This window comes from Vibrio sp. PID23_8 (genome assembly GCF_003584965.1).
Lineage (GTDB): Bacteria > Pseudomonadota > Gammaproteobacteria > Enterobacterales > Vibrionaceae > Vibrio.
Genome location: NZ_LIXE01000004.1, coordinates 228,236 through 285,906 on the forward strand (window position 1 = coordinate 228,236; position 57,671 = coordinate 285,906).

The 57,671-nt window shown below is 45.3% G+C and carries 47 protein-coding genes and 1 other annotated feature (1 of these 48 cut by a window edge); of the genes, 33 read left to right on the forward strand and 14 right to left on the reverse strand.

From position 1 onward, the window contains the following. The 3 genes from gltB (AK966_RS10005) to gltB (AK966_RS10015) all read right to left on the reverse strand — a co-directional run. A protein-coding gene (gltB, locus tag AK966_RS10005) for a glutamate synthase large subunit (protein ID WP_119464068.1) crosses the window boundary here: on the reverse strand, positions 1-261 show its beginning. It extends 4,203 nt beyond the left edge of the window; 261 of the gene's 4,464 nt are visible here — the first part of the coding sequence; the start codon lies at positions 259-261; the stop codon falls past the left edge of the window. Between the two features lie 452 nt (positions 262-713). Further along, on the reverse strand, positions 714-2,183 hold the full coding sequence (locus AK966_RS10010; RefSeq protein WP_099078887.1) for a glutamate synthase subunit beta: 1,470 nt from the start codon (positions 2,181-2,183) through the stop codon (positions 714-716). Further along, positions 2,183-6,733 (reverse strand): glutamate synthase large subunit, encoded by a 4,551-nt coding sequence (gene gltB, locus AK966_RS10015; RefSeq protein ID WP_119464069.1) that lies wholly within the window; start codon positions 6,731-6,733, stop codon positions 2,183-2,185. The genes AK966_RS10010 and gltB (AK966_RS10015) overlap by 1 nt, the downstream gene beginning before the upstream one ends. Before the next feature lie 554 nt (positions 6,734-7,287). Here gltB (AK966_RS10015) and AK966_RS10020 point away from each other — a divergent pair. The 3 genes from AK966_RS10020 to AK966_RS10030 all read left to right on the forward strand — a co-directional run bounded on the left by AK966_RS10020 (position 7,288) and on the right by AK966_RS10030 (position 11,463). Next, a complete protein-coding gene (locus AK966_RS10020; RefSeq protein WP_099078889.1) occupies positions 7,288-8,232 on the forward strand; it encodes a TIGR01212 family radical SAM protein in 945 nt (314 codons plus the stop codon). 419 nt (positions 8,233-8,651) lie between these two features. Beyond that, positions 8,652-11,012 carry an aerobic respiration two-component sensor histidine kinase ArcB gene (arcB, locus tag AK966_RS10025; RefSeq protein ID WP_099078890.1) on the forward strand — a complete coding sequence of 787 codons (2,361 nt, stop codon included), beginning with the start codon at positions 8,652-8,654 and terminating at the stop codon, positions 11,010-11,012. Between the two features lies 1 nt (position 11,013). After that, the gene (locus AK966_RS10030) at positions 11,014-11,463 is read left to right on the forward strand and encodes a lipoprotein (protein WP_099078891.1); all 450 of its coding nucleotides are present in this window, start codon (positions 11,014-11,016) and stop codon (positions 11,461-11,463) included. A gap of 70 nt (positions 11,464-11,533) precedes the next feature. On the opposite strand, the gene arcA is transcribed toward AK966_RS10030, so the two are convergent. Beyond that, positions 11,534-12,250 (reverse strand): two-component system response regulator ArcA, encoded by a 717-nt coding sequence (arcA, locus tag AK966_RS10035; RefSeq protein ID WP_099078892.1) that lies wholly within the window; start codon positions 12,248-12,250, stop codon positions 11,534-11,536. 361 nt (positions 12,251-12,611) lie between these two features. Here arcA and AK966_RS10045 point away from each other — a divergent pair, with 361 nt between their 5' ends. Beyond that, positions 12,612-13,019 (forward strand): DUF3293 domain-containing protein, encoded by a 408-nt coding sequence (locus tag AK966_RS10045; RefSeq protein WP_119464070.1) that lies wholly within the window; start codon positions 12,612-12,614, stop codon positions 13,017-13,019. Between the two features lie 54 nt (positions 13,020-13,073). Then, entirely contained in the window at positions 13,074-13,556 is a 483-nt protein-coding gene (locus AK966_RS10050; RefSeq protein WP_099078895.1) for a putative 4-hydroxy-4-methyl-2-oxoglutarate aldolase, read from the forward strand. Here AK966_RS10050 and AK966_RS10055 read toward each other — a convergent pair. Then, the gene (locus AK966_RS10055) at positions 13,553-14,023 is read right to left on the reverse strand and encodes a ribonuclease regulator (protein ID WP_172438093.1); all 471 of its coding nucleotides are present in this window, start codon (positions 14,021-14,023) and stop codon (positions 13,553-13,555) included. The genes AK966_RS10050 and AK966_RS10055 overlap by 4 nt on opposite strands. A 431-nt stretch (positions 14,024-14,454) precedes the next feature. After that, positions 14,455-14,575, forward strand: a sequence feature (Thr leader region). A gap of 53 nt (positions 14,576-14,628) precedes the next feature. On the opposite strand from AK966_RS10055, the gene thrA reads away from it, so the two are divergent. The 3 genes from thrA to thrC are packed head-to-tail and all read left to right on the forward strand — an operon-like array spanning position 14,629 to position 19,342. Beyond that, complete coding sequence (gene thrA / locus AK966_RS10060) at positions 14,629-17,088, forward strand: bifunctional aspartate kinase/homoserine dehydrogenase I (protein ID WP_099078897.1); 2,460 nt, start codon at positions 14,629-14,631, stop codon at positions 17,086-17,088. 20 nt (positions 17,089-17,108) lie between these two features. Beyond that, on the forward strand, positions 17,109-18,065 hold the full coding sequence (gene thrB / locus AK966_RS10065; RefSeq protein WP_099078898.1) for a homoserine kinase: 957 nt from the start codon (positions 17,109-17,111) through the stop codon (positions 18,063-18,065). After that, positions 18,062-19,342, forward strand: a complete 1,281-nt coding sequence (gene thrC, locus AK966_RS10070; RefSeq protein WP_099078899.1) for a threonine synthase — start codon at positions 18,062-18,064, stop codon at positions 19,340-19,342. The genes thrB and thrC overlap by 4 nt, the downstream gene beginning before the upstream one ends. A gap of 113 nt (positions 19,343-19,455) precedes the next feature. On the opposite strand, the gene grcA is transcribed toward thrC, so the two are convergent. Then, positions 19,456-19,833, reverse strand: a complete 378-nt coding sequence (grcA, locus tag AK966_RS10075) for an autonomous glycyl radical cofactor GrcA (protein WP_099078900.1) — start codon at positions 19,831-19,833, stop codon at positions 19,456-19,458. 326 nt (positions 19,834-20,159) lie between these two features. Here grcA and nfo point away from each other — a divergent pair, with 326 nt between their 5' ends. The 3 genes from nfo to AK966_RS10090 all read left to right on the forward strand — a co-directional run bounded on the left by nfo (position 20,160) and on the right by AK966_RS10090 (position 22,727). Next, the gene (nfo, locus tag AK966_RS10080; RefSeq protein WP_119464072.1) at positions 20,160-21,047 is read left to right on the forward strand and encodes a deoxyribonuclease IV; all 888 of its coding nucleotides are present in this window, start codon (positions 20,160-20,162) and stop codon (positions 21,045-21,047) included. A 307-nt stretch (positions 21,048-21,354) separates the two neighbouring features. After that, positions 21,355-22,035: a uracil-DNA glycosylase gene (ung, locus tag AK966_RS10085; RefSeq protein WP_099078903.1), complete on the forward strand. Its 681-nt coding sequence runs from the start codon at positions 21,355-21,357 to the stop codon at positions 22,033-22,035. A 140-nt stretch (positions 22,036-22,175) separates the two neighbouring features. Further along, a complete protein-coding gene (locus AK966_RS10090) occupies positions 22,176-22,727 on the forward strand; it encodes a hemerythrin domain-containing protein (protein WP_172438094.1) in 552 nt (183 codons plus the stop codon). Positions 22,728-22,957: 230 nt separating this feature from the next. Here the strand turns inward: AK966_RS10090 and AK966_RS10095 are convergent, their stop codons facing one another. Continuing rightward, the gene (locus AK966_RS10095; protein ID WP_119464073.1) at positions 22,958-23,143 is read right to left on the reverse strand and encodes a DUF3545 family protein; all 186 of its coding nucleotides are present in this window, start codon (positions 23,141-23,143) and stop codon (positions 22,958-22,960) included. A 709-nt stretch (positions 23,144-23,852) separates the two neighbouring features. Between AK966_RS10095 and AK966_RS10100 the strand changes: the two genes are divergently transcribed. Continuing rightward, positions 23,853-25,289 carry a sodium:alanine symporter family protein gene (locus AK966_RS10100; RefSeq protein WP_099078955.1) on the forward strand — a complete coding sequence of 479 codons (1,437 nt, stop codon included), beginning with the start codon at positions 23,853-23,855 and terminating at the stop codon, positions 25,287-25,289. A gap of 110 nt (positions 25,290-25,399) precedes the next feature. Then, a complete protein-coding gene (yaaA, locus tag AK966_RS10105; RefSeq protein ID WP_099078956.1) occupies positions 25,400-26,176 on the forward strand; it encodes a peroxide stress protein YaaA in 777 nt (258 codons plus the stop codon). Between the two features lie 91 nt (positions 26,177-26,267). Here yaaA and srmB read toward each other — a convergent pair whose 3' ends face one another. Then, positions 26,268-27,491: an ATP-dependent RNA helicase SrmB gene (gene srmB / locus AK966_RS10110; RefSeq protein ID WP_099078906.1), complete on the reverse strand. Its 1,224-nt coding sequence runs from the start codon at positions 27,489-27,491 to the stop codon at positions 26,268-26,270. A 106-nt stretch (positions 27,492-27,597) separates the two neighbouring features. Then, positions 27,598-28,317, reverse strand: a complete 720-nt coding sequence (locus AK966_RS10115) for a tRNA1(Val) (adenine(37)-N6)-methyltransferase (protein ID WP_119464074.1) — start codon at positions 28,315-28,317, stop codon at positions 27,598-27,600. Between the two features lie 326 nt (positions 28,318-28,643). On the opposite strand from AK966_RS10115, the gene brnQ reads away from it, so the two are divergent. Continuing rightward, complete coding sequence (brnQ, locus tag AK966_RS10120) at positions 28,644-29,957, forward strand: branched-chain amino acid transport system II carrier protein (RefSeq protein ID WP_099078908.1); 1,314 nt, start codon at positions 28,644-28,646, stop codon at positions 29,955-29,957. A gap of 91 nt (positions 29,958-30,048) precedes the next feature. Here the strand turns inward: brnQ and fldB are convergent, their stop codons facing one another. Next, entirely contained in the window at positions 30,049-30,567 is a 519-nt protein-coding gene (gene fldB / locus AK966_RS10125; RefSeq protein ID WP_099078909.1) for a flavodoxin FldB, read from the reverse strand. A gap of 157 nt (positions 30,568-30,724) precedes the next feature. Between fldB and xerD the strand changes: the two genes are divergently transcribed. From xerD to AK966_RS10160, 7 genes are all read left to right on the forward strand, one after another. Continuing rightward, positions 30,725-31,642, forward strand: a complete 918-nt coding sequence (xerD, locus tag AK966_RS10130) for a site-specific tyrosine recombinase XerD (protein WP_099078910.1) — start codon at positions 30,725-30,727, stop codon at positions 31,640-31,642. A gap of 61 nt (positions 31,643-31,703) precedes the next feature. Beyond that, positions 31,704-32,492: a bifunctional protein-disulfide isomerase/oxidoreductase DsbC gene (gene dsbC / locus AK966_RS10135; RefSeq protein ID WP_099078911.1), complete on the forward strand. Its 789-nt coding sequence runs from the start codon at positions 31,704-31,706 to the stop codon at positions 32,490-32,492. A gap of 46 nt (positions 32,493-32,538) precedes the next feature. Beyond that, positions 32,539-34,278 (forward strand): single-stranded-DNA-specific exonuclease RecJ, encoded by a 1,740-nt coding sequence (gene recJ, locus AK966_RS10140; RefSeq protein WP_099078912.1) that lies wholly within the window; start codon positions 32,539-32,541, stop codon positions 34,276-34,278. 173 nt (positions 34,279-34,451) lie between these two features. Further along, positions 34,452-35,550, forward strand: a protein-coding gene (gene prfB, locus AK966_RS10145) for a peptide chain release factor 2 (RefSeq protein WP_099078913.1) whose coding sequence is annotated in 2 segments (ribosomal slippage) — positions 34,452-34,526 and positions 34,528-35,550 — 1,098 coding nt in all. Because the reading frame shifts where the segments join, the coding sequence is not laid out codon by codon here. A 34-nt stretch (positions 35,551-35,584) separates the two neighbouring features. Beyond that, positions 35,585-37,117, forward strand: coding sequence for a lysine--tRNA ligase (lysS, locus tag AK966_RS10150; RefSeq protein ID WP_119464075.1), 1,533 nt, complete (start codon positions 35,585-35,587; stop codon positions 37,115-37,117). Positions 37,118-37,363: 246 nt separating this feature from the next. After that, positions 37,364-38,698 carry a cyclic-di-GMP-binding transcriptional regulator VpsR gene (gene vpsR / locus AK966_RS10155; protein ID WP_099078915.1) on the forward strand — a complete coding sequence of 445 codons (1,335 nt, stop codon included), beginning with the start codon at positions 37,364-37,366 and terminating at the stop codon, positions 38,696-38,698. A 498-nt stretch (positions 38,699-39,196) separates the two neighbouring features. Continuing rightward, positions 39,197-39,448, forward strand: coding sequence for a DUF1127 domain-containing protein (locus AK966_RS10160; protein ID WP_099078916.1), 252 nt, complete (start codon positions 39,197-39,199; stop codon positions 39,446-39,448). 129 nt (positions 39,449-39,577) lie between these two features. Here AK966_RS10160 and AK966_RS10165 read toward each other — a convergent pair whose 3' ends face one another. Next, positions 39,578-40,612 carry an NADP(H)-dependent aldo-keto reductase gene (locus AK966_RS10165; protein ID WP_099078917.1) on the reverse strand — a complete coding sequence of 345 codons (1,035 nt, stop codon included), beginning with the start codon at positions 40,610-40,612 and terminating at the stop codon, positions 39,578-39,580. A gap of 148 nt (positions 40,613-40,760) precedes the next feature. Here AK966_RS10165 and AK966_RS10170 point away from each other — a divergent pair, with 148 nt between their 5' ends. Next, complete coding sequence (locus AK966_RS10170) at positions 40,761-41,072, forward strand: DUF6482 family protein (RefSeq protein WP_099078918.1); 312 nt, start codon at positions 40,761-40,763, stop codon at positions 41,070-41,072. Between the two features lie 15 nt (positions 41,073-41,087). Here AK966_RS10170 and mutH read toward each other — a convergent pair whose 3' ends face one another. After that, complete coding sequence (mutH, locus tag AK966_RS10175; protein WP_099078919.1) at positions 41,088-41,768, reverse strand: DNA mismatch repair endonuclease MutH; 681 nt, start codon at positions 41,766-41,768, stop codon at positions 41,088-41,090. A 617-nt stretch (positions 41,769-42,385) separates the two neighbouring features. On the opposite strand from mutH, the gene rppH reads away from it, so the two are divergent. The 5 genes from rppH to AK966_RS10205 all read left to right on the forward strand — a co-directional run bounded on the left by rppH (position 42,386) and on the right by AK966_RS10205 (position 47,710). Beyond that, a complete protein-coding gene (gene rppH, locus AK966_RS10185) occupies positions 42,386-42,904 on the forward strand; it encodes an RNA pyrophosphohydrolase (RefSeq protein WP_099078920.1) in 519 nt (172 codons plus the stop codon). 9 nt (positions 42,905-42,913) lie between these two features. Further along, positions 42,914-45,160 (forward strand): phosphoenolpyruvate--protein phosphotransferase, encoded by a 2,247-nt coding sequence (gene ptsP / locus AK966_RS10190; protein WP_099078921.1) that lies wholly within the window; start codon positions 42,914-42,916, stop codon positions 45,158-45,160. 6 nt (positions 45,161-45,166) lie between these two features. Then, positions 45,167-45,958, forward strand: a complete 792-nt coding sequence (locus AK966_RS10195) for a sulfite exporter TauE/SafE family protein (protein WP_099078922.1) — start codon at positions 45,167-45,169, stop codon at positions 45,956-45,958. 69 nt (positions 45,959-46,027) lie between these two features. Further along, positions 46,028-46,849, forward strand: coding sequence for a prolipoprotein diacylglyceryl transferase (lgt, locus tag AK966_RS10200; protein WP_099078923.1), 822 nt, complete (start codon positions 46,028-46,030; stop codon positions 46,847-46,849). Between the two features lie 9 nt (positions 46,850-46,858). Further along, complete coding sequence (locus tag AK966_RS10205) at positions 46,859-47,710, forward strand: thymidylate synthase (RefSeq protein ID WP_099078924.1); 852 nt, start codon at positions 46,859-46,861, stop codon at positions 47,708-47,710. A 303-nt stretch (positions 47,711-48,013) separates the two neighbouring features. On the opposite strand, the gene AK966_RS10210 is transcribed toward AK966_RS10205, so the two are convergent. Next, positions 48,014-49,159, reverse strand: coding sequence for a Na/Pi symporter (locus AK966_RS10210; protein WP_182852648.1), 1,146 nt, complete (start codon positions 49,157-49,159; stop codon positions 48,014-48,016). A gap of 387 nt (positions 49,160-49,546) precedes the next feature. Here AK966_RS10210 and nhaR point away from each other — a divergent pair, with 387 nt between their 5' ends. After that, positions 49,547-50,437, forward strand: a complete 891-nt coding sequence (gene nhaR / locus AK966_RS10215; protein WP_099078926.1) for a transcriptional activator NhaR — start codon at positions 49,547-49,549, stop codon at positions 50,435-50,437. A gap of 126 nt (positions 50,438-50,563) precedes the next feature. Next, complete coding sequence (locus tag AK966_RS10220; protein ID WP_119464078.1) at positions 50,564-50,866, forward strand: metalloregulator ArsR/SmtB family transcription factor; 303 nt, start codon at positions 50,564-50,566, stop codon at positions 50,864-50,866. 132 nt (positions 50,867-50,998) lie between these two features. Here AK966_RS10220 and rpsT read toward each other — a convergent pair whose 3' ends face one another. Then, positions 50,999-51,259 carry a 30S ribosomal protein S20 gene (rpsT, locus tag AK966_RS10225; RefSeq protein ID WP_005440571.1) on the reverse strand — a complete coding sequence of 87 codons (261 nt, stop codon included), beginning with the start codon at positions 51,257-51,259 and terminating at the stop codon, positions 50,999-51,001. Positions 51,260-51,553: 294 nt separating this feature from the next. On the opposite strand from rpsT, the gene murJ reads away from it, so the two are divergent. The 4 genes from murJ (at position 51,554) to lspA (ending at position 57,626) form a co-directional block, all read left to right on the forward strand. Next, positions 51,554-53,116, forward strand: a complete 1,563-nt coding sequence (gene murJ / locus AK966_RS10230; RefSeq protein WP_119464079.1) for a murein biosynthesis integral membrane protein MurJ — start codon at positions 51,554-51,556, stop codon at positions 53,114-53,116. 69 nt (positions 53,117-53,185) lie between these two features. Beyond that, the gene (gene ribF, locus AK966_RS10235; RefSeq protein WP_099078929.1) at positions 53,186-54,121 is read left to right on the forward strand and encodes a bifunctional riboflavin kinase/FAD synthetase; all 936 of its coding nucleotides are present in this window, start codon (positions 53,186-53,188) and stop codon (positions 54,119-54,121) included. Between the two features lie 64 nt (positions 54,122-54,185). Continuing rightward, positions 54,186-57,047 (forward strand): isoleucine--tRNA ligase, encoded by a 2,862-nt coding sequence (gene ileS, locus AK966_RS10240; RefSeq protein ID WP_119464080.1) that lies wholly within the window; start codon positions 54,186-54,188, stop codon positions 57,045-57,047. A 72-nt stretch (positions 57,048-57,119) separates the two neighbouring features. Beyond that, complete coding sequence (gene lspA, locus AK966_RS10245) at positions 57,120-57,626, forward strand: signal peptidase II (protein WP_099078931.1); 507 nt, start codon at positions 57,120-57,122, stop codon at positions 57,624-57,626. The last annotated feature ends 45 nt before the right edge of the window (positions 57,627-57,671 follow it).

Below are 57,671 nucleotides of genomic sequence, written 5' to 3' on the forward strand. Positions count from 1 at the left end.
AATCATCCCTACGGCGTATTGCTTACCAAGATTGAAACCACTTTCTTCGGCGATAAGGCGTAAATAGGAGTCGGGCTTTTGAAACAAAAGACCACAACCATCACCGGTTTTGCCATCGGCGGCGATACCACCACGGTGAGTCATGCGATCAAGTGCAGAAATTGCTGTACGTACCAACTTGTGACTTTGTTCGCCTTCCATGTGCGCGATTAAGCCAAATCCACAGTTGTCTTTCTCAAGACTTGGATCATAAAGAGCCATTGCAATTCTCCCTTTGCTTATCTGTCATCCCTACAGATATATCAACACTGCTCAAGTTGATAACGATGACTAACTACGCGTCACTTTCTAAGTTTTATGTATTTCTATTCAATAAAATTCGTTAAATATATTAACAAAAGTTGTGTGTTTTATTTGCACCAAATTCACAACCTATAGCTTATTGTAAAAAAGGTCAAGTTATTAGTGAATCATCGCGCGAATATGCGATTTACCATTTAATTGGCTAAAATAATTCAAGTAATTCAGCGGTATAGGCTATTTAATGTTACGGAGTCTTAACATTTGGTCTTGAGGGAAATAAAAAAGACCAGCACAAAATGCTGGTCAAAATATAAAGATTGGAAGGAACGGTCTTCTTTCCTGATAATCAGCCATCTATAGTGCTGATGGCTGGATTTACGGCTCGAAAAGAAGAAGTGAGCGAACTCTGTTTACGTAGAAAGCATCAATGAATCTGCTTTTGCTTCTAGGTTTGTGCCACCCATTAGGTAACCATCGATAGCACGGGCACATTCACGACCTTCGTTGATGCAACGCACAACCAGAGATTGGCCTGTTCGCATATCACCTGCAGCAAATATACCTTCTTGGTTAGTGGCAAAACCTTGTGTTGCTACGTTACCGCGATCATCTAGCGCGATATCCAGTTGAGCAATCACCCCGGTTGGCTCTGGGTGTAGGAAACCCATCGCAAGGAATGCCATATCACATGGGATCACACGTTCACTGCCTTCTACTTCTTTGAAGCTTGGGCGCTCGCTTGGCTTAGCATCTTGCCAAACAATATCGGCCAGACGAAGGCCAGTGACTTCGCCTTTGTCATTACCAATGAATTCTTTGGTCAGGATGTTCCAGTGACGATCAACGCCTTCTTCGTGAGACGTCGACGTACGTAGGATCATCGGGTACTGTGGCCATGGCATATTGGCAGGGCGCTTCTCTGGTGGAATCGGCATGATTTCAACCTGAGTGATGCTTGCTGCGCCATGACGGTTGGAGGTACCTACACAATCAGAGCCAGTATCGCCACCACCGATGACGACCACATGCTTACCTTTTGCATGGATCTCTTCTGTTTTGAGATCCATGTTGTTAGCACGACGGTTGTTCTGTCCTAGGAATTCCATCGCAAAATGAACGCCTTTTAGCTCGCGGCCTGGAACTGGTAAGTTACGAGGAACGGTTGAGCCACCAGTCAGTAGAACCACATCGAATTCTTGACGCAGTTGCTGGGCATTCACATCAACACCAACGTGTTGGTTAACTTTGAATTTGATGCCAGCCTCTGCCATCAGATTGATCTTACGATCAATCACATCCATTCCCAGTTTGAAGTCTGGGATCCCAAAACGCAGCAGACCACCTACTTTCTCGTCTCGCTCGAATACCGTGACGGTATGACCTGCGCTGTTTAGCTGCTCAGCAGCCGCAAGACCCGCAGGGCCCGAACCAATGATCGCGACGGTTTTACCAGTGCGAGAACGCGGTGTTTTTGGTTTGGCATACCCTTCACGATACGCCGTTTCTACGATGGTTTTCTCGATATTACAGATGGTGATTGGGTCTTGGTTGATGCCAAGTACACAAGCACTTTCACATGGAGCAGGGCAAACACGACCAGTAAACTCTGGGAAGTTATTGGTCGAGCTTAGAATGTTCCATGCTTCTTCCCAGCTATCACGATAAACTGCGTCGTTAAACTCTGGGATGATGTTACCGATAGGGCAGCCGCTATGACAAAACGGCACGCCACAATCCATACAACGAGAAGCTTGAGTATTGATCTTGTCACCAAACTCCTCGTTCAGAACGAACTCTTTGTTGTTCTTGATGCGTTGAGCTGGGTCGACCTTCTGTGGAAGTTCACGACCATGCTCTAAAAATCCAGTAGGCTTACCCATTATACTGCCTCCGCTTGAGTTTCGTTTCCTTGAGACTGTGCTTCAGCTTTACGTTTTTGAAGAACCGCTTTGTAGTCACGCGGCATCACCTTAACCATAGAGGCTAGGCTAGCTTCAAAATTGTCTAGGAAAGACTGAGCGACTTCACTTCCTGTGAATTGAACATGCTTAGTTAGCATGTCGAGCAATAGATCTCTGTCTTCTTGCTCGATTGGATCTAGGTCTACTAGCTCTGGGTTCAGTTTTGACTCAAAGTCGCCTGATTTATCCCATACGTAAGCCACACCGCCACTCATGCCTGCGGCAAAGTTACGACCTGTTGAGCCAAGGATAATTGCTGCACCACCAGTCATGTATTCACAACCGTGGTCACCAACGCCTTCTACAACCACTTTCGCGCCTGAGTTACGAACACAGAAACGTTCACCAGCCATACCGCGAATGAAAGACTCACCTGAAGTTGCCCCGTAGAAACAGACGTTACCAACCACGATGTTGTCTTCCGCGACAATGCTCGACTTCGCATCTGGGTATAGCACTAGCGTGCCGCCAGACAAGCCTTTACCCCAGTAGTCGTTGGCATCACCTTCAACTTCGAATGTCACGCCCTTAGCTAGGAATGCACCGAATGACTGACCAGCAGAGCCTTTGAACTTAACGTTCATTGGTTGAGGCAGGCCTGCGTCTTTGTACACTTTCGAGATTTCGTTCGACAGCATGGTACCCGCAGAGCGGTCTGTGTTGACGATAGGGAACTCGGCATTTACCGCTTCACCTTTCTCTAGAGCAGGAATGGCGGCTTGAATCAGTTTGCGATCCAAGACATCTTCTAAGTTGTGGTTTTGCTGTGTTTGATTGAACACGCCATCCGCTTCGCGCGCTTGTTCAACGTGAAGAACTGGTGATAGGTCAAGATTCTTGTATTTCCAATGAGATACATCTTGGCGAACTTTTAGTTTTTGTCCTTGACCAACCATTTCGTCGATCGTACGGAAACCAAGTTCAGCCATGATTTCACGTAGACCTTGTGCCATGTACTGGAAGAAGGTTACGACGTCTTCTACGCGACCATCAAAGCGTTCGCGAAGTGTTTTGTTCTGAGTTGCGATACCAACAGGACAGGTGTTCTTATGACACTTGCGCATCATGATACAGCCTTCAACCACCAACGCTGCGGTTGCTACGCCCCATTCTTCTGCACCTAGTAGTGTTGCGACTGCAAGGTCACGAGGTGTCTTCATCTGACCATCTGCTTGAACCACGATACGATTACGTAGACCATTCTTCAGTAGCGTTTGGTGAGTTTCTGCCAAGCCAAGCTCCCAAGGAAGACCGGTATGACGGATTGAAGACATTGGTGATGCACCCGTACCTCCGTCGAAACCTGCGATAAGCACAACGTCAGCTTTCGCTTTCGCTACACCAGAAGCTATCGTACCTACGCCAGCTTCCGATACCAGCTTCACGTTCACACGGCCTGCGCGGTTCGCGTTCTTCAAGTCGTAGATCAGCTGAGCCAAATCTTCGATTGAGTAAATATCGTGGTGTGGCGGTGGCGAGATCAGACCGACGCCAGGCGTCGAGTGACGTGTTGCACCGATCCAATCATCAACTTTATCACCCGGTAGCTGACCACCTTCACCTGGTTTCGCACCTTGAGCCATCTTGATTTGCAGCTCTTCAGCGTTAGTTAGGTAGTAAGAGGTTACGCCGAAACGACCTGAAGCCACTTGCTTGATTGCAGATCGTTCCCAATCGCCGTTCTCTTTGCGCTCAAAACGCATTGGGTCTTCACCACCTTCACCAGAGTTCGACTTCGCGCCAAGGCGGTTCATCGCAACAGCCAGTGTGGAGTGTGCCTCGTAAGAAATAGAACCGAATGACATAGCACCTGTCGCGAAGCGTTTCACGATGCTTTCAATTGGCTCGACTTCGTCGATAGAGATAGAACCTGCTGGGTTCTTAATGAACTCAAGTTGGCTACGCAGGGTTACCGCGTTGTCGCCTTGCTTATCTACTGCTGTCGCGTACTGCTTGAACTGCTCGTAGTTCTTGTTGCGCGTAGACTCTTGCAGTAGAGAGATAGTTTCTGGGTTGAAGAGGTGCTTCTCACCACGTTGTTTCCATTGGTAAACACCGCCAACATCCAACATTTGAATTGGGATTTCGCGTTGTGGGTAACCGATGCGGTGACGGATCAGCACTTCTTTGGCGATATCATCAAGGGTTAGACCCTGGATACGAGAAACCGTACCTGTGAAGTATTTGTCTACCACTGATTTGTGGATACCCAAAGCTTCAAAGATTTGCGCACCATGGTACGACTGTAGCGTAGAGATACCCATCTTCGAGAAGATCTTCAGAAGACCGCCATTGATCGCTTTACGGTAGTTGTTGAATAGGTCGCGAGGGTTCGCTTCTGGATCCAACTTCTTGGTGCGTTGTAACTCAACGATGGTTTCAATAACCAAGTATGGGTTAACCGCATTCGCACCGTAACCAAGTAGCGTTGCAAAGTGGTGCGTTTCACGCGCATCACCGGTTTCAACCACGATGTCACACTTCGCACGTAGACCTTTACGGATTAGGTGGTGGTGTACTGCGCCAACCGCCAGCATTGCAGGGATCGCCGCATGGTTTGAGTTCACTGCACGGTCTGTTAACAGGATGATTGAGTAACCATCGATAACTGCGTCTTCTGCGTATTGGCAGATACGTTTTAGTGCACGCTCAAGTTTGCCTTGATCTTCACTAGCTTGGAATACAATATCCAGTGTCTTCGCTTGTAGGTGCTCGTTATCGATCGCACGCAGTTTTTCAAGCTCAGAGTTCGCCAGAACAGGCGATTCCAATTCGACTTTCTGACAGTGAAGTGGGGTTTCAGTCAGAAGGTTTTGGTCTTTACCTAAGTAAGTATTCAGCGACATGACCATACGCTCACGGATCGGATCGATCGGTGGGTTGGTTACCTGTGCAAACAGCTGCTTGAAGTAGTTTGAAAGATGCTGAGATTGGTGAGATAGAACCGCAAGCGGCCAGTCGGCACCCATTGCTGATAATGGCTCTTTCGCGTCATTCGCCATTGGGACGATGATTTCGTTTACTTCTTCACTGCTCACACCGAAAGCTTGTTGACGGTGTAGCAAACGCTCAGGAGAAGGTTGGCTGAATTGGTTGCTTGCGTCTGGCAGCTTCTTCAAGCTCAGTAGGTTGTCTTCTACCCATTTCTCGTAAGGCTGGGCCGTTGCGATGGTGTCTTTGACTTCTTCATCAGAGATGATGCGACCTTGCTCTAGGTCTGCAACGAAGATACGACCTGGTTGTAGACGACCGCGGAATTCAACGTTCTCTGGCTTAATATCCACCACACCAGATTCAGAAGCCATTACTAGGAAGTTGTCTTTGGTCACTGTGTAGCGAGAAGGGCGCAGACCGTTACGGTCCAGTGTCGCACCAACTTGAACACCGTCAGTAAAACATACTGAAGCTGGGCCATCCCATGGTTCCATGATGTTCGCGTGGTACTGATAGAACGCGCGACGTTTAGGATCCATGGTTTTGTTTTCTTGCCATGCTTCCGGGATCATCATCATCAATGCATGTGGCAGGCTGCGGCCAGAAAGCACTAGGAGCTCAAGTGCCATATCAAAGTTAGATGAATCTGAACTGCCTTCCTGACAGATAGGAAGCAGCATGTCGATTTCAGCCTGAGTGAACAGATCTGATTCTAGGATTGCTTCACGGGCTTTCATCCAGTTCAAGTTACCGCGAACTGTGTTGATTTCACCGTTGTGTGCAATGTAACGGAAAGGCTGTGCAAGACGCCATTTCGGGAAGGTATTGGTAGAGAAACGAGAGTGTACCAGTGCCAGTGCGGTCACCATGGTCGGGTTTTGCAGATCAAGGAAGTACTGAGGTACTTGCTCTGTCGTCAACTGACCTTTGTATACCAATGTCTTGTAAGACATTGAGTTAATGTAGAAGTCGTCACCAATATTTGAAACGCTTTCTAGGCAAACACGTACCGTGTAGTTACGAAGTACGTACAGTTTGCGCTCTAGCTCTTCAGGTGTGATGCCAGGACCACCAGAGATAAACACATGCTCAAACTGAGGCTCTGTGCTTAGCGGATCTGCACCGATCATTGAGTTATCGGTTGGCAGTACACGGTAGCCGATAACTTCAAGGTCTAGACGCTGTGCGTTGCGTTCTAGAATGTCACGGCATTGTTCGCGTTTGTATTCGTCTTTCGGGAAAAGAACGACACCAACCCCATACTTTTCAAACGAAGGCAGTTTAATGCCTAGCTTAACAGCTTCTTCTAATAGGAATTCATGAGGTTTTTGTAGCAAGATACCCGCACCGTCACCGCTGCATGGGTCACAACCTTGACCACCTCGGTGTTCCATGCGAGCCAGCATATCCAATGCTTGAGTCACGACTTCATGAGATTTACGGTTTTTAAGGTGAGCAACAAAACCGATACCACAAGCGTCATGCTCCAGCTCCGGAGTGTACAGCCCCTGTGAATTTTGCTCTCTATCTACCATAGATACATCCTTCCAGTTCAATGTCGACGCAAGAATCCCGGACAGATCTCGACTGCCTTAGGTGCGCTCTGTGCGTCTTGTCCTTTATATTTATGATTCGCCACTGGCCGAGGTTGACCAGTCTTGATTCCTTTCCGTATCTCGCAGGAAAAGTATTGCGAGAAAAACAATCCTTGGTGATATCCCTTTATTTATTGCCACAATTTAGTGACTTATATAGGTGGGAACGAGATAACACCGACAATTCCCGTAATTGATGTCGTCTTTTTAATCACAAAAATTACGAGATTGTGTAAGTATCCTACAATTTAGTGACTTCGTAATGCAACGAAAAGTCGCTTTTGTGAGCTAAAAAAATTGTTTAAATATGCACTTTTTGTTTAACATTTGCGCAACAATGCATGCTTTGAATTGTATTTATGCAGGTTTATTGATTTCACACCACTCATGCATCGTTTGAATTGACTAAAATTGTTTGTTTTTTCTTGCAGGGATGTAATTTACTTACATTAATCGTAGTGAGATGCATTACGGTTTACAATTGGTGAGAATCTATGCAGTTACATGAATTGGTCAATACGTTAGGCCAAGACCTTCAGCGTCGTTATGGCGAAAAAGTCCATAAATTGACTTTGCACGGCGGCTTTAGTTGCCCAAACCGCGATGGTACCATTGGTCGTGGTGGTTGTACGTTTTGCAATGTGGCGTCTTTTGTTGATGAAGATGTGCAAATCAAAGGTATCCATGAGCAATTGAAAGATCGCGCCGGTGAGATCCACCGCGCTAAAAAGTACCTGGCATATTTTCAGGCATACACCAGTACCTATGCTGAAGTGCAAGTTCTTAAGAACATGTATGAAGAAGCGCTCAAGGCGGCAGATATTGTCGGTCTGTGTGTGGGGACGCGGCCAGATTGCGTGCCAGATGCCGTGCTTGATTTGCTTTCTGATTATGTGAATCAAGGCTATGAAATCTGGTTGGAACTGGGGCTTCAAACGGCCAATAACGAGACACTTAAACGCATCAACCGCGGCCATGATTTTGAATGTTATGCCGAGATCACCAAGCGTGCCCGTGCTTTAGGCATTAAGGTATGTACTCACCTGATTGCGGGCTTACCAAAAGAGACGCGCGTCGATAATGTCGAGACGATGCGAAAAGTGCTTGAAGTGGGCACGGATGGCGTCAAATTGCACGGATTGCACATTGTTGAGGGTAGCACCATGGCAAAGGCATGGCGTGCTGGTAAACTGGAAGCGCCGGAGCTGGAAGAGTATGTCGCGGTTGCTTCTGAATTGATCCGCATGACCCCCCCAGAAGTGGTCTACCACCGCGTTTCATCTGCGGCACGTCGACCAACCCTGCTATCCCCCCTGTGGTGTGAAAACCGTTGGTTAGCGATGACAGAAATTGGTCGTGCACTCAACAAAGAAGGTGCGCAGGGCAGTTTAGTTGGCAATCCCTTTGTCTACTCTAAGCCAGAATTAAAGATAGATTGAGTAAGTAGAGCGATCAACCGGTGGTCGCTTTGCATTTTAAAGGTTTATCTCCCTCATTTCCTCCCTTTGCCCTTGAGACGGAATCCGATGGGCGACAATTTCTATTTAGCGATAGTTTCTGCGCTTAGGCCGACCAAATTAAGATGGTTGGCCAATGCGTATCTGCGCGGCCTTAAATTATTGCTGATGCTTTGTGACCATTTGCTATAAGTTGAAAATAGACAGTTTAAATTGGCGTATTAAACACGCTAAACTGCATGTACTTTGGTGATTCCTCTTTGCTGGCCCTGAAGCATCTTCGATCACCAATATGTAATTCAGAAAAATTAAACAGACTGCACCTAAATGAACGGTTGTTTAAGCCTATCTAAATCCAAACGCTCAGGGCTCTATATCTCGCTTGTTCCATGGAGTAGTGAATGAAGCCCATGAAAAATCTCGCTCAGTATTACGTAGACTTACTCGTTAGGCTGGGGATTGTCCGTTTCTCAATATTATTGGCATTGGCATTAGTCGCATTGGCTGTTGTTGTTCAAGTCGGTATTACCTTGGCATTACAAGGCAATGTCGATGATATTGATATTGTCCGCTCTGTCTTTTTTGGTTTACTTATTACGCCTTGGGCGGTGTACTTCCTTTCCGTGGTTGTTGACCAGTTAGAAGAGTCTCGTCAGAGGCTAACTAAGCTGGTCGCTAAGCTTAAAGACATGCGCTCTCGTGACCAAGAGTTGAACTTTCAACTGCAGCAGAACATTGAAAAACTTAACCAAGAAATTGAAGAGCGTATTAAAGCCGAAGAAGGGCGTGAAGAAGCGATGCAAGATCTTGAAAATGAGGTCTTTCAGCGTGAACGCACTCAGTTAGAGTTGGCTGAGCGAACAGCATTATTGCGTTCTTTTATCGATGCATCTCCGGATCTGATTTATTACCGTAATGCCGATGGCGTGTTCTCTGGTTGTAACCGTGCGATGGAAGAATTAACAGGCAAAAAAGAGCATCAATTAGTGGGATTGAGCCCTTGGGATGTCTATAGCAAAGAAGTGGCGGAACACATTGTCGACACTGACCAGCAAGTGTTCGATGACAATCAGGCAATCACTTACGAGCAGTGGCTTGAGTACCCTGATGGTCGCAAGAAGTACTTCGAGTTGCGTAAGGTGCCTTTTTATAGCAAGGATGGGCGCCATTTAGGCTTGGTCGGCTTTGGTCGTGATATTACAGAACGTAAGCGTCATGAAGAGTCATTAGAAAAAGCCAGTCGTGATAAAACCACCTTTATCTCTACGATCAGTCATGAACTGCGCACGCCACTGAACGGCATTGTCGGTTTGAGCCGTATGCTGCTAGATAGTCCGTTGGATGATGAACAGCGCAAGCACATGCAAACGATCAATGTTAGTGCGATTACCTTAGGTCATATATTTAACGATATCATTGATATGGATAAGTTTGACCGTCGTAAGTTGGAGTTGCTACCTGCCCCTTTGAACTTTGAAGACTTTGTTGCTGAGGTTGAGAGTCTCTCGGCATTAATGGCTGAACAGAAAGGATTGCGTTTTGATCTCGAGCGTTTGAGCACGCTACCTAAAGCGATAGAAGTGGATGCTACCCGCTTGCGTCAGGTGATCTGGAATCTGGTCAGCAACGCGATGAAATTCACCAAAGAGGGCGGAGTGGTCATGACCGTCAGTGCTGAAGTCGATGAAGATTACGCGACCATTATTATGGAAGTCGAAGATACCGGTATCGGTATACCAGAAGAAGAGCTCGATAAGATCTTTGCGATGTACTATCAAGTAAAGTCAGGCAAAGATAACTTGCATGCGGTTGGGACCGGTATTGGTTTGGCCGTATCAAAACAGTTGATCAATATGATGGAGGGTGATCTGACTGTTGCGAGTGAAGAAGGCTTCGGTAGTACCTTTACCGTGTCGATTCATGTACCGATTGTGGCGTTAGAAAAGCCGGTTATCGATGCGAAACGTGATAACGTGCATCTAAATATCTTTATGGTTGAGGATATTGAACTTAACGTGACAGTCGCCAAATCACTGTTAGAGAGCCTGGGTCACACCGTTACTGTTGCGATGACGGGTGAAGAGGCGCTAATTAACTTTGTTCCTAATGAATACGACTTAGCGCTACTCGATATCCAATTGCCGGACATGACCGGTTTTGATGTGGCGAAGTACTATCGTGAACACTACGATAATTTGCCGCCACTGGTGGCACTGACGGCAAACGTCATGAAAGACCGCCGCGAGTACCTAGATAATGGAATGGACGATGTAATCAGCAAACCGCTTGCGGTACAAGCCCTTCAAGCTGTGATTGATAAGTTCTTTGTTGAGTGCGTTGAGTGTGAGAAGGAAGTGGTTGTGGAATCAGAAGTGGTAGAAGAGGTTACGCCAACCCCACCTCCTGTCATCAACACCCACTTGCTTGATCTGGATATGCTAGAGTCTTATGTGGATATCGTTGGTGTTAAGCCAGTGTTCGACAGTATTAAGATATTCGAAGATATGATGCCAGCGTACATAGGGGTTCTGGACTCAAACATGACCGCAAAAGATCAAGATGGAATCGTGTCGGAAGCACATAAAATTAAAGGGGCTGCGGGTTCGATTGGTTTAAAACACATTCAAAGTGTCGCGCAGAAAGCACAATCGCCAGATATGCCAGCTTGGTGGGAAAATATATCCGATTGGGTAGATGAAATTAAAAACGAGTATCAAAATGATATTCAGGTACTAAAAAGTTGGTTGGAACAGAGGAAATAATATGAAGAGACTGTTATCTGCAACACTAGCGATTGCACTGCTGGCAGGTTGTAGTTCTGCTCCACAAATTGTTTGGCAGGAAAATAGCCAAGTCACAATGAATCAAGTGAGCATTGAGCTTAAGAGTAACCTTTGGGTGAACCTAATGCCAACCATTGGTGAAGTGCAAGAACAGAACGTACACGGTGCTTTGTATTTACAAGCAAACAAAGATTTGCCTGCGAACTTGACGGTTGATGCTCTGATCATTAAACAAGGTGACTCTGAGTGGCAGATAAATGGTGACTTGCTAGAACTACGTACGCACAGTGAAAACCAATGGGAAGTGGTGTTTGTGTGGCAGATTGAAGCTAATATGGAAAATCCAGTTGATATTGCACTGCTACTTGACGATGCTGGGAAACAAGCTTGGTTAGTCGAAAAAGGCATCCGAATCGACAAGGTGTACTGAATATACCAAATCGAAGGTAGAAAAAGGGCTTGCTCATGGAGCAAGCCCTTATTATTTGTTCTGGGGCAGATTAGTCTTCTAGATCGCCACAGAAGCGGTAACCTTCACCGTGAATAGTCGCGATGATTTCTGGCGTACCTGATACAGATTCGAAGTGCTTACGAATACGACGGATCGTTACGTCTACAGTGCGGTCATGTGGTTTAAGCTCACGACCAGTCATCTTCTTAAGAAGATCCGCTCGAGTTTGAATCTTACCAGGGTTCTCACAGAAGTGCAGTAGTGCGCGGAATTCAGAACGAGGTAGTTTGTAGCTATCACCAGCAGGGCTTACTAGCGAGCGACTGTTGATGTCTAGCACCCAGCCGTTAAACTCGTATTTTTCTACCGAACGTTTCTCTTCTTGCACTGCATTGCTGCTCATAGAGCGGCTCAGTAGGTTACGAGCACGGATAGTCAATTCGCGAGGGTTGAATGGTTTTGTGATGTAATCATCAGCACCTATTTCAAGACCTAGGATCTTGTCTACTTCATTGTCACGACCAGTTAGGAACATCAGTGCGATGTTCGCTTGCTCGCGTAGTTCACGAGCTAGCAGGAGGCCATTTTTGCCTGGAAGATTAATGTCCATAATGACCAAGTTGATTGCATTTCCTGACAATACTTGGTGCATCTCTTCACCGTCACTGGCTTCAAAAACAGCGTATCCCTCTGCTTCAAAAATACTCTTAAGAGTGTTACGAGTTACTTGCTCATCTTCTACGATAAGGATCTGCGGGGTTTGCATTGGCGGTACCTAAATTTGTGACAAAATTGTGCTAATAGAATAAATTCTAGGCAAAAATATAACATACAGGTAATGTGATTTTGATAATAAATCAACTTGTTCAAAAAAACACTTCTTTCAGCTATTCGCCTTCCGTGGAATTTTGCCAACTCACCAGTATCCAATGGCGACGTTTATTCTAAAGGGCTTGTTTACCGTTCAACTCCTATCTGACAGGGACTTTAGAACGTGAACACCCTAAGACATGGTGCGGATTTTATATTGTTAACAGCATGCTAACAATGCTCAAATGTTAATTCCATGCAGTTTGTTGATTTACATCAATTGATGAAATGTAACAGTTATTAATTGCTTAAAGGTTATGATAGAAAAAAGTAACGCGAGCATAGACGCAAAGTTATGGAATGCTTATGCAGGTTCAGTGTTTCGGTTTAAGACTCAATGGCAGGTTTCAAGCTATGCAGTGATAACCGCTTGGAACCCTAATAGTAATCAGCGGTCAAAAGAAGAGAATTGCATAAGTAATCAGGCGTTAGAAAAACAGCTAAACCACGTCAATTATGTGCCAGTTACCGTTGGTGATGATTCGTTTGAGTGGTATGAAGAAAGCTATGCGGTTGAACTTTCACCAGCGGAAGCCATTATTTTGGCTAAAACGTTTGATCAAAATGCCATTTACTATGTTGTCAATGGCGTACTCTACCTCATCGCCTGCGTAGAACCTTTGGTACGGAAAAAGATTGGTGCAATCGAGGAGAGACTGGTGTAGCAAAAATACGATTCGCTGGAGCGCTGCTCGGGCGATAAAATTCATGGAGGATATATGAGAGACATAACCCCCGATATTTGCGATCAATTTGAAGAGCAAGTGATGTTACTGAATTTGCCACTGCAGAGCTTTGGTGGACGTTCGGCGTTCTTTGGTGAAATTGTCACGATACGTTGTTATCACGATAATTCAAAAGTTCGCGAAGTTTTGGAACAAAATGGGACGGGAAAAGTGCTTATTGTGGATGGGCATGGCTCGTGCCAAAAAGCATTACTTGGCGATCAGCTCGCTATGCTCGGTGTTGAAAATGGCTGGGAAGGCATCATCGTTTATGGCGCAATACGTGATGTGGCACAGCTCTCTCAAATGACGATTGGCGTCCAAGCGCTCGGAACTTGTCCCTTTAAAACCGAGAAACGAGGTATGGGAGAGGTGGATGTAACGCTTACCATGCAGAACCAAATCGTTCAGCCAAAACACTACGTTTATGCGGATTTAAATGGGGTGTTGACTTCTAAAGAGGTGTTTGACGTTTAGAAACGAAAACCTAATCCAACTTCAAAGCCTTGTTGCCAGTCTTGATAATCTAATGTTGCGTGAAGATCTAAACTCTCGGTGATCTTTACTCGGCTCGATACTTCGGCAGCAAGGTTGCGATCTTCTTCGCGCACGCCCTCCACCGTTTCACCTTTGTATGAACGAACGGTACTCTTTACGGTCACGCGATCATTAAAGTGATAGCTGATCCCACTGAGAAAACCACTTTGGTTTTGAGTTGGGGAGTTGTTCACACGAGCGCCAACGTAAAGATCAACAGAATCAAACAGTTCGTATGAGTAACCACCATCAATATTCCACACATCGAAATGGTCGTTTTGGAAGTTTTCACTTGAAATGAAAAGTTTGTGAGGTGATGACACCGTTTTGCCTGGAAGATAAGGTAGGACATTTGCCAAGGAAATGCTAGGCACAATAGATAGCAACAGAAAAATCCATTTTTTCATGTCGACCACTCCTTATGTCTAACTTTGTTATTAGTATTAGCTGAAAGCTTTCACTATTAAAGCATAGAATATGAAAGCTAGCTCATTAATTTGACGATATGTTTGATCCTATAGGGCTTGATCACGATTTACTTGTGTTGAATTGCATTAGAGAGTGATCAATTCTTTGATCTTGTCCTTTGCTGCCAAGCTCAGCCATCTTTGAGTTAAACTCTTTTTCTTTGTAGGAAGCGTACTCACATACGTACAGAAAAATGAATTATCGGCAAAGTGCTTTCTCGTGATTGTTCTTTAATTTCAATAGGGTTACTTAGAATAAACCGCTGAAAGACCGAAGAATAGACAACTTTTTATTGACTCGGCATGGGAAAGTCGGTAAACGTAGAGTTAAGTAAACGCGAAATTATCGTTGAATATTTATGACACCTAGTAACTTAGTAGCAATAACCATGACCATTATTATTACCGACACATCGCATGTTGGGGCAGGCTGCTGAGCGAAAGAAATTCAAAAAAAAGGCCTGTATCCAACAAGATACAGGCCTTTTTTTATGCTTTTTTAAACGAAATTTAGACAGAATTAAGCAGATACATCGGAGGAAGGGATGCGAGTATTGAAGTTTGGCGGTTCATCACTAGCGGATGCAGAGCGCTTTTTAAGAGCTGCGGATATTATTGCGAATAACGCTCAACAAGAAGAAGTAGCCGTTGTGCTATCGGCTCCGGGGAAAACGACGAATAAGCTTGTTGCCGTGATTGAAGGAGCACTACGTAACGGAGAAGCTGAGCTACAAATTAATGAGTTGGAAGAGTCATTTAAAACACTTTTAGCCCAGATCCAAACGGTATTGCCGGGTATTGACGCCGCGGCATACGATAACCAAGTCAAAACCTCACTTTCCCAGCTGCGCCAGTTTGTTCACGGTATTAACCTTTTAGGCATGTGCCCAAATAATGTCAATGCACGCATCATTAGCAAAGGTGAGCGTATTTCTATTCAGTTGATGAAAGCAGTGCTTGAAGCCAAAGGACAGCCAGCAAGCCTGATTGATCCAGTTGAATACCTATATGCGAAGGGCGACCACTTAGAAGCAATGGTCGACGTTGAAGTTTCTACTCAAAACTTCCGCCAAAAACCACTGGTGCAAGGTCATGTAAACATCATGCCTGGTTTTACCGCCGGGAATGAAAAAGGCGAGTTGGTTACCCTAGGTCGTAATGGATCTGATTATTCTGCAGCGGTTCTTGCAGCGTGTCTTCGTGCTGATTGCTGCGAAATTTGGACAGATGTAGACGGTGTTTATAACTGTGACCCACGCTTAGTTGAAGATGCTCGCCTGCTTAAATCTCTTAGCTACCAAGAAGCGATGGAGCTTTCTTACTTCGGTGCATCCGTTCTGCACCCGAAAACCATTGCACCCATCGCACAATTCCATATCCCATGTCTGATCAAAAATAGCTTCAACCCACAAGGTGCGGGCACGCTGATTGGTCAGGACACGGGTGAAGATAACCTAGCTATCAAAGGCATCACGACGCTAAACGACCTGACAATGGTCAACGTATCAGGCCCTGGCATGAAAGGCATGGTGGGCATGGCAAGCCGTGTTTTTGGTGCCATGTCTTCTGCAGGTGTGTCTATTGTACTTATTACTCAATCCTCTTCTGAGTATAGCATCAGCTTCTGTATTGAAGCGGAAGATAAACTAAAAGCGCAGCAGGTACTTGCCGAAGCGTTTGAATTGGAATTGAAAGATGGCTTATTAGAACCTGTAGAGTTCATTGACGACGTGTCTATCGTGACGCTAGTGGGTGATGGTATGCGTACTTCACGTGGCGTCGCTTCTCGCTTCTTTTCTTCTCTTGCTGAAGTGAACGTCAACATCGTAGCGATCGCACAGGGGTCATCTGAACGTGCTATTTCAGCGGTTATCCCAGAAGATAAAATCTCTGAAGCGATCAAAGCGTGCCACGAAAACCTATTTAATTCAAAGCACTTCCTCGATGTCTTCGTTGTTGGTATTGGCGGCGTTGGTGGTGAGCTGGTGGATCAGATTGAACGCCAACAAGCGAAGCTTGCGGAGAAAGGCATTGTGATTCGCGTATGTGGCTTGGCAAACAGCAAAGGTCTTCTACTTGATAGTGAAGGTCTGCCTCTAGAGCATTGGCGTGACCGTATGTCGGCAGCAACTGAAGAGTTCAGCCTAGCGCGTCTGATTTCTTTGGTTCAGCGTAACCACATCATCAACCCAGTATTGGTTGACTGTACTTCAAGTGAAGATATCGCAAACCAATACGCTGATTTCCTAGCTGCTGGCTTCCACGTGGTGACGCCAAACAAGAAAGCAAACACAGCAAGCATGACTTACTATCATCAGCTTCGCGATGTTGCGCGCAGCTCACGTCGTAAGCTGATGTACGAAACAACCGTAGGCGCTGGTCTACCGGTAATCGAAAACCTGCAAAACCTAATCTCAGCTGGTGATGAACTTGAGCGCTTCAGTGGCATCCTTTCTGGCTCTCTATCTTACATCTTCGGTAAGTTAGATGAAGGTATGAGTTTAAGTCAAGCAACCAACATCGCTAAGCAAAACGGCTTTACGGAACCTGATCCTCGCGACGATCTATCAGGTATGGACGTGGCGCGTAAGCTGCTTATCCTTGCTCGTGAAGCGGGTATGTCGCTAGAGCTAGAAGACGTTGTGGTTGATCAAGCTCTGCCACCAGGCTTTGATGATTCAGGCAGTGTTGATGAATTCATGGCGCGCTTACCAGAAGCGGATGCGTACTTTAAAGAGCTATCAGCTAAAGCGGCAGAAGAGGGCAAAGTGTTGCGCTACGTTGGTGAAATCGTTGATGGTAAGTGCACAGTCAGCATTGCAGCCGTGGATGAAAATGACCCAATGTTTAAGATCAAAGACGGTGAAAATGCACTGGCATTCTACAGCCGCTACTATCAACCAATTCCACTCGTGCTGCGTGGTTATGGTGCGGGTACTGAAGTAACGGCAGCTGGCGTATTCTCTGATGTGATGCGTACTTTAGGTTGGAAGTTAGGGGTATAACCACAATGAGTTCAAGTGATATGGGTGTTGTAGTTTATGCTCCAGCATCAATAGGTAATGTAAGCGTTGGTTTCGACGTTCTGGGGGCGGCAGTGTCCCCAGTTGATGGCACATTATTGGGTGACAGTGTCTTGGTTAAATCTGGGCCTGAGCCGTTCAGCCTAAAGACGGCTGGTGATTTTGTTGAGAAGTTACCAACCGAGCCAAAAGAGAACATCGTTTACGATTGTTGGGTAGTGTTTGCCCGTGAGCTAGACAAAAAAGGCATCGAGCTAAAGCCACTTGAAATGACGCTAGAAAAGAACATGCCAATTGGCTCAGGTTTAGGCTCAAGTGCTTGTTCTATCGTTGCTGCGTTAGATGCATTAAACCGATTCCATGGTCAGCCGCTTAACGAGACAGAGTTACTGGCGCTGATGGGAGAAATGGAAGGCAAGATCTCTGGTGGGATTCACTACGATAACGTCGCGCCGTGTTACCTTGGTGGTGTGCAATTGATGCTTGAAGAGTTGGGCGTCATCAGCCAAGAAGTGCCTTGCTTTGACGATTGGTACTGGGTGATGGCGTATCCGGGCATCAAAGTGTCCACAGCGGAAGCGCGTGAGATCCTACCATCTCAATACCGCCGACAAGATATCATTGCTCATGGTCGTCACCTTGCGGGCTTTATTCATGCGTGTCATTCTGGTCAGCCAGAACTTGCTGCAAAAATGATCAAAGACGTGATCGCAGAACCGTATCGTGAGAAACTGCTTCCAGGGTTTGCGAATGCACGTCAATACGCCGCATCTGCGGGTGCACTGGCAACGGGTATTTCTGGCAGTGGTCCGACATTGTTCAGTATTTGCAAAGAGAAAGATGTCGCTGAGCGAGTTGCTCGCTGGTTAGAACAGAACTACGTACAAAACGAAGAGGGATTCGTCCACGTTTGTCGTCTCGATAAGCAGGGTTCGAAAGTAACAGGAAGTGAGCTATGAAGCTTTACAATATAAAAGAAAATGATGAACAAGTTTCCTTTGGCCAAGCCGTTCGCCAAGGGCTAGGCCGTAACCAAGGTCTATTTTTCCCATCGGAATTACCAAAATTTGAAGACGTTGATGCGCTACTGGCAGAAGACTTTGTCTCTCGTAGCACGAAAATCCTATCAGCACTGATTGGTGATGAGCTGACGGAAGAGCAAGTAAACGCATTGGTTGATGCTGCATTCCAATTCCCAGCACCAATCAATCAAGTGAAAGACGGTGTTTACGCATTGGAGCTTTTCCATGGTCCAACGCTCGCATTTAAAGACTTTGGTGGACGCTTTATGGCGCAATCACTTGCAGCCGTTTCGGACGGCGGCAAAATCACCATTCTGACGGCGACTTCTGGCGACACTGGCGCAGCCGTTGCACACGCTTTCTACGGTATGGAAGACATCAACGTTGTGATTCTTTACCCGAAAGGTAAGATCAGCCCACTGCAAGAGAAGCTATTCTGTACGCTTGGTAAGAACATTCATACCGTCGCGATTGATGGCGACTTCGATGCGTGTCAGGCGCTTGTTAAGCAAGCTTTTGATGATGCAGCACTGCGTGAAGAGATCGGTCTGAACTCTGCAAACTCAATCAACATCAGCCGCTTGATGGCGCAAATCTGTTACTACTTTGAAGCCGCGGCGCAAATGAGCAAGCAAGAGCGTGAAAACCTAGTGGTGTCTGTACCAAGCGGTAACTTTGGTAACCTAACCGCAGGTCTACTGGCAAAAGCACTGGGTCTGCCTATTAAACGCTTTATCGCTGCAACTAATGCGAATGACACTGTGCCACGTTACCTAGAAACGGGTAAGTGGGAGCCAAAACCAACGGTTGCAACGACATCAAACGCAATGGATGTAAGCCAACCAAACAACTGGCCTCGTATCGAAGAGCTATGCCGCGTGAAAGAGTGGGGCTTGGAGACGCTAGGTAAAGGTGCGGTTTCAGATGAGCAGAGCGCACAATCTGTGAAAGATCTTTACTCACTCGGCTACCTATGTGAACCGCACGGTGCGATTGCTTACTGCGTTCTCGAAGAGCAACTGCAAGAAGGTGAAACTGGTCTGTTCTTATGTACTGCTCACCCTGCGAAGTTCAAAGAAGTGGTGGATGATATTCTACAGTCAGACATCGATCTTCCAGCTCCGCTAGCAAAACACGCTGCGATGGAACTGCTATCAGAAGATCTTGACGCAGACTTTGATGCATTGAAACAAGTGTTGCACCGCGTACAGTAAGTAACAAAAGAGGAACAACTAAAAAAGGTGGAGTGCGATCTCCACCTTTTTGTTCAAAGAAAAACGGCGCTCTCAGAGCGCCGTTTTTAAAATCTTACTGACGAATGTCTCTATTATAGAGACTCAGTAAACGTACGAGCGATTACGTCACGTTGCTGCTCTGTAGTTAGCGAGTTGAAACGTACTGCGTAACCAGAAACACGGATAGTCAGCTGTGGGTAGTTCTCTGGGTGAGCCACTGCGTCTTCTAGCGTTTCACGCTTAAGAACGTTCACGTTTAGGTGTTGGCCACCTTCGATGCGTGGAGCCGTTTCGATTGCCACTTCACGGCTTTCGTATTCACCTAGATCGCTGATTGCGATAACTTGGTCAGCGTCGTAGCCAGTCGCCGCAGCCACACAACGTGCTTCGTTCTTCTCGCTATCTAGTAGCCAGATTGAGTTTAGTAGTTCGTCGTTAGCTGCTTTAGTAATTTGGATACCTTGGATCATTACTGTCTCCTAGACCACTTCTGTGGTGATTATTGGTGTTAATTTTCGATTTTTTGTTGAGCTAGGTATTATATAGCTAATATCCACTATATTAATATTGATTTAGGTCAAAAAACTACTAAAAACCTTAACTTTTAGGGGGTGATTTTCTTGAGTTAAATCAATAAAACGTTTGAAAACATACTGTTTACAATTTATTTGATAATATAAAAAATATTTAAAAGTTAAATTTGTTGTAAATTTACTACATTTTTGGTTTAAAATTTAACCATAAGTATGTAACGCTCTGTATTTTGGTAACCACACTGAAAGTCAAAAGTGATTAAATGACAAACATGAAAAACAAGTTCGGAAACAAATTTATTGGTGCGCACGTGTCTGCTGCGGGTGGTGTCGATCAAGCCCCTTTGCGTGCGAAAGAAATTGGTGCAAATGCGTTTGCTCTGTTTACGAAGAATCAGCGCCAGTGGGTAGCAAAACCATTGGAAGAAAAAACCATTCGAGCATTTAAAGCCAATTGCAAGATGCTAGGCTTTAGCGCAGAACATATTCTTCCACACGACTCTTACCTGATTAACTTGGGCGCGCCCGAAGAAGAGAAGCTCAGCAAATCACGCGCGGCCTTTATTGATGAAATGGAGCGCTGCAATCAGCTCGGTTTAACGCTGCTAAATTTCCACCCAGGCAGTCACTTAAGAAAAGTCTCTGAGCAGGAGTGTTTGGCGACGATCGCAGAGTCGATCAACCTCGCACATAAAGCCGTGCCAAATGTGATTGCTGTCATTGAGAACACGGCTGGTCAAGGAACCAATCTTGGCTGGAAGTTCGAACAGTTAGCTGAAATCATCGCTCAAGTGAAAGACAAAGAGCGCGTTGGTGTATGTCTCGATACTTGCCACACCTTCACGGCGGGTTATGACCTACGCACCAAAGAGGATTGTGAGCATACTTTCGCTGAGTTCGATCGCATCGTTGGCATGCACTATTTAAGAGCAATGCATCTTAATGATTCAAAAGTGGCGTTTGCGAGCAAGGTCGATCGCCACCATTCACTGGGTAAAGGTGAAATTGGTTGGAGTTGTTTTGAGTACATCGCGAAAGATCCGCGCTTCGATGGTATGCCACTGATTTTAGAGACAATTGAACCTGATCTTTGGCCGCAGGAAATCCATGCATTGCGCCAGTTTTACATGGAGGAAATGGTGAATAGTTAGTGCAACAGTAAAGTTGGCATCCTTCTTTCTTAGTGACAATGGTTGAGCTGTTTACTGCTCTGCTCAATTCGCTTCTATACTATCCAAATGAGGCTGCACCAGTTAGGAGGATGACACTATGTCTCGAGCTGCTTCTTTTACTCTCGCAACACACGGAAAGCGTGTATTACGCTTACCTACACCCAACCGACATATCTCTGGTCAAGGGCACTTTCGGACTCCGCAGAAACACTAATTGATATTACTGCTCTTAAGTTGATAGGAAGTTTTGTTAGAATGTTGGCAAACTTTAGGGCAGGAATACTCCATGAATCAGTCACTCATTTGGCACGATGTAATCGGCGAAGAAAAACAGCAAAGCTACCTTATTGATACGCTAAATTTTGTTGAAGCAGAACGCGCGTCTGGCAAAGCGATTTTTCCTCCAGAAGACGATGTATTTAACGCATTTTGCTTGACTGAGTTCAATGATGTGAAGGTGGTTATTTTAGGGCAGGATCCTTATCACGGTCCAAATCAGGCGCATGGTTTGTGTTTTTCTGTGTTGCCAGGCATTAAAACGCCCCCATCTTTGGTGAATATGTACAAAGAACTAGCCCAAGATATTGATGGGTTTCAAATTCCGCAGCATGGTTTTTTGCAAAGTTGGGCTGAGCAAGGTGTGTTGCTGCTTAATACGGTATTGACCGTAGAACAAGGTAAGGCGCATTCGCACTCAAAAATCGGTTGGGAGACATTTACCGATCGAGTCATTGAAGCGATCAATCAACATCAGCATGGAGTCATATTCTTACTTTGGGGAGCACACGCACAGAAGAAAGGACGTTTTATTGATCGTTCTAAACATCATGTGCTTGCCGCGCCTCATCCATCGCCGTTGTCTGCTCATCGAGGCTTCTTCGGCTGCCAGCATTTCTCACAAGCTAACCAGTTATTGATAGAGCAGGGCAAGGAGCCTATTAATTGGCATTTACCCATGAAGGCATAAGACAATATATTTTTAGCTTAAGAGGCTGCCGAGAGTAGAGCTACCATAGCATTACTGTTGTTGTTTTTTTGAACGGCGTCGACGCTGATATTCTGTTTCTCATATACACTTAATAAAAGTAGGTGCTAAGGAGAGACGCTATGATGCTCGAAAGAATCAGACGTGAACACGGCTATATGGTTCGTTTGTTGGCGATATTGCGCCACAAACTGAAGGAGATACAGCAAGAACATCCCATCAACTACTCGTTGGTGAGTGAGATTGTGGATTACTTGTCTAATCATTCTGAGAAGATCCATCACCCTAAAGAAGACATTCTTTATCATTACTTTCTTGAGCATTATGGGCAGCAAAAAAACATAGAAAACTTGGAATTAGAACACCAAGAACTTGCTGAAAAGACTAAGCAGTTTGCACTTGTCGTTGATATGATTTTACAAGACGCTGTCGTTCCTCAGGAGATGTTTGCTCGACAGTTAGAAGATTTTATTACCAGTCAAAAGCGTCACCTCGACATGGAGGAGAGAAAAATCTTACCATTGATAGAGGCATTGTTTACGACAGAAGACTGGCAATATGTCGAAAGTCAATGGCAGGAAAATGAGGACGATCCAGTCTTTGGCGACACTATCGCGGATCGCTATAAACAGTTAGCTGAACGTGTTCGCCAGAATGACAAGGAGTTCGTTTGACCTGCAGTTTGCGTCAAGTGAACGTTTGCCATTGTTGTGGTTTATTTTGTGCCTTTCTTATTTGGTGAGAAATTATCTAAATTTTAAACTTAGTAAACATGGCAGAAAACTAAAGCATATTCTTACTAGGTGAGAATATGCTTTATTTAGGTGATTTTAGGCTGGTTAACCTTAGTCGTTTCATCTATTTATAAATGAAAAAGGCACCGTCAAGGTGCCTTTTGTCTGAATTAAAGTTTGATATCCTCTAAGGATATATCGTGACAGACATCCAGTTCTTTTAACTCCTTGAGCAGGTTACGTCTGTCGTTCATTTCCTCAATCTCACGCCATTTTCGCTTGATTCGTTTATTTCGAGGGCGAGTTGCAGAGCTAGTATCTAGGTCAAATGCATCATCGAGTTGAAAGCCTTCCATAAGCCACCTTACCTTTTATATCCAAACTAGTCAGTGTGGAGCTTTTTTATTATCATAATCACTGTAAGGGTAACCATGATATATTTCGCATTTGTGTCTCTAAGGTGACACTTTCATGTAAAAATACACACAGAATCACACTTTTTATGTATATGAAATGGAGAGAAAATAAGCGAACGAGCGCAAGAAAACGATTAAATAGTACGATCGCGTTTGTTAATTTGAGTCCTATAATGTGTACCTTACCCAAGGGAGACTGTTGCATAAAGCCGACTCAATGATGTGCCGTTTAATACCCACTTCCCCGACAGGTTAGAATTTGGCGCATCACTTGTGGTTGCTAGCTTTCCCTCATACCTATGTAATTCTACTTTCCTCATTCAGTACTGGGCGACACGTTGCTGTTTTGTTGGTTTTGTATTTCCATTTGAGTGCGCTTCGGTTGTTGTTGTGTTTTTTCTTTGTACTCTTATGGTGAAAAGTAACATTGATGCCTCACCTGTTGCATATTGATTTTTGCTTGTTGAGGCTGCATTATCCGCCCGTCAAAAAATACGCGGGTACGTAAAATGGATGCATGAAGCGACGTTTACGATTCTAGATTGCGCAATAAACATTATTCAAAAAGCTAAGCACACTTTGACACTTAGCAGGCAATCTGGTGGATGGCTTGGACGCACAGACCGGCGCAACTCACTTTGAGGTACACATGACAGACTTAATCAATTTGATGAACGATCTCCTTTGGGGGTCGATTCTTGTTTATCTTCTTGTTGGTGTAGGGATCTACTTCACCGTTCGATTGGGATTCATTCAATTCCGCCATTTTGGCCACATGTTCTCGGTTCTTAAAAACAGCCGTAGAGCAGACAAAGCAGGTATCTCTTCTTTCCAAGCACTTTGTACCAGTCTTGCTGCACGTGTCGGCACTGGCAACATGGCTGGTGTTGCTGTCGCTCTAACTGCAGGTGGCCCTGGGGCAATCTTCTGGATGTGGTTGATTGCCATGCTAGGTATGGCCACGTCGTTTGCGGAAAGTACGCTAGCACAGCTATACAAAACCAAAGACGATGACGGAAATTACCGTGGTGGTCCAGCATACTATATGGAAAAAGGCTTGGGCATGCGCTGGATGGGCGTGTTGTTCTCAATTTTCCTTATCATCGCTTTTGGTTTGGTATTTAATGCCGTTCAAGCAAACTCAATCGCTAATGCAATGAGCACCGCATTTGGCTGGGATGACCTATATGTGGGTATCGCGGTAGTGCTACTTTCTGCGGTGGTTATTTTTGGTGGTATTAAACGTATCGCAAGAGTCGCTGAGCTGGTGGTTCCTATTATGGCACTGGCTTACTTAGTACTTGCGTTGTTCGTGATGTTCTCTAATCTAGACAAGCTACCAGACGTGCTAATGCTTATCTTCAAGAGTGCGTTCGGTCTGCAAGAAGCAGCAGCTGGTGGTCTGGGCTACGCAATTGCACAGGCGATGATCAACGGAATCAAACGCGGTCTATTCTCGAACGAAGCGGGTATGGGTTCTGCGCCAAACGCAGCAGCATCAGCAACGCCTTACCCGCCACACCCTGCGTCTCAAGGTTATGTACAGATGCTAGGCGTGTTCATGGATACGATTGTTATCTGTTCTGCGACGGTAGCGATCATCCTGATGTCAGGTGAGTACGTTGGCCAAGCAACGGAAGTAACAGGTATCGAGCTAACTCAGCGCGCATTGAGCTCACAAGTGGGTGATTGGGGAAGCATCTTTGTTGCGGTAGCGATCTTCTTCTTCGCGTTTACGTCAATCATTGCAAACTACTCATACGCTGAAACGAACCTAATCTTCCTCGAGCACAACCACAAAGCAGGTCTAGGCATTTTCCGTATCGTTGTACTAGGCATGGTGATGTTCGGTGCACTAGCTTCTCTACCAGTGGTTTGGTCACTCGCTGACGTCTCTATGGGTTTGATGGCGATAGTGAACTTGGTGGCAATTATACTGCTGTCAGGCATCGTGATTAAGTTGGCGAAAGATTACAACCGTCAATTAGATGAAGGTAAAGTACCAACGTTTGATGTCAACGATTTTCCTGAGCTTAAATCTCAGCTAGAAGATGGCATTTGGGACAACACAAAGAAAGAAGACTAAGTGACGTCCAATCATCGTTGAAAGCTATCAACACGATTCAAAAAGCCATGCAGACAATGCATGGCTTTCTTTGTACCCTAATGGAAAATAAAATTAGGGAAGTTAAAGTCATGCTTATCGTCGTTTCTCCTGCTAAAACGCTTGATTACGAATCACCACTCGCGACCGAGAAGTTTACTCAACCAGACTTGGTTAGCTATTCAAAAGAGCTGATCGAGGTATGCCGTAAGTTAACACCTGCCGACGTGGCATCACTGATGAAAGTAAGCGATAAGATCGCTGATTTGAATGTGGGCCGTTTCCAAGAGTGGAGTGAGACCTTCACTACAGATAATGCGCGCCAAGCGATTCTTGCGTTTAAAGGTGATGTGTACACTGGTCTTGAAGCAGAAACCCTTTCTGATGCCGATTTCGATTACGCTCAAGATCACTTACGCATGCTGTCTGGCTTATACGGTCTGCTTAAGCCGCTTGATTTGATGCAACCATACCGTCTTGAGATGGGCACTAAGCTTGCGAACGATAAAGGCAGCAACCTTTATCAGTTCTGGGGGAACGTGATTACCGATAAGCTGAATGAAGCCATTGCAGCACAAGGCGATAATGTTCTGATCAACCTCGCATCGAATGAATACTTTAAAGCGGTCAAGCCGAAGAATTTGGATGCGCAAGTGATCACGCCAATCTTTAAAGATTGTAAGAATGGTCAATACAAGGTGATCAGCTTTTATGCGAAGAAAGCACGCGGCATGATGGCGCGTTACATCATTGAAAACCGAATAAAAAGTGTCGCGGACTTAACTCAGTTCAATACGGCGGGTTATTATTTCGTAGAAGAAGAGTCGACACCAACAGATTTGGTGTTTAAGCGCGAAGAGCAAAACTGATCACGCGATGGATTCTTATCGGCGATAGAGATAAAAAAGGGTTGGCAGTGCCAACCCTTTTGCTTTTGTTATTAGAAATTAATTCGCACGATTATTTCTTCTTCGCGACTTTCTTTTTCACTGTTTTTTTCTTGTCGTCTTTTTTCTTTTTCTTCTTAAACACAGGTTTCTTGTGCTTAGGGCGCATCTCTTTAACGAAGCGCTCTTTGATGTCTTCTTTCACGTAACGCGCCACGCGATCCAGCATTGGTTGGTCGTGCGCTTCTACGATAGAGATTGCGTTACCCTTTTTACCTGCGCGCGCTGTACGGCCAATGCGGTGAAGGTATACGTCAGCAGTGCGAGGCATGTCGTAGTTGATTACGTGTGATACGTCTGGCAAATCGATACCACGAGCAGCCACATCGGTTGCCAGTAATACGTTTACGGTGCCGTCACGGAAGCGAGAAATTGCGTTGTTACGACGATCTTGTGGCATTTCACCTTGAATCCAAGAGCATGGGATTTGTGCACTTTCTAGCTGTGCACGAAGCTCACCCAGACGCTCACGAGTCTTCAGGAATACGATGGTACGCTCTGCCTGCTCTGTGATGATGTGTTTTAGCAGGGCAAGTTTATGCTCTGCGTCATCAGCACGGTGGTACCACTGTGCGATCTTCTTACGTTCACGCAGTGGTGATTTCGCGTCGATCTCTGCGGGTTCATTCAGTAGATCGGCGGTAAAGCCTTCGACACCTTTACCTTCTAGTGTGGCAGAGAAAAGAAGGGTTTGCTTACGCCAGCGACATTCGTTAGATAGGCGGTCGACGGTAGGCGCAAAGCCCATATCTAGCATGCGGTCTGCTTCGTCCAGAATTAACCATTCAATGGCACGACAATCAAAACGTTCAGCATCAATGTATTCACGCAGGCGTCCAGGTGTTGCCACCACGATGTCTTGCGTGGTCGCTAGGATGTTTGCGTGCTCTTGATATTGAACACCACCCGTGATGGTGAAGATGTTTAGCTTGGTATTTTTTGCCAGTGCGCGAGCTTGATCCGCTACCTGCATCGCAAGTTCACGAGTTGGTGTTAGGATCAGAATACGCGCAGGTCCAGGTTTACGACGTGGGAAATCTTGCAGATATTGCAGTGCTGGCAGTACGAATGCCGCCGTTTTACCAGTACCAGTTGGTGCGGACGCTAGAATGTCACGACCATCTAACGCTTGTGGAATCGCTTCTGCCTGAATTTTAGTTGGGCGCTCGTAGCCCATCTCTTCAATGGCTTCAAGTAAGTTTGAGTCTAGATCAAGTTCAGCAAAGGTTCTGATCACAATGAGTTCTCCACAAGCAAAGCTTGGTTAATGGTTCGCGAAAGCAGCATAGATTTTAAAAGGTCGCATATTATAAAGTGATTAGTGATAAGGATCACATGTTATTTCACATCTTAAGATAAAACTCGTGAGTTAGCTGGATAAAATCCTCGCTGTACCCCGCATCTGTGTGGATAAGCAACTGTGATTCTTGAGTATCACAAGGTTGCTTTGCTAATTCAAATAGTACGCGGTGCACAGGCTTTTTCTGTGATGGTTGCACGCGACAGATGCGTGATAGGTACCATCCTTGTTGTTTTGCCAAGGTCATAAACTGTTCGCCTTCCGTAATCGGCAGCACAAAACTGGCCGTTCCATTTTGCGAAAGTAATTCATAACAGCGTTTGAGTAATGCATCGTGCTGCAAGGTATCTGTGTGTCTTGCGGTAGCACGTTGGCTCTGCTTCGATTGCTCTCCACTGTTAAAGTAAGGGGGGTTACAGATAATGTGTTGAAATGCGTGTGGAGCTTCAAAGCTCAATACATCGGCGTGCAACAAAGACAGCCTATCTCGCCAAGGAGAGTGGGCAAAATTGTCACGTGCGGCGTCAATCGCCGTTTTTTCAATATCTACGGCGGTAATTTTTGCTTTGGTAAAGCGCTGAGCACACATCAGCGCGAGTAACCCCGTTCCGGTTCCAATGTCGAGAATATTTACTTCACGATGGCTTTGAAACCATGCGCCTAGTAGAACACCATCGGTGCTAACGGGCATGCCACTTTCACTTCCGTCGATAGTAAATTGCTTAAATTTGAAGCCCTTAGTTTTGAATGATGGATTATTCATGATGTTTCGCACTTGCTCAATATTTAAGTTAATTTTGCTGTTGTTTCGTAATTGTACAGGGTCTTGTTTTGTTGGTTATCAAATTGTTTTGTAATTTACTTGGTGTAAAAGACTGCCCTATCACCAAATGCTAGATGTATTAACTGCTTTTAGCTTCCGTAGGTAAATTAATATGGTGTTTTTTTCTTTAAGGTTGCCAAATGATGAGTCTTTCGTCATTATTCGGCGAAATATAATAGATTAAACCACGAGTATCTATTTACTTTAGATAATCAAAAGTGGTCTATGCATACACAACATTCATTAATTAGAAGTAAGGGTTATCTGTGAAGCAGACGTTAAAACTAACAGATATTATCGCAGTAGGCTTTATGCTATTTGCGTTCTTTTTGGGTGCCGGCAACATCATTTTTCCACCACTAGCAGGTCAGTTAGCAGGTGAGAACCTGCTGCCTGCAATGTTTGGTTTCTTGCTAACAGCGGTAGGTCTACCTCTTATTACCATCGTTGCTATTGCTGTGGCTGGTGGCTCTTGGGATCACTTGACTCAAGATCTTCCTAAAAAAGCAGCGGTGCTGATGGCTGCGTTGATCTTCATTATCATCGGTCCTGCATTTGCTGCGCCTCGTACTGGTCTTGTCGCTTACGAAATGGCAGTAAAACCATTCTTTTTAGGTGCATCTCAAGCGCATCTGACGGCATTCTCAATCTTGTTCTTCGCGGTAGCAATGGCTTTCGCTTGGTCTCAAGGTCGTTTGATTGATTTGATTGGTAAAGTGCTAACGCCAGTTTTGTTCCTTGGCTTGATCATTCTTGCTATTGCGGTATTTGTTGATCCTCAAGGGGAAATGATGGCCGCACGGGGCGAATACCTAACTCAACCACTGACTAAAGGCTTCCTTGAGGGCTACAACACCATGGATACTTTTGCATCGTTGATGTTTGGTATGTTAATGGTGGACTCACTGCGTAGCAAAGGTATCACTGAACGTGCAGCAACAACTAAATACTTGATCTACGCGGGCTGTATTGCTGCCGCAGGTCTTGCATTTGTTTATATTTCTCTATTTTACTTAGGCGCGACCAGTGCAACAATTGCAGCTGGCGCGGACAATGGTGGTCTAGTCCTAAGCCAGTACGTGCAAGCACTATTCGGCCCATACGGTCAGATTGTATTGTCAATCATTGTACTACTTGCGTGCTTAACAACGGCTATCGGTTTGATCTCTGCGTGTTCTGACTTCTTTAGTTCTAAGACATCCCTGTCGTACAAGCATTGGGTTATCATTAACGGTGCCGCATGTGCCCTAGTTGCGAATGTTGGCTTAGCTCAATTAATCTCGCTATCCGTACCTGCATTATTTGCATTGTACCCAGTCGCAGTGGCGTTGGTTACTCTAACGTTTGTTCGTAGCAAGCTACCAAATCCACGCGTTGCTTACCGCTCAGTACTGCTTGTGTCGCTGTTATTTGCGTTGATTGATGCAGCAAAGGTTGCTGGTCTGGACGTATCGGCATTCAGCATGTTGCCACTATTTGAAGTGGGTATGGGCTGGTTGCTACCAACTACGGCCGCGATTGTTTGCTCTTTCTTCTTCGCGAAGTCAACTCGTCAAGAGCTAGCGGAAGAAGCGGCGTAATTGTCGACTAATAAAATGTAAAAAATAAAATGTAAAAAAGCCCGGTGAATCGCTTTACCGGGCTTTTTGTTTGTAATCAGTTTGTCGCGGCTTATAGCGTGTCGTGAAATTCGACTAACACTTGCTCACACCATGTTTCGATGCGCTCATCGCTCAGTTCGTATTGTGAATCTTCATCCAGAGCAAGGCCAACAAATTGGCTACCATCTTCGGTCAGCGCTTTCGACGCTTCAAATTCATAACCTTCGTTTGGCCAGTAACCAATAAATTGTGCGCCAGTGGCTTTTAGCTCATCGTGTAAAAGCCCCATCGCATCTAAGTACCATTCGCCGTAACCTTCTTGATCACCCAAGCCAAATAGCGCGACGACTTTGTCTTTGAGTGGCGTGGTTGTGATGTCTTGCCAAATCGCACTCCAGTCCTCTTGAATTTCACCAAAGTCCCAAGTAGAAATGCCAATCAGCAGCAGATCGTAGTTAGCCATGAGTGATAACGGTGCCTCTTTCACATTGTGAATGTCGACAAGGTCTTCACCAATAATATTGCGAATTTTCTCTGCTGCCATTTCGGTGTAGCAGGTCGTTGAGCCGTAAAAGAGTCCGATTTTCATTATATTTGTCGTTTTCTATGTTGCTGTTGTAGCAGATTCTAACCATAAACTGAGGGAAATTGCAGCGAATATCCTAAGCGGGATGATTTTTTATGGTATTGGCTGGGCAGTTGCCTTACTCTCAACACTGTAAATATAAACAGATAAGGAAGCGTGCATGACGGCAAAACAGCCTGTCAATCAACAAGATTTTGGTCTTGTTGAGCAATTCTTGGATGCGATGTGGATGGAGCGTGGCTTGTCAGAGAATACACTAGCTTCATACCGAAATGATTTAATGAAATTGCTCGTGTGGATGGAACAACAGCGCTACCGCCTTGACTTCATTAGCCTGTCTGGCCTGCAAGAGTATCAATCTTATCTGGCGGATTTGGATTACAAGCAGACTTCGCGCGCGCGTATGTTATCGGCTATTCGCCGTTTATTTCAGTACCTCCACCGCGAAAAAGTGCGTGCCGATGATCCGAGTGCACTGTTGGTGAGCCCAAAGCTGCCACAACGCCTACCGAAAGACATCAGTGAAGAACAAGTCGACGCGCTGCTTGATGCGCCAGACCCCAATGACCCTATCGAGTTGCGCGATAAAGCCATGCTTGAACTGCTTTATGCGACGGGCTTACGTGTGACAGAGTTAGTGAGCCTCACTATGGAAAACATCAGCCTGCGACAAGGGGTGGTTCGCGTAACGGGTAAAGGCGGCAAAGAGCGCTTGGTTCCGATGGGGGAGAATGCCGTGGATTGGATTGACACATTTATCCAACAAGGGCGGTCTGCTCTATTGGGGGAGTCGACGTCGGATGTTGTGTTCCCAAGTAAACGAGCAAGACAAATGACCCGCCAGACCTTTTGGCACCGTATAAAATACTACGCAGTGATAGCAGGTATTGATGGGGAACAATTGTCACCACACGTTTTGCGCCATGCTTTTGCGACACATTTATTGAACTATGGCGCCGATCTTAGAGTCGTACAGATGCTGTTGGGGCATAGTGACTTATCGACCACACAAATTTATACTCACGTAGCGACTGAGCGATTGAAACAAATCCACAGTCAACACCACCCAAGAGCATAATGATGGTTTGTTGCATCCTTTATCTCATTGGATGAAACGATTTTATTTTAAGGTGAATTTAATGAGCGTATTACGCCGACTAACTCTGCTGACTTTACCGTTTTTCGTCGCCGCTTGTGGTGCTGAAGAGGGGCAGGCAAAAACGGAAACTCCAGCACAACAAGTCGCACCTGCGGCAAAGCAAAATTTTGATGAAGAGGCGCTTAAGGCGAAGTTCTCTAAACTGGGGTTGTCGATTCTTGACATTCAACCATCAGACGTCGCAGGTCTATTAGAACTTCAAACCAATGGTGGTGTATTGTTTGCCTCAAACGATGGTAATCACTTTATTGCTGGTACGCTTTATTCTGTGGATGAAAATGGTGGTTACAAAGACGTGATTGCTGAGCGTCAAGCGCCATTGAACGCGAAAAAAATCGCTGAGTTCTCTGATAGTGCTATTGAGTACAAAGCAGAGAATGAGAAATACGTGGTGACAGTCTTTACAGACATCACTTGTGGCTACTGTGTGCGTCTGCACAGCCAGATGCAGGGCTACAACGATCTAGGCATTACCGTTCGTTACCTAGCTTACCCACGTCAAGGTGCTACTGGTCCGGCCGCTGAGCAAATGGCGACGATCTGGTGTGCAGAGGATCCTAAAGCGGCAATGCACAACGCGAAAGTGGAACGTACTTTTGATAATCCAGTGAAAGATCTCAATCAGTGTAAAGAGACGATCAAAGCACACTACAATCTCGGTCGTGAGCTTGGTATTTCTGGTACACCAGCGATCTTCCTACCAAACGGTGAGCTAGTTGGTGGTTACCTGCCACCAGCAGAACTGCTAAAACGTTTAGAGCAACAATAATCCTTTAAGGAGTAGAGCCAGCCGTGATTGCTGGCTCTTTTCAAACATGATAGAAATTCAACGACGTCCTGAACCGGATCTTTCTCTTCTTCCTGATTCCATTCCCTCGATTCTCAAGCGCATTTACATCAATCGTGGCATCACGGATGTAGCACAGCTTGAAACTTCTGCACGCGGTTTGCATTCCTACCAACAGTTAGGTGGTATTGAACAGGCGGTGGAATTGCTTTTTCAAGCGATTAATGAGCAAAAGCGTATTATTGTCGTGGGTGACTTCGATGCCGATGGTGCGACTAGCTCAGCGCTGTCTGTGCTCGCGTTACGCATGTTAGGTAGCAACAACGTTGATTACCTAGTGCCGAACCGTTTTGAAGATGGCTATGGCTTGAGCCCTGAAGTGGTTGATCAAGCATTAGAGCTTGGCGCAGAAATGATCATGACGGTGGATAATGGGGTATCGTCGATTGAAGGCGTTCGTTATGCCAAAGAAAATGGCATAACCGTTCTCGTGACCGATCACCACCTTCCGGGGCACGTTCTGCCAGATGTCGATGCGATGGTGAACCCGAACCTCGACAGCTGTGCGTTCCCATCTAAAGCACTTGCGGGTGTTGGCGTCGCTTTCTATCTGATGATGGCGCTGTGTGTTTACATGCGCAAACAGAACTGGTTCGCAAAGCAACGCATGCAAGAGCCAAAGTTGATGGAGCTGATCGATTTAGTTGCGCTTGGAACTGTAGCTGATGTGGTTCCGCTTGATGAGAACAACCGCATCTTGGTGCACCAAGGCTTGCAGCGTATTCGTGCTGGTAAAGCACGCCCGGGGATTCAAGCACTGATCGAAGTGGCAAAGCGTGATGCTCGCCGTTTGGTGGCGTCTGATTTTGGCTTCGCACTGGGGCCTCGTATCAATGCAGCAGGTCGTTTGGATGATATGTCTTTCGGGGTTGAGCTGTTGATGTGTAACAATATTCACGCAGCACGTCGAATGGCGAGTGAGCTTGATGGCCTTAACCAAACTCGTAAAGAGATTGAAGAGGGCATGAAGCAAGAAGCCATGGCATTTTGTGAACGCTTACAGTTTGGTGAAAATAGCAAGTTGCCATGTGGCTTGGCATTGTTCCAACGTGATTGGCACCAAGGTGTGATTGGTATTCTCGCTTCGCGCATCAAAGATAAGTTCCATCGCCCAGTGATTGCCTTTGCTGATGGAGGTGAAGGTACCATTAAAGGTTCTTGTCGTTCGATTCCAGGTCTGCACATGCGTGATGCTCTCGATTTCATCGATACGCAAAACCCAGGTTTGATCATCAAGTTTGGTGGTCACGCGATGGCGGCAGGCTTAACCATTAAAGAACAAGATTTTGAGCGCTTTAGCCGTCTATTTGATGATGTGGTTAAGAAGGAGCTTGATGAAGCCGCCTTGAAGGGCATCATTCTTTCTGACGGCGAACTCAAACCAGAAGAGTTTTCTATGCATGTCGCTGAACAGTTGCGCGCTGGTGGGCCGTTTGGGCAGGCTTTTCCTGAGCCAATCTTTGATGGTGAGTTTAAAGTGCTGCACCAAAAACTGGTGGGAGAGAAGCACTTAAAATTGATGCTAGAACCACTGTATAGAGGGCATCCAACCAACATCATGATTGACGGTATTACGTTTAATGTAGATCTTCGTCGCTGGCCGGATGCATCCGTTAAAACGGTACGTTTAGCCTATAAACTTGATATTAATGAATTTCGTGGTAATCAATCATTGCAACTGATGATTGATCATATCGAAGCCAAGTAAATTCTCATTTTTCGCTTACTATAGAGTACGGTCGCCCTTTAGTGGACTCAAAATTTTATGACCGTGCTCTCTCTAATTGCAATCTGATTTCCCACCCGAAATTTTCCTGTATCTCCGTCACATTTTTGAGTAGAATTTCTCGGTTAAATTCTATTCTAAAATGTTGAGCCAACATGTTTGAAATCAATCCAATTAAAAACCGTCTGCAGGATGTGTCTGAACGCACAAATGTCCTGAGGGGGTATCTTTGACTATGACGCTAAGAAAGAGCGTCTAGAAGAAGTCAACGCAGAACTTGAACAACCGGATGTGTGGAACGAACCAGAGCGCGCACAAGCACTCGGTAAAGAACGCGCATCATTAGAAGCGGTTGTTGAAACGATTGATCAGCTAGAGCAAGGTGTCGAGGACGTTGAAGGTCTTCTTGAACTCGCTGTTGAAGAAGAAGATCAAGAAACGTTTGACGAAATCGAACCTGAACTGACAGAGCTTGAAGACAAGCTAGCGAAGCTTGAATTCCGCCGTATGTTCGCCGGTGATCACGATGCTTCTGATTGTTATATTGATTTACAGTCAGGCTCAGGCGGTACTGAGGCGCAAGACTGGACTTCCATGATGCTACGTATGTACTTGCGTTGGGCTGAAGCAAAAGGCTTTAAAACCGAAGTAATCGAAGTCTCTGAAGGGGATGTTGCAGGCCTTAAAGGCGCGACAGTGAAAATTTCAGGCGAGTACGCGTACGGTTGGTTACGCACCGAAACTGGCGTGCACCGCCTTGTTCGTAAGTCGCCATTTGACTCAAGCGGTCGTCGTCATACGTCATTTGCCTCTGCGTTTATTTACCCTGAGATTGATGAAAACATTAATATCGACATTAATCCTGCCGATTTACGTATCGATGTTTATCGTGCGTCAGGTGCAGGTGGTCAGCACGTTAACACCACTGAGTCTGCGGTACGTATTACTCACGTTCCTACGAACACAGTCGTGCAATGTCAGAATGACCGTTCTCAGCACAAGAACAAAGATCAGGCAATGAAACAGCTTCGAGCGAAGCTATTTGAGCTTGAGCTGCAGAAACAAAACGCGGAAAAACAAGCTAATGAAGATGCAAAATCTGACATTGGCTGGGGCAGCCAGATCCGTTCTTACGTTTTAGATGATTCTCGCATTAAAGACCTCCGCACGGGCGTTGAAAACCGCAATACTCAAGCGGTTTTAGATGGCGACCTAGACAAATTTATTGAAGCTAGCCTGAAGTCAGGCTTGTAACGCTTTTCACCGACAAAAACAGGATACATCGAAAATGACTGATGCTGTTCAAAACGAAACTGTACAAGAAGCCTCTACTCAAGAAGAGAACAAGCTAATTGCTGAGCGCCGCGCTAAATTGGATGCAATCCGAAAGAGCTGCAAAGCAAACGGCCACCCAAATGATTTCCGTCGTGACAGCCTAGCTGGCGACCTTCAAAAAGAGTTCGGTGAAAAGAGCAAGGAAGAGCTAGAAGAGCTTAACCACGTAGTAGCAATTGCTGGTCGTATCATGGCTAAGCGTGGCCCATTCCTTGTAATCCAAGAAACATCTGGCCGTATTCAAGCGTATGCTGATAAAGAAGTACAAAAAGTACTAAAAGATCAATACCAAGGTCTAGACATCGGTGACATCATCGGTGTGAAAGGCGCGCTACATAAATCTGGTAAAGGCGATCTATACGTAAACATGGAAGAGTACGTGTTGCTAACAAAAGCGCTGCGTCCACTGCCAGAGAAGTTCCACGGCCTGACAGACCAAGAAATGCGTTACCGTCAGCGTTACGTTGATCTCATCGTAAACGAAGATTCTCGCAATGCGTTCGTTGTACGTTCTAAAGTCATGTCTGCAATCCGTAACTTTATGATCTCAAAGCAGTTCATGGAAGTTGAAACGCCAATGATGCACGTAATCCCTGGCGGTGCGAGTGCGCGTCCATTCATCACGCATCACAACGCGCTAGATATGCCAATGTACCTACGTATCGCGCCAGAGCTATACCTGAAGCGTCTAGTGGTTGGTGGTTTCGATCGCGTATTCGAAATCAACCGCAACTTCCGTAACGAAGGTCTTTCTCCGCGTCACAACCCAGAATTCACGATGATGGAATTCTACATGGCGTACGCAGACTACAAAGATCTTATGGATCTAACAGAAGAACTACTAAGCTCAGTTGCTCTAGAAGTTTTAGATTCAACCTCAATGCCTTACGGTGATGAAACGGTTGAATTTGGCGGCACTTATGCACGTATGAGCATGTTTGAAGCCATCAAGCACTACAACCCAGACCACGCTGAGATCCAAGCGTTAACTGAAGCGGATCTACAAAACCGTGATCTGATGGTTTCTATTGCGAAATCAGTTCATGTAGAAGTAGAACCTTTCTGGACATGTGGTCAGCTACTAGAAGAAATCTTCGGTGAAACGGCAGAGCCTAAACTAATGCAGCCTACATTCATCACTGGCTACCCAGCGGATATCTCTCCATTGGCTCGTCGCAGCGATGATAACCCGTTCTTCACAGACCGTTTTGAGTTCTTTATCGGTGGCCGTGAAGTGGCAAACGGCTTCTCAGAGCTTAACGATGCAGAAGACCAAGATGCACGCTTTAAAGCACAGGTTGAAGCGAAAGAGTCTGGTGATGACGAAGCAATGTTCTACGACGCAGACTACATTACTGCACTAGAGCACGGCCTACCACCAACAGCGGGTCAAGGTATTGGTATCGACCGTCTGGTTATGCTACTGACTAACACGCACACTATTCGTGACGTGATCCTATTCCCAGCAATGCGCCCACAAGCGTAATTTTCTTGCTGAGAAATGAAAAACCACCTTCGGGTGGTTTTTTTTATGTCTAAAATTCGAGTAAATTCAAATAATTGATGACTTTTTTAGTGTGACTATGCAAATGAATTCTAGAAAAATCCCAATCTGTTGCATAGTCTTAAAAGTGAGACAGACTAATCCGGCAGTAGTCTCGATAATGTTACCCGTTCTCAAAGATCGGTTTGTAGAACATAAGATTTATCAATAATGAATAAGGGTTAGCGAATGGTTGGGCAGTTTAAGATGGATTCCATTCCTGGGTCGCTTGTTGTCGTCGGTGGTAACTATGAACCTTGGTTATCAGTATTAGAGCAAGTGGGGTGGAAATGTCACCAAGTGGGGGATTTACGTAAAGCCAACACACTGTTAGAAGATATTGGGCCATGCATTGGCATCGTCGATCTCAGTCATGATGAATTCAGCTTGAATGGATTGGCAAACTTAGTGAGTTCTCACAAGCATGTTCGTTGGCTAGCATTTATCCGCGAGTCACAGCTCGGGGTCGATACTATCTGTCAGTTTATCGTGAACTTCTGTATTGATTTTTTTACTGCACCAATTCCAGATGCACAGTTGCTGAGTACCATAGGCCATCAGCTTGGTATGCTCAAGATTGAGAAAAAAGTGTGGCCAAGTTTTGGTAACAGTTTAGACATGGGCCTGATTGGTGAGTCAATCCCAATGAAACGTTTACGAGACCAAGTTAAACGCATTGGTCCTACCGATGTGAGTATCCTAATTTACGGAGAGAGTGGGACGGGCAAAGAAGCCGTTGCGCGCGCGATTCATAAGGTTTCTTCTCGCTCGCATAAGACGTTTTTGTCTATCAATTGCCGCGCATTGAATGAACAGCGCTTTCAGGCGGAGGTGTTTGGTATCAATGCTGACCCAAGTATTGGTCCTAGTTTACTAGAGCAAGCTGATGGCGGAACGGTGCTATTGAATGACATTCTAACGATTTCAAAAGATCAGCAAATGAACCTGCTGAGGTTTCTTCAAGAGGGGACGATTGAAACGAAAGAAGGCATTAAGAATGTTGACGTGCGCATCCTTGCTGCGAACTCATCAGATGTAGAAAAAGCACTGATTGATGGTGACTTTAACGAAGAGCTGTATCACTACATCAGTGTATTACGCATTAACGTCCCGAGTTTGAAAGAGCGTGCAAGTGATATATCGCTACTCGCTCGCTACTATTTGCAAGAGTTTTCAAAAGAGTACAATTCGCAGGCGAAGAGTTTCTCTGAAGATGCACTTAAAGCCCTGACGCGTTACTTCTGGCCTGGTAATGTACGCGAACTGATGAATCAAGTAAAACGTGCGGTGTTAATGTCTGATAGCATCATGATTGAAGGTATTCACCTCGACTTACCGCAACGTAACGAGTCTAAGCGTAGTTTAAAATCGATCCGAGAGAAGAGTGAGCGTGATGCATTGCTGGTGGTTCTTGAGTCGCATTCAGGTCAGGTATCAAATGCAGCCAAAGAGCTGGGGGTGTCACGCGCAACGATGTACCGTCTGCTCAATAAGCACAATTTGATTTCAGATCAAACGGTCTAGTGATGGCAGAATAGCGTAAGGGGACGTATCGTTCCCTTTTTTTATTCCGATTATGGTTTTTATAAAATCTCACAAGTAACCCATTCTTTGGGTGAATGTGTTATTTCAAAATGCATATGCAACCGATATGTGAAAATTTAATTTGTTTTTTGCTAGAAAGAAAAACGCGGGTTGATAATTACGCAGGGTTGCTTACAATTTAACCGTAACTCATAGAGTTATATCATTTCAATCACGGATTAATTTTTAGCTAGGAGGCGCAAGATGAAACAATATGTTGTTAACACCACTGCTTGCGCTGATCGTATGCCTGTCGTTCGTCTAACCATTAAGACGGTCAAACAGGATACAACAGGCTCATTCGATTAAATTAATCCGTCACCTATCAATCTCACTAGGCTGCGGAAAAGTAGCGGCTTAGTCTCAGCAGACTCCTTCTGTTTAAAACTCGCACTATTTTCCCCAGTCGATCATTTATCGTAATTTGGAGAAAACATTATGCGTCATTCTATCTATTTGAAACTGGCTACTTTGCTAGTAAAGGCAGACCTAAAACGTGAGGAAAAACAGTGGCAGAGAACGGTTCGTCGCAGTAGTCATAACATTCCATGGACGAACGAACATCTGTTGAGAGACATAGGTTTGGACAAAGAACGCCGTTCAACTCATAGCAGCATTCCTGATGTCGTTAAAGTTGAGCGTCGAGTCCATCACCTTCGTCGAGTGTTAACTTCGCGAATACTGACGTAATCCAAAGCCCAAGTTGAACGATCCATCATACGTATTCAGTTCAATTTGGGCTTAATATAATCAAAACAGGCTGACCATTGTGGTCAGCCTGTTTTGATTTTAGTGTTTGCTACTTTAGCGTTGCTTCGCTTATGGGCAAGGGTTCGAGTAGGTCGTACCAATGGCTTGGATTTCTGTTAATAGCTCGTCACTTAAGACGATCTCAATACTCTCTATGTTGGTTTTTAGCTGTTCTAGATTCGTCGCGCCAATGATGTTTGAAGCAACAAATGGGCGTTGATTAACAAATGCGAGTGCCATTTGTGCCGGATCTAAACCATGTTCTCTTGCTAAATTGACGTATGCCTCGGTCGCTTTTATACCCTGTGGTGTGAAATAGCGAGCAAAGCGTTCCCACTTGGTGCAGCGTGCGCCTCTAGGTTTCGCATCATTAAGGTATTTACCGCTGAGACAGCCAAAGGCCAGTGGTGAATAGGCTAATAGTTGTACACCTTCGTAATGACTGATTTCAGATAAACCGACTTCAAAGCTGCGGTTGAGCAGATTGTAGGGATTTTGAATGGAAACGATACGTGGTAAGTCATGCTTTTCAGCGAGTCGGAGCAAAGACATCACTCCCCAAGGCGTTTCGTTTGATACGCCGATGTAGCGTACTTTCCCTGATTTTACCAACTCTGTTAGTGCTTCCAATGTTTCCACTAAAGTGACTTCTTCTTGTTTATCTGGATAGGGGTAATTCAGCTCACCAAAACAGTTGGTTTGACGCTGCGGCCAATGCAGCTGATAGAGGTCTATATAATCGGTTTGTAAGCGCTGTAAGCTGTCCTCAATCGCGGTATGGATATGACGACGATTGAGACTCATATTCTCGCGAATATAAGGTACATTTCGCGGACCTGCGATCTTGGTTGCGAGTAGCACTTTCTCGCGTTTCCCGCTCTTAGCTAACCAATTCCCGATGTATTGCTCTGTGAGCCCTTGAGTTTTAGCTTGCGGTGGAACGGGATACATTTCTGCGGTATCAATGAAGTTAATCCCGTAATCAAGAGCAAAGTCGATCTGTTCAAAGGCGTCTCGTTCAGTATTTTGTTCACCAAATGTCATAGTACCAAGGCTGATCTTACTGATCTCTAGAGATGAGTGAGGGAGCTTCGTATATAGCATATCACTTCCTTGCACAGTTTACGGTCGAGTAAGTTATTACAATATAGGGGAATTCCAACCAACTGGGCAAATGATTTCCGTTCGTAGATTGGATGACTCGAAAGCGGAGCATTGTGCAACTACACTTAAACCGTAAAGGAGGTGAATTATGCAGATACATCAACTGGACATGTGGCTACATGGCCACCACAAAGATACCTACAAAAAACCTAAGGTTTTTGTGATTGGTTGTTCTGATGTCTCTGACTATTTGCTAGCAGTGGAGTATAAACATCAGCTTGAGCCAATAAAAAATGGCGAAGATCCCATTCACTTTGGGTCGTTAGAGTTGGTGAAAGAAGAGCTGCTGCGGTTAGGGATAGATAAAGCCTACTTGAGACTGCACAACGCTTACGATGAGTTCGGTAGTGAAGGCTCTGACTCGTACTGTGACATTGAACTGTCACTGGTGACGCACTGATCCAAGACAGCATCATTATTCTGATTGTGCGTTGATGTAATGCTTCAGTAGGATCTGCTCAGTAAATTGTGTTCTGAGATAGAAGCCTCGAGGTAGGGTTTTTATCGGTTTTCCATAAGAGCTATAAGCTTCCGTCAGTGCTTTTGCATTGGCGGCTTTTGGGCGCAAATGCAGTGCTTCGCCATGTCTGGCCGAAATTTGATCGAATTTGCCTAGAACGATCATTTCCATCAACTCTTCCCAATCATTTCTTAGGATGTGTTCTTCTTCTTGATCAGGAGACCATATTAGTGGGCTGCCTACACGTCTTTCTGCGAGCGGTATTTCTCGCTCCCCCTCAACGGGTACCCACAATACGCGAGATAGTTTGTTACGCACATGGCTGGTTTCCCATGTCAGTCCTTGTACACCTGTCAGTGGGGCAACACAAACAAAGGTCGTCTCTAATGGCTTGCCAGAGTAACCAATAGGAATGCTCTTTAATTCTATCCCGAGCTTGGCGAAATCTTGCTGAGGTTTACTTCCCGCAGGCGCACCGAGATGCCATTCGAGCAGTTGACCCACCCAGCCTTTATCGCGTTTTAAGTTCTCAGGCACGATCATTTCGGCTTCTTCTGCAAGCTCAGCAAATGTTAAGCCTGCAATGTCGTGTGCTCTTTCCATGAGTTCAGCTTCAGAGTGTGGTTCTGGTTTCATAATGTGATAGTGATAACTAAAACATTGAGTTTACCAAATTACCGGAAAATACACTGCCCAAGATTGCATCAAGCTGAATTAAGAATGATTAATTCACTACTTATCCACAGAAATGACAGCAACCGACAAGATCTTGATGGGTAGTGGACGAATACACAGTGTTATGGCGGTGTATTGCGACTTGATTTTAGCGAGATAACCTGAAGTCCTACCTGTTGTATGTGGATAAATAGCCTATTGAACGATCTTTAACCGATCTGTGTGTGGTGAAAAGATCATCAAAATAAATGAGGGCGCATTTTGTTTATATAGAGGTTATAATCATTTATTATCAGTTGTTTATTGTGATTTTTCTCAATTTTAGATAATGGCGCTAAGAATGGTGTTGAACAAAAAATATTGTTGATGTCGATTTCTTCACAAAGTTATTCACAGAAAAGGTGAATAAATGTGGGTCATGTCTCAATGCTATGTTGATAAAGTTGGATTTGAGTAAAAGATATCCAGTGAAGGCGAGGTGCTAATAAATCTTGCTCATATCACATCAGTAAGTTTGCTAGTAATGGGGATATGTGGAAAAATCACGGTAATAAAAAATTATTCATAGAGGTTAGCCGGTGATAGATGGCGATGGTTACCGACTCAACGTTGGTATTGTGATATGTAATAACCATGGTCAGGTCTTCTGGGCTAAACGATACGGGCAGCACTCATGGCAATTTCCACAAGGTGGAATTGACGAAGGTGAAACACCTGAACAAGCCATGTTCAGGGAGTTATATGAAGAAGTCGGTCTGACGAATAAAGACGTTAAGATCATAGCAGCAAGCCGTCATTGGTTAAGATATAAGTTACCAAAGCGATTGGTTCGTTGGGACTCTAAGCCTGTTTGTATCGGCCAAAAACAGAAATGGTTTCTGTTGCGATTAGAATGCGATGAATCTCGTATCAATATGCAGCGTGGGAAATCCCCTGAATTTGATGGTTGGCGCTGGGTGAGCTATTGGTATCCAGTTAGGCAAGTTGTTTCTTTCAAGCGAGATGTTTATCGTCGAGCCATGAAAGAATTTGCATCTTTAGCGATGCCTTTTCGCGAGCGTAAAACGAAAGGGAAAAGAAAAAAGCAACGTAGGTAGAGGATAAACATGCTTAGTCAGCTAAGGGACATAGTTGAAAAAGTCTCCAGAGTCGATGATGTACATCTGGCTTTTGATATATTGGTAAAAGAGACTTGTGCTGCCCTTTGTTCTGAGTGTTGTACTATCTATCTTGCAAATGAAGAAATGCAGCGCCTTGAGTTGATGGCAACTCAAGGCCTTATTTTTGAAGGCGATAGTATTCATATCAACTTCAATGAAGGTCTGGTAGGGTTGGTAAAGCGTAGTGCTGAACCGCTAAACCTTGCAGAAGCGGCGACCCATCCTGATTTTAAGTTTTTTCCTCAACTTGGTGAACAGGTTTACCACTCGTTCCTCGGTACACCGATCATTCACCGCAAAAAAGTATTAGGTGTTCTGGTCATTCAGCAAAAAACGCCACGTTTGTTTAGTGAGATGGAAGAGTCTTTCCTTGTGACGCTCTCAGCTCAGCTTGCGGTGTTGATTGCTCATGCTCAAAACCTCGGTCACTGGCAGTTGGCATCGAAGCCTAAAGTGATAAAAGGATTGCCTGCTTCTACGGGCGTGGCGATTGGGGAGTTTTGGTTTGACAATACCCAGCCTAGCTTAAATGATGTATTCCCCACATCGACTCTGGATAAAGAACGTGAACACGAACTTTTGGCGGTTGCCGTAGAGAGGGCATTAAACGACTTCCGCCGTATGCGTAAGAAACTCGACAGTGAAATAAATAAAGATGCGTTGGCCATTTTTGATCTTTTTACTCACTTACTTAACGACCCTATGCTGCGCGGAGATCTTAAAAAACAGATTGAGAAAGGTGATCGAGCGGAATGGGCTTTACGTCAAGTTGTTGAGACTTACTCTAACCGCTTTGCCCGTATGTCTGACGTCTATCTGCGTGAGCGCGCACAAGATATCAAAGAGCTTGGCCAAAGGCTGTTGTACTTTCTACAAAATAGTGAGCAAGAGCATTCGGCGATTGATCGCCCGGTTATCTTGGTTGCTAATGAGTTGACGGCAACCTTACTGGCGTCCATTCCTAAGCAGCACCTGCTTGCCGTCGTATCACTGGAAGGTGCGGCGAATTCCCATGCGGCGATTTTATCACGCGCTTTAGGCGTCCCTGCTATCATGGGAGCTCACATTAACACCTGTGAGGTGAATGGTAAGCTAGGGATTGTCGATGGCTATACGGGTGAGGTTTTTTTAGAGCCGAACCGTCAGCTTCTGCGTGAATATCGAAGCCTGGTTAATGAAGAATCTGAGCTGTACGCAATGGTCAATAAAGATCTTGCGTTGCCAGCAACGACTCTCGACGACCTCCATGTTGAAGTGATGCTTAATGCGGGCCTTAGCGCAGACAGCAATATTGCGATTAACTCCGGTGTCGATGGCGTCGGTCTGTATCGAACAGAAATTGCCTTTTTACTTCAACATCACTTTCCATCGGAAGATGAGCAGTATCATCAGTACCAAGCAATATTAAATAGTTACCCAAACCAGCGTGTGGTGATGCGTACTTTAGATATTGGTGGTGATAAGCCGCTGCCATATCTACCCATTGAGGAAGATAATCCCTTCTTAGGCTGGCGTGGTATCCGTTTTACATTAGATCATCCCGACATTTTCTTAATCCAATTACGTGCCATGCTCAGAGCGAGTGCTGAGAGCGGGAATTTGAGTATTTTGTTACCGATGATTTCGGGCATTAAAGAGTTGGATGATGCCATTACCTTGATCAATCAAGCCTACAGTGAAGTCGTGTTACTGGATGAGCGGATCCCGGCGCCGGACATCGGTGTCATGATTGAGGTTCCATCCATGGTTTACTTATTGCCAGCAATTGCGCATCGAGTCGACTTTGTATCTGTTGGCACGAACGATTTGACGCAATATTTGCTCGCGGTGGACCGGAACAATTCTCGAGTTGCGGATGTTTATGAGTCTATGCACCCAGCCGTGCTCTTAGCCTTGAAGCAAATTCATGATGTCTGCCATCAGTATCAAGTGCCAGTTTGTATCTGTGGTGAGTTGGCTGGAGACCCCTTTGGTGCACTATTGCTACTGGGGTTAGGTTATACCTGTTTGAGTATGAACACCTCCAATGTTGCTAAGGTTAAATACTTAATTCGTCATAGTGAACAAAAAGAACTAGAAAAACTCGCCAAACAAGCCATGTCGATGTCTTATGGACAAGATATTCACCAGATGATGCATGATTTTTTTATTCAACAAGGATTTGCAGGCTTTATTCGTGCGGGTAAAAAGTAGGTAATTGTGACTGTTTCTTTATTTTTTTTATTGTTGGCGCTAGGCGCTTTTGTTGGCGTCATGGCGGGGCTTCTTGGGATCGGAGGCGGGCTGATTGTTGTGCCAGCATTGTTGTATCTCCTTCCACTTGCGGGCATTCCAATTGAGATGAGTATGCATATGGCTCTCGCCACATCGCTCGCGAGTATCATTGTGACATCGGGCTCATCCGCCCTGAACCACCTTAAACTCGGCAACGTGGACATGTTTGTGGTGAAATGGTTGATGCCAGGTGTGGTGATTGGTGGCTTTGTTGGTGCTAATCTTGCTGAGTGGATCCCGACCCATTACTTACCAAAAGTTTTTGGGGGAATTGTTTTTTGTCTTGCTGTACAAATGTTTCGCTCGATTAAAGTAACCAGAAACAGATCGATGCCAAGTCGTTCCGTCACCGTGATGTATGGTATGGGGATTGGTGTGGCATCTAGCCTTGCGGGGATTGGTGGTGGTTCACTATCAGTGCCATTTTTGAATAAGCATGGGATCGAAATGCGTAAAGCCGTGGGATCATCATCAGTATGTGGCTGCGTGATAGCGATTTCAGGCATGATGGGCTTTATTTTGCATGGCTATAACGTTGAAGGTTTACCTGCGTATAGTATTGGGTATGTTTACTTGCCAGCTCTGATTTCGATAGCGATGACGTCGATGATGACGACCAAATTTGGTGCGAAAATGGCAACCAACCTTCCTACAACGGTATTAAAGAAAATCTTTGCGGTGTTCTTAATGTTTGTCGCAGCAACAATGCTGCTGTGAGTTTATACCCAAGCCTCTTGAGGTTACTTAGGTATATTTGTTTTATTTGCTATAAGAAGAGAATGATTTATGTCTCAGGGATACTTTGAATTTCCCAATATTGATCCGGTTTTAATCTCTATTGGTCCTGTGTCGGTGCGTTGGTATGGCTTGATGTACTTGATTGGTTTCATCTTTGCCTTATGGCTTGCTAATCGTCGTGCAGACAAGCCGGGAAGCGGCTGGACGCGTGAGCAAGTATCAGACTTACTGTTTGCGGGCTTTCTTGGCGTCGTGATTGGTGGTCGTGTTGGCTATGTTCTTTTCTATAATTTCGATCTGTTTCTAGCCGATCCTCTTTACTTGTTTAAAGTGTGGACGGGGGGGATGTCGTTCCACGGAGGACTCCTCGGTGTTATCACCGCAATGTTCTGGTATGCACGTAAGAACGGTCGAACATTCTTTGGTGTGGCCGATTTTGTTGCACCGCTTGTGCCATTTGGCCTAGGTATGGGGCGTTTAGGCAACTTCATGAACAGTGAGCTTTGGGGCCGTGTGACCGATGTACCGTGGGCAATCATCTTCCCTAATGGCGGGCCTTTACCACGCCACCCATCTCAGCTATATGAAATGCTACTAGAAGGTGTGGTGCTATTCTTCATCTTAAACTGGTTTATTAAGAAGCCACGTCCACTTGGTGCCGTGTCAGGGCTATTTTTAGCGGGTTACGGAACATTCCGTTTCCTCATTGAGTTTGTCCGTGAACCGGATGCGCAACTTGGTCTCTTCGGAGGGTACATTTCGATGGGGCAAATATTATCGTCACCAATGATTATTTTGGGCGTTGGGATGATGGTTTGGGCATATAAACGTGGCCTTTACCAAGATAAAGCACAAGTTAAAACAAAGTAAGGAACGGGTGTGAAACAGTATTTAGATTTGTGTCAGCGTATCGTTGACCAAGGTGTTTGGATTGAAAACGAACGTACTGGCAAACGTTGCCTAACAGTAATCAATGCGGACTTGTCTTACGACGTCGCAAACAACCAATTTCCACTCGTGACCACGCGTAAGAGTTTTTGGAAAGCGGCGGTCGCTGAGTTACTTGGTTATATTCGCGGTTACGATAATGCAGAGGACTTCCGTAAGTTAGGCACTAAAACTTGGGATGCGAACGCAAACTTAAACCAAGCATGGTTGAACAACCCGTATCGTAAAGGTGAAGATGACATGGGCCGTGTATACGGCGTTCAAGGACGTTCATGGGCGAAGCCAGATGGCGGTCATATCGATCAATTGCGTAAGATTGTGGATGATTTGACGCGTGGTGTTGATGACCGTGGTGAAATCCTTAACTTTTACAATCCGGGTGAATTTCATATGGGCTGTTTGCGCCCTTGTATGTACAGTCATCACTTTTCACTGCTGGGGGATACGCTGTACTTAAATAGTACGCAGCGCTCTTGTGATGTCCCGCTAGGCTTGAACTTCAATATGGTTCAAGTGTATGTCTTCTTGGCTATCATGGCGCAAATAACGGGTAAGAAGCCTGGCCTGGCTTACCACAAGATTGTCAATGCTCACATCTATGAAGATCAGCTTGAACCAATGCGTGATATCCAGTTACAGCGTGAACCGCTAAAAGCACCGACGTTCCATATTAATCCGGAAATCAAGTCTCTAGAAGATTTGGAGACGTGGGTAACATTGGATGACTTCTGGGTAGAAGGCTACGAGCACCACGACCCAATTCAGTATCCATTTTCCGTTTAAAGATAAATCAATAATGAAAGGGCTAGCCTCTATGGGTAGCCCTTTTTTGTCGCTCTATGAAAGAGAATCTTCCTATTACTTCGCTGCAGGTATGGCGCTAAGACCAACTCGGAACAGTCAGTGACTTGCCTGTTGCGGTGGAAAAGTGGTTTAGAGCAACGTATAGATTGAAGCCAGTTCGCTGTTGTTGCGATTTCTTTCTCTGTCATTCCTTTAGAGTGATGAAGGAAGGTAAGACAACCAACAAAAAAAAGCCCACAACCAAGGTCGCGGGCTTAGAAATAAGTGATGGTAATCGTATTTTTATACTGTCAGAGCAAGAATTGAGCCTGGCAGTACTAGGAAAACCGTTAGCAAGTAAGCGGCCACTACGGCTTTGTTTTTAACTGCCATTTCAGAAATCAGCTCAGCACATTTCACTGGAATCTCACGTAAGAATGGGATGCCGAAGATGAACAGTGTCGCCAAAATATTGAACGCTAGGTGTACGAGTGCAATTTGTAATGCGAATACGGCGAACTCACCAGATACTGCAGTTGCTGCGAGTAATGCCGTGATACATGTACCGATGTTAGCACCTAGAGTGAACGGGTAAATGTCACGTACTTTCAGAACACCTGAGCCAACCAGCGGAACCATTAGACTTGTTGTCGTAGAAGAAGACTGAACAAGTACCGTTACAACTGAACCCGATACGATACCGTGGATAGGACCACGACCGATTGCATTCTTAAGGATATCACGAGCACGGCCAACCATTAGGCTCTTCATTAGCTTACCCATTACGGTGATAGCAACGAAGATAGTACCGATACCTAGAGCAATCAGGGCTACACCACCCATGGTGTCACCAAATGTCGATAGAGGCTCTTTAATCGCACTTACAACTGGCTTAGTGATTGGTTTGATGAAGTCAAAACCGCCCATGCTCATATCACCTGTTTTTAGCAGAGGTGATACCAACCAGTGAGACACTTTCTCTAGAATGCCGAACATCATCTCCAGTGGAAGGAAGATCATTACAGCAAGTAGGTTGAAGAAGTCATGAATCGTTGCACTTGCAAAGGCACGTTTGAATTCGTCTTTACAACGTACGTGACCAAGTGAAACAAGAGTATTCGTTACCGTTGTACCGATGTTCGCACCCATTACCATAGGAATCGCGGTTTCTACAGGTAGACCACCTGCAACCAAACCTACAATAATAGAAGTTACGGTACTTGAAGATTGGATTAGGGCAGTAGCCACCAAACCGATCATTAGACCTGCGACTGGGTGAGACGCAAATTCAAATAGTACTTTAGCTTGATCGCCAGTTGCCCATTTGAAGCCGCTACCAACCATAGATACTGCTAGAAGAAGCAGATATAACATGAATGCCAAGTTAGCCCAGCGTAACCAGCGAGTCGTACTCGAAATTGGCGCTGCTGTTGAAGTAGCTTGGTTCATCATAATTTTCTCCGTGGACCTTTCAGTTCGTTTATTTGGTCTGTTGTTGAAACTGGGGGCGATGTTAGAGATGAAATATTTCAGTAATATGACAGTTCGCTTTCTATAGGGATTTTTTATTGTTCTTTTTGAGAGTTAGCGGTTAACAAAAATTCATTTCAAGCCAAGTCGTTGATTTTTAAGTTGAAAAATCATAATTTAAATGGGGTGTTGATTTTCATTTCCGTACGAAAGTGTGCTTTGGGGTTTTACTTTTATGGCAGTGTGAATGTCTTTGTTTCGGTAAAAGTATAAGTAAATGGTAATTTATGTAGGTTTTGTCGAGTTTGTTGTTTGTTGCTGTCACATTTGGTATAAAAAGTGTCACCTTCTTTTTCGGAATAGGCTATGTCACATTTAAATTACAATCACCTTTATTACTTTTGGATGGTTTGCAAGCAAGGGTCTGTAACTAAAGCGGCGGATGCTTTATTCCTAACGCCTCAGACGGTGACCGGGCAAATTAAAGCGCTGGAAGATCGAATGAAAGGTAAGTTGACCAAGCGTAACGGTCGCACAGTGGAGCCGACGGAGCTTGGGCAATTGGTATTTAAATATGCAGACCGTATGTTTGGTTTGAGTTACGAAATGCTTGATATCGTCAACTACAGCCAGCATTCCAATATCTTGTTTGAAGTTGGCGTTGCCGATGCACTTTCTAAGCGTTTGGTTAGTAAAGTTCTTATGACAACGGTACCAGAAGATAACAGCATTCACCTGCGCTGTTATGAATCGACCCATGAACTGTTATTAGAACGCTTATCTCAGCACAAACTGGATATGATTTTGTCTGACTGCCCGGTGGATTCGACCCAAAGCCCGGGTCTGTACAGCAAGAAACTTGGTGAGAGTAGTATGAGCTTTTTTGCCTCTTCAGACATCCCAGACGCTAAATTTCCGGATATATTGGAGAACAAGAAGCTTCTGATCCCAGCAAGCCGTACGGCGATGGGGCGTAAAGTTTTGCAGTGGTTTGACAGGCAAGGTTTGCAACCGGATGTTCTTGGCGAGTTTGATGATGTGGCATTAATGAAAGCTTTTGCTCGTTACCGTGATGATGTGATTTTCTTGGCACCAACGGTATACATGTCAGAGGTTGAAGATGATCGCAGTTTACAGTTGATCGGGCATGTCGAGGATTTAAAAGAAGAGTATTACGTCATTTTTGCTGAACGAATGATTCAACACCCCGCAGTAAAGAACGTTTGTGACGCAGATTTTAGTCAAATGTTTGAGTGAATCCATTTCGTTGCTCAAACAAATAGATTACTATCGACAAAATTATAAGCGTAAATTATACGATATTTGTAACACAACAAACTGGCCAAGGTTGGAGTAAGTAGGTTGTAGCTAGAGGCCCAACATATGAATCTACAAGAAATGGAGAAAAACTCCGCGAAAGCCGTCGTGTTGCTTAAAGCGATGGCAAACGAAAGACGCTTACAAATTCTTTGTATACTTCTTAATCAAGAACTGTCCGTTGGGGAGTTGTGTGCAAAATTTGCACTAAGCCAATCGGCATTGTCTCAACACTTAGCTTGGCTTCGTCGCGATGAGTTAGTTACGACGAGAAAAGAAGCGCAAACGGTGTACTACACGTTGAAAAGTGATGAAGTGAAAGCACTGATCAAGACACTTCATGCTCTCTACTGCGAAGACAACGAATAGAACGCTCGTCGCATACAAGAAAAGCTGGCATTGCCAGCTTTTTTATTACTTTGATTTTGCGCTTTCGCAAAATCTGGATATAAAAAAACCGGCAAAAGCCGGTTTTTTCTTCACTGTATAACCAATTCTCTATTATAGAGCTTTGATTTGCGCAGCGAAACGAGACTTGTGACGAGCTGCTTTGTTCTTGTGAACAAGGCCTTTAGTCGCCATGCGGTCTAGGATAGGTGTAACTGCAGCGAATGCAGCAGTTGCAGCTTCTTTGTCGCCTGCTTCGATAGCAGCAACAGTTTTCTTCATGTAAGTACGCATCATTGAGCGACGGCTAGCATTGTGCTGACGACGTTTCTCAGCTTGGATAGCGCGCTTCTTAGCAGATTTACTATTTGCCAAGGGTCTAACTCCCAAAAACTTATTTCTATGACAATTTAAGGGCGAGGACTATCCCTCATTTGCGCCTAAATGTCAAATGATTTGTGCAAAAACCCATCGAAACCAAAACAAGTTTTGGTAAGAAAGGTCATCGCGGTTAAGATGGCGGGGATTCTAACAGTATTTTTAGACCAATGCTAATAATTATCCGCTTAGATCTGACAATAAATGGATATATTTCTAACGCCCATTTGGTGCTTTCAAAGGCTTAGCGGTATAGGGTTGGCTATATTAAGGTGATATACCGAGGTTAAAGTGAGTAAACGACTGCTCAAGTCAGGCATGATCGTCAGTGCCATGACACTAATTTCTCGCGTTCTCGGCCTAGTGCGTGACGTGGTAGTAGCGAATTTAATGGGGGCAGGCGCAAGTGCTGATGTCTTCTTCTTTGCGAATAAAATTCCTAATTTTTTACGCCGTCTGTTTGCGGAAGGTGCGTTTTCTCAGGCTTTTGTACCGGTCTTGACCGAAAGCCACGCTCAAGGCGATATGGATAAAACCCGCGAGCTGATTGCTCGTGCTGCGGGTACGCTCGGTGTCATTGTTTCGATAGTGACCATTTTGGGGGTGCTAGGTTCTGGCGTCGTTACCGCTTTATTTGGTTTTGGTTGGTTCTTAGATTGGATGCATGGTGGTCCATCGGCGGAAAAGTTTGAGCTCGCGAGTGTGATGCTCAAAATCACCTTCCCTTATCTGTGGTTCATTACTTTTGTCGCGCTATCTGGAGCGATTCTCAATACATTAGGTAAGTTTGCGGTTTCCTCTTTTACTCCTGTCTTTCTGAATGTGATGATCATTTTGTCGGCTTGGTTTATCTCGCCGCAAATGTCGCAACCTGAAATCGGCCTCGCGATAGGCGTTTTCCTTGGTGGCTTGGTTCAGTTTTTATTCCAGATTCCTTTCCTTATTAAATCGGGAGTGATGGTTAAGCCGAAATGGGGCTGGCGCGATCCGGGTGTCGTTAAAATCCGCACGTTGATGATCCCTGCTTTATTTGGTGTTTCGGTTAGCCAAATCAACTTGCTGTTTGACACCTTTATTGCCAGCTTTCTCCAAACCGGTTCGATCAGCTGGTTGTACTATTCAGATCGCTTGTTGGAATTCCCATTAGGCCTGTTTGGTATCGCAATTGCGACCGTCATTCTGCCTGCATTGTCACGTAAACACGTAGACGCTCACAGTGAAGGGTTTGCGCATACGATGGATTGGGGGATTCGTATGGTGACTCTGTTGGGGATCCCTGCAATGCTTGGTTTGATGGTATTAGCAAAACCAATGTTGATGGTGCTATTTATGCGTGGCGAATTTTCACCGCAAGATGTTCACCAAGCTTCCCTATCTTTATTGGCGTATTCATCAGGCTTGCTGAATTTTATGCTGATCAAAGTATTGGCACCAGGTTACTACTCTCGTCAAGATACCAAAACACCAGTGAAATACGGCATCGTAGCCATGGTGACGAATATGGTCTTCAACGCTATTTTTGCTTGGTTCTACGGTTATGTTGGCCTGGCTATTGCGACCGCACTGTCGGCTTTTGTGAACATGGCTTTATTGTATCGTGGTTTGCATTTGGCGGGGGTTTATCAAATTACTAAGCGTACCATCCTATTTATTGGACGTTTAGTGGTTGCTGGCGCCGCGATGGTTGCCGCTATTTTATGGCAACTTGAGGACATGTCCGTATGGCTAGAGTGGAGCTTTGTTCATCGCAGTGGGGTATTAGCAATGCTCATTGGGTTAGGTGCTGCTGTATACTTAGCGGTGGTGTTTTTACTCGGAGTGCGCTTTAAAGACCTAAAAGCTGGGACAGAATAAGGTTGATTGGTATATAATCCGTCGGTTTGACACAGAGCAAAGTATAACAGGGGCATGAAGCCGTATCCAATGGAACTGATAAGAGGTATTCACAATATTAAGTCGCGCCATCATGGGTGCGTGCTGACTATTGGCAATTTCGATGGTGTACATAGAGGTCACCAACAAGTATTGCAGCAAGTGTCTGATCAAGCGGAGAAACTGTCGTTGCCTTCGGTTGTGATGACCTTTGAACCTCAGCCGATGGAGCTGTTTGCTCGAGATAAGGCACCAGCAAGGTTGACGCGGCTGCGAGACAAATTTGTGCAGCTAAGTAAGCTCGATATCGACCGTTTGCTTTGTGTTAACTTCAATCGTCATTTTGCAGACCTAACGGCGGAACAGTTTATCCGTGACTTGTTGGTTGAGCGATTGGGTGTTAAGTTTCTTGTCGTTGGCGATGATTTCTGCTTCGGTAAAGGTCGAACGGGAAACTTTGCGATGTTACAGGAAGCCGGGAAAAACTACGGCTTTGAAGTCGTCAGTACCCAAAGTTTTTGTTTACAGCGATTACGAGTCAGCAGTACAGCGATAAGAGAAGCATTGGCTCGTAATGACTTGCAGTCCGCTAAGGAGATGCTGGGAAGAGATTACAGTATCAGCGGTCGCGTTTCTCATGGGAGAAAGCTAGGTAGAACCATCGGGTTTCCTACCGCGAACCTTCCTTTGAAACGCTGTGTATCTCCGGTTTCCGGAGTTTATGTTGTTCAAGCGCTTGGTTTAGGAGATAAGCCGATTGGTGGCGTCGCTAATATTGGTCAACGACCAACGGTCAATGGCGTTCGTCAGCAGTTAGAAGTACACTTATTCGACTTTCACGCTAATTTGTATGGTAAACAGCTAGAAGTTGAACTTTTACATAAGCTTAGAGATGAGCAAAAGTTCGAGTCGTTTGAAGCACTTAAACAACAAATTGAATTGGATGCTGAAGTAGCAAGGGTGTGGCTACATCAGCTTGAGCGTTGAGCGGTTTATTCCACCGCTGAACATAATGTCTAATTTTCGCCCAATATAACGGAATTAAGAATCGATGAGTGAGTATAAAGATACCCTGAACTTACCTGAAACAGGGTTTCCAATGCGCGGTAACCTGGCCAATCGTGAGCCAGAAATGCTTGAGCGTTGGTACAAAGAAGATCTTTACGGTGAAATCCGTAAGGCTAAGAAAGGCAAAAAGTCATTCGTACTGCACGATGGTCCTCCATACGCGAACGGTGACATTCACATTGGTCACGCATTAAACAAGATTCTTAAAGACATTATTATTAAATCCAAAACACTTTCAGGTTTTGACGCACCATACATTCCAGGCTGGGACTGTCACGGTCTGCCAATCGAGTTGATGGTAGAGAAGAAAGTTGGCAAACCCGGCCAAAAAGTGACGGCTGCTGAATTCCGTGAGAAATGTCGTGAATATGCGGCAGGTCAGGTTGAAGGCCAGAAAGAGAGCTTTAAGCGTCTTGGTATCATGGGTGAGTGGGATAAGCCATACCGTACAATGGATTTCGCAACTGAAGCGAATATCATCCGTGCACTTGGTAAGATCGCAAGCCGAGGTCACTTACTGAAAGGTTTCAAACCAGTTCACTGGTGTACAGACTGTGGCTCAGCACTGGCTGAAGCTGAAGTTGAGTACAAAGATAAAGTATCGCCATCTATCGACGTGCGCTTTAAAGCGGCTGACGAAGCGGCACTTCTGTCTAAGTTTGAACTGACTGAAGGTCATGAAGGTCAAGGTGACGTATCTATCGTTATCTGGACAACCACGCCTTGGACACTGCCTGCAAACCGCGCGGTATGTCTACGTGATGACTTAGAATACGTGCTTATCCAAGTTGAAGGTGACGAAGCATCAGAACGCAAGCCTGAGCGCATCATTGTTGCTGCTGAATTGGCGAAAGACGTAATGGATCGTGCGGGAATCGAGCACTTCCATAATCTAGGCTTTGCGAAAGGTGCAGACCTTGAGCTATCTCAGTTCCAACACCCATTCTACGATTTCACGGTACCGGCGATCCTAGGCGATCACGTTACGACGGATTCTGGTACTGGTGTTGTTCACACGGCTCCTGGCCACGGTCAAGAAGACTTCGCGGTTGGTAACAAATACAACCTAGAAGTAGCAAACCCAGTGGGCTCAAATGGTGTTTACCTACCAGACACTGAGCTGTTTGCTGGTCAGCACGTATTTAAAGCGAATGATGCCGTCGTAGAAGTACTGAAAGAAAGAGGTGCACTACTGCACCACCACGCTTACGAGCACAGCTACCCGCACTGTTGGCGTCATAAGACTCCAATCATCTTCCGCGCAACACCGCAATGGTTCGTGTCTATGGACCAAGCTGGCCTACGTGCAAAAGCACTTGAGTCAATCAAGAGTGTTGAGTGGATGCCTGAGTGGGGTCAAAGCCGTATCGAAGGTATGATTGAAGGTCGTCCTGAGTGGTGTATCTCTCGTCAACGTACTTGGGGTGTGCCAATTGCGCTGTTCGTTCACAAAGAAACAGCAGAACTTCATCCAAACACACTAGAGCTTATCGAGAAGGTTGCTCAGTTGGTTGAAGAGAAAGGCATTCAAGCATGGTGGGATGTTGATTCAGCAGAACTGCTTGGTGACGAAGCGGATCAGTACGAAAAAGTGCTCGACACGCTAGACGTATGGTTCGATTCAGGTGTAACGCACTTCTCTGTGGTTGATGCTCGTGAAGAGTACAACGGCAACAGCGCGGATTTATACCTAGAGGGCTCTGACCAACACCGTGGTTGGTTCCAATCTTCTCTGATTTCATCTATCGCGATGAAAGACGAAGCGCCATACAAGCAAGTACTGACACACGGTTTCGTGGTTGACGGTCACGGTCGTAAAATGTCGAAATCGATTGGTAACGTTGTAGCACCAAAAGACGTAACCAACAAGCTAGGTGCAGACATCCTGCGTCTATGGGTTGCTTCTACAGACTACACGGGTGAAGTTGCGGTATCGGATGAAATCCTAAAACGTTCTGCTGATGCGTACCGTCGTATTCGTAACACTGCGCGTTTCTTCCTTGCGAACCTAAGCGGCTTTAACCCAGCAACAGACATCGTTCCTGCAGAGGAAATGGTGGCGCTAGATCGCTGGGCTGTGGGTCGTGCACTAGCGGCGCAAGAAGAGATCATCAAAGCGTACGATGAGTACAACATCCACGCAGTAACTCAACGTCTAATGCAGTTCTGTTCTATCGAAATGGGCTCATTCTACCTAGACGTAATTAAAGACCGTCAGTACACAGCGAAGCAGGGTGGTCACGCTCAACGTAGCTGTCAGACGGCACTTTACTACATCGTAGAAGCGCTAGTTCGTTGGATGGCGCCAATCATGTCGTTCACTGCAGATGAAATCTGGAACGAAATGCCAGCGTTACTTCCATCTGGAGAGAGCCGCGACAAGTTCGTATTCACGGGTGAATGGTTCGATGGTTTATTCGGTCTTGTTGAAGGTGAAGAGCTGAACAACGAATTCTGGACTGAGGTCCAAGCGGTTCGTGGTGCAGTAAACAAACTTCTTGAAGACGCTCGTAAAGAGAAAACCATTGGTGGTGCGCTTCAGGCCGATGTGACGCTGTTTGCTGATGATGCTCTCGCAGCGAGAATCAACAGACTAGAAGATGAACTACGTTTCGTATTGCTCACTTCTGGCGCTAAAGTGAAACCACTAAGTGAGAAGTCTGACGCAGCACAAGCAACAGACATTGAAGGTCTGTTTGTGGAAGTGAAAGCCGCAGAAGGTGAGAAGTGCGACCGTTGCTGGCACCACACGCCAGATGTAGGCACCATCTCAGGCCATGAGAAGATCTGTGGTCGTTGCGTATCAAACGTTGATGGTGAAGGTGAAGTACGTAAATTCGCGTAATTACCTAGAACGACTGAACTTTTTTAAATTTGACAGCCCCAGTATTTACTGGGGCTGTTTGTAGGTAAAGTAATGAGTGAAAAAGCACTGACGTTAAAGCAATCTGGGGTTCGCTGGCTATGGCTAGCCGTTGTGATCTTTATTGCTGATATTGGCATTAAACTGGTGGTGATGGATAACATGGGGTACGGATGGGCCAACCGCATTGAGGTGCTGCCATTCTTCAACCTACTGTACGTTCATAACTATGGCGCGGCATTCAGCTTCTTGAGTGATCAAGCGGGCTGGCAACGTTGGCTGTTCACTGGCATTGCGTTTATCGTGACGGGTCTTTTAACTTACTGGATGAGCAAACTGCCAGCCAAAGAGAAGTGGAACAATATCGCTTATGCCATGATCATTGGTGGTGCAGTGGGTAACGTATTTGACCGTGTTGTTCACGGCTTTGTTGTTGATTACCTAGACTTCTTCTGGGGTAACTACCATTGGCCAGCATTCAACCTAGCGGATACCACTATCTGTATTGGTGCGGCAATGATCATCCTCGACGGTTTCCGTAAAAAGACCCCAGAGCAATAATCTTTGCGATAGATAGAATAACCCTAAGCGTCGTCCGTTGATTCG

What these genes read in the sequence shown, in the direction of transcription:
- AK966_RS10010 (WP_099078887.1), bottom strand. Translation starts at nt 2,183, where the DNA reads ATGGGTAAGCCTACTGGATTTTTAGAGCATGGTCGTGAACTTCCACAG.
- gltB (WP_119464069.1), bottom strand. Translation starts at nt 6,733, where the DNA reads ATGGTAGATAGAGAGCAAAATTCACAGGGGCTGTACACTCCGGAGCTG.
- AK966_RS10020 (WP_099078889.1), top strand. Translation starts at nt 7,288, where the DNA reads ATGCAGTTACATGAATTGGTCAATACGTTAGGCCAAGACCTTCAGCGT.
- arcB (WP_099078890.1), top strand. Translation starts at nt 8,652, where the DNA reads ATGAAGCCCATGAAAAATCTCGCTCAGTATTACGTAGACTTACTCGTT.
- AK966_RS10030 (WP_099078891.1), top strand. Translation starts at nt 11,014, where the DNA reads ATGAAGAGACTGTTATCTGCAACACTAGCGATTGCACTGCTGGCAGGT.
- arcA (WP_099078892.1), bottom strand. Translation starts at nt 12,250, where the DNA reads ATGCAAACCCCGCAGATCCTTATCGTAGAAGATGAGCAAGTAACTCGT.
- AK966_RS10045 (WP_119464070.1), top strand. Translation starts at nt 12,612, where the DNA reads ATGATAGAAAAAAGTAACGCGAGCATAGACGCAAAGTTATGGAATGCT.
- AK966_RS10050 (WP_099078895.1), top strand. Translation starts at nt 13,074, where the DNA reads ATGAGAGACATAACCCCCGATATTTGCGATCAATTTGAAGAGCAAGTG.
- AK966_RS10055 (WP_172438093.1), bottom strand. Translation starts at nt 14,023, where the DNA reads ATGAAAAAATGGATTTTTCTGTTGCTATCTATTGTGCCTAGCATTTCC.
- thrA (WP_099078897.1), top strand. Translation starts at nt 14,629, where the DNA reads ATGCGAGTATTGAAGTTTGGCGGTTCATCACTAGCGGATGCAGAGCGC.
- thrB (WP_099078898.1), top strand. Translation starts at nt 17,109, where the DNA reads ATGGGTGTTGTAGTTTATGCTCCAGCATCAATAGGTAATGTAAGCGTT.
- thrC (WP_099078899.1), top strand. Translation starts at nt 18,062, where the DNA reads ATGAAGCTTTACAATATAAAAGAAAATGATGAACAAGTTTCCTTTGGC.
- grcA (WP_099078900.1), bottom strand. Translation starts at nt 19,833, where the DNA reads ATGATCCAAGGTATCCAAATTACTAAAGCAGCTAACGACGAACTACTA.
- nfo (WP_119464072.1), top strand. Translation starts at nt 20,160, where the DNA reads ATGACAAACATGAAAAACAAGTTCGGAAACAAATTTATTGGTGCGCAC.
- ung (WP_099078903.1), top strand. Translation starts at nt 21,355, where the DNA reads ATGAATCAGTCACTCATTTGGCACGATGTAATCGGCGAAGAAAAACAG.
- AK966_RS10090 (WP_172438094.1), top strand. Translation starts at nt 22,176, where the DNA reads ATGATGCTCGAAAGAATCAGACGTGAACACGGCTATATGGTTCGTTTG.
- AK966_RS10095 (WP_119464073.1), bottom strand. Translation starts at nt 23,143, where the DNA reads ATGGAAGGCTTTCAACTCGATGATGCATTTGACCTAGATACTAGCTCT.
- AK966_RS10100 (WP_099078955.1), top strand. Translation starts at nt 23,853, where the DNA reads ATGACAGACTTAATCAATTTGATGAACGATCTCCTTTGGGGGTCGATT.
- yaaA (WP_099078956.1), top strand. Translation starts at nt 25,400, where the DNA reads ATGCTTATCGTCGTTTCTCCTGCTAAAACGCTTGATTACGAATCACCA.
- AK966_RS10115 (WP_119464074.1), bottom strand. Translation starts at nt 28,317, where the DNA reads ATGAATAATCCATCATTCAAAACTAAGGGCTTCAAATTTAAGCAATTT.
- fldB (WP_099078909.1), bottom strand. Translation starts at nt 30,567, where the DNA reads ATGAAAATCGGACTCTTTTACGGCTCAACGACCTGCTACACCGAAATG.
- xerD (WP_099078910.1), top strand. Translation starts at nt 30,725, where the DNA reads ATGACGGCAAAACAGCCTGTCAATCAACAAGATTTTGGTCTTGTTGAG.
- dsbC (WP_099078911.1), top strand. Translation starts at nt 31,704, where the DNA reads ATGAGCGTATTACGCCGACTAACTCTGCTGACTTTACCGTTTTTCGTC.
- recJ (WP_099078912.1), top strand. Translation starts at nt 32,539, where the DNA reads ATGATAGAAATTCAACGACGTCCTGAACCGGATCTTTCTCTTCTTCCT.
- lysS (WP_119464075.1), top strand. Translation starts at nt 35,585, where the DNA reads ATGACTGATGCTGTTCAAAACGAAACTGTACAAGAAGCCTCTACTCAA.
- vpsR (WP_099078915.1), top strand. Translation starts at nt 37,364, where the DNA reads ATGGTTGGGCAGTTTAAGATGGATTCCATTCCTGGGTCGCTTGTTGTC.
- AK966_RS10160 (WP_099078916.1), top strand. Translation starts at nt 39,197, where the DNA reads ATGCGTCATTCTATCTATTTGAAACTGGCTACTTTGCTAGTAAAGGCA.
- AK966_RS10165 (WP_099078917.1), bottom strand. Translation starts at nt 40,612, where the DNA reads ATGCTATATACGAAGCTCCCTCACTCATCTCTAGAGATCAGTAAGATC.
- AK966_RS10170 (WP_099078918.1), top strand. Translation starts at nt 40,761, where the DNA reads ATGCAGATACATCAACTGGACATGTGGCTACATGGCCACCACAAAGAT.
- mutH (WP_099078919.1), bottom strand. Translation starts at nt 41,768, where the DNA reads ATGAAACCAGAACCACACTCTGAAGCTGAACTCATGGAAAGAGCACAC.
- ptsP (WP_099078921.1), top strand. Translation starts at nt 42,914, where the DNA reads ATGCTTAGTCAGCTAAGGGACATAGTTGAAAAAGTCTCCAGAGTCGAT.
- lgt (WP_099078923.1), top strand. Translation starts at nt 46,028, where the DNA reads ATGTCTCAGGGATACTTTGAATTTCCCAATATTGATCCGGTTTTAATC.
- AK966_RS10210 (WP_182852648.1), bottom strand. Translation starts at nt 49,159, where the DNA reads ATGAACCAAGCTACTTCAACAGCAGCGCCAATTTCGAGTACGACTCGC.
- nhaR (WP_099078926.1), top strand. Translation starts at nt 49,547, where the DNA reads ATGTCACATTTAAATTACAATCACCTTTATTACTTTTGGATGGTTTGC.
- AK966_RS10220 (WP_119464078.1), top strand. Translation starts at nt 50,564, where the DNA reads ATGAATCTACAAGAAATGGAGAAAAACTCCGCGAAAGCCGTCGTGTTG.
- ribF (WP_099078929.1), top strand. Translation starts at nt 53,186, where the DNA reads ATGGAACTGATAAGAGGTATTCACAATATTAAGTCGCGCCATCATGGG.
- ileS (WP_119464080.1), top strand. Translation starts at nt 54,186, where the DNA reads ATGAGTGAGTATAAAGATACCCTGAACTTACCTGAAACAGGGTTTCCA.
- lspA (WP_099078931.1), top strand. Translation starts at nt 57,120, where the DNA reads ATGAGTGAAAAAGCACTGACGTTAAAGCAATCTGGGGTTCGCTGGCTA.